This is a genomic window from Photobacterium sp. WH77 (genome assembly GCF_022014395.1).
In the GTDB taxonomy this organism is placed as follows: domain Bacteria; phylum Pseudomonadota; class Gammaproteobacteria; order Enterobacterales; family Vibrionaceae; genus Photobacterium; species Photobacterium arenosum.
Window position 1 is genome coordinate 1 of sequence record NZ_JAKLTE010000021.1, and the last position, 57671, is coordinate 57671.

Genomic DNA, 57671 nt, shown 5'->3' on the forward strand with positions numbered 1-57671 from the left:
CATTAACCAAACCATCTTTAAATTTTTGGTTGCGGGGGCTGGATTTGAACCAACGACCTTCGGGTTATGAGCCCGACGAGCTACCAAGCTGCTCCACCCCGCGTCCGAAAACACTGAAAAGCAAACTGAAACATTATTGCCTTTCGAGGCTGCGCATTATACGAGGAAAACAGGCGGATGCAATAGTTCTGAGTAAAAATCTCCGCCGCCCCGCTCAACCGTTCATTAAAGCATCAAATTTTAAAAATATGCTCACGATAGAAACGCAGTTCAGCTATGGATTCGCGAATATCATCCAGCGCCAGGTGACTGCCCTGCTTGTGGAAGTCATTCAGCAGCTCAGGCTTCCAGCGACGGGTCAGCTCCTTCAGAGTACTGACATCCAGGTACCTGTAATGAAAGTATTGTTCTAATTCCGGCATGTGGCTATAAAGGAAACGGCGATCCTGACCTATGCTGTTACCACAAATAGGCGATGCGCCCTTGGGCACCCATTGTTCGAGAAATGCGATGGTCTGACGAACCGCTTCCAGTTCATTAACCTGGCTTTGCTGCACCCGGGCGACCAGGCCACTGTGGGTATGTGTATTGGTACACCAGTCATCCATCTTGTCCAGTTCGGCTTGGGGTTGATGAATTGCCAGTACCGGTCCCTCTGCCAGAATGTTGAGCTGGGCATCGGTCACTATGGTCGCAATTTCAATGATTTTGTGTGTATCGGGATCCAGACCTGTCATTTCCAGATCGATCCAAATCAGGTTCTGATCGCTGATTGTCATTGGAATTTGCCTATTTGATGACTAAAGCATGTATCATACTTAGCCTGAAATGAAAGCCAACCAAACAGAACGATATTCTTGTGGCAAAAAAGAAAAAGTTAACTAAAGGTCAGAGCCGACGTGTCCGCTCTAACCAAAATAAGCGCCTGACTAAGGGCATGGAAGATATCCAGTGGGATGAAGCCCTGCTGGAGAATGCCCGTGAAGGCTTGGTGATCACCCGATTCGGCCAGCATGCCGATATTGAAGATCCGGAAACAGGGACCATTCACCGCTGTAACCTGCGTCGCAGTATTCAGAGCCTGGTGTCCGGAGATCGCGTTGTCTGGCGGCCCGGAGTTGAAGCCCTGCAGGGCATCGCCGGTGTAGTAGAAGCGGTCCATGAGCGAACATCGATGCTGACCCGCCCGGATTACTACGATGGGGTTAAGCCGGTGGCAGCGAATGTTAACCGCATCATCATCGTCTCTTCCGTACTGCCTGAGCTGTCACTGAACATTATCGACCGCTATCTGGTAGCTGCCGAGACAGTTGAAATCGAGCCACTCATTGTACTGAACAAAGTCGATTTGCTCGATGACGGCACCCGTCAGCAGGTCGAGCGCACCCTGTCGCTGTACAAAGCGATCGGCTATGAGGTGCGTTACGTCAGCACCATGACAGGGGAAGGGTTAGCGGCACTGAAAGCGGATCTGAAAGATCACGTCAACATCTTTGCCGGTCAGTCCGGGGTGGGAAAATCCAGCCTGGTCAATGCCCTGATGCCGGAAGTGGATGCAGAGATCGGCGATGTGTCGGAGAACTCGGGACTGGGCCAGCACACCACCACAGCTGCACGTCTGTACCACTTTGCTGAAGGCGGCGATCTGATAGATTCTCCCGGTGTTCGGGAGTTCGGACTGTGGCACCTGGAACCGGAGCAAGTGACTAACGCTTTTGTCGAGTTTCGACGCTACCTGGGCGGCTGTAAATTCCGCGACTGTAAGCACAAAGACGATCCGGGCTGCCTGCTGCGGCAAGCACTCGACGAGGGCAAAATCAGCCAGGCGCGTTTCGACAGTTACCACAAGATCATTGAAAGCATGTCGGAAAACGTGGCTAACCGTCAGTTTTCCCGAAATAAGCAAAATTAAGCGGGCCTGCGTCATCAACTGCGAACTGGCTCCCTCTTCGTGTGCGCTCACCTGACTTCATATCTGAAATCAGGTAGAATCCGCGGCCCGGGTCAGCGCTATTGATGGCGAAGAACCAAGTTATTGATTTATAGAACAATCGGAATCTTATTGTGAGCGATAATCTGAAAATTGGCCTGCAATACTGCGCGCCCAAACATGCCCTGACCCGCCTGGCCGGCAAACTTGCCGACCTGAAAGGTGGCTTTGTCACCACTGCGGTGATTCGTTGGTTTATCAACCGCTACAAAGTGGATATGGCAGAAGCCCGTAACGAAGATCCCGCATCTTACGCCACTTTCAACGATTTCTTCGTGCGCGAACTCAAAGACGATGCCCGCCCGCTGAACGACGAGGCCGAGGTGTTCTGTCACCCGGCAGATGCCTGTGTCAGTCAGCTGGGGCCGATTGAAAAAGGCCAGCTGATTCAGGCCAAGGGTCATTACTACGACGCAGTTGAACTGCTGGGCGGCGACCAGGCGCTGGCAGAAGAATTTGCTGACGGGAGTTTCGCCACTCTGTATCTGTCTCCGCGAGATTATCACCGCGTACACATGCCATGTGACGGCACCCTGCGTCAGATGATTTATGTTCCGGGCGATCTGTTCTCGGTCAACCCGCTGACCGCTGAAAATGTGCCAAACCTGTTTGCCCGTAATGAGCGCGTGGTTTGTATCTTTGATACAGAATTCGGCCCGGTTGCTCAAGTACTGGTGGGGGCCACAATCGTTGGCAGCATCGAAACTGTATGGTCTGGCACTATTACACCGCCGCGCGGCCCCGTTGTCCGTCGCTGGGATTACCCGACCGACGGCGAGCAGGCTGTCACCCTGAAAAAAGGCCAGGAAATGGGCCGTTTCAAACTGGGGTCAACCGTCATCAACCTGTTCCCGAAAGAGATGGTGACCTTTGCCGACAACCTGGCGCCGAATGTGGCTACCCGTATGGGTGAGGCCTACGCCCGACTGACTGCACAGCCAGTAACAGAGCCGATGGCAGACAACAGCGACACTTAACCGCACCGCTAACGCGATTGACAGAAAAGGGACGAATTCGTCCCTTTTTTGATGCGTATTTTGATCTCACCCGCCATATGCATCTCATTGAGAGTGCTATGCTGTCCGTGCCCTTTTTGATACAGAGCACCGGACATGCGGGAAATATCGCTACTGCTGAAATTACTGATTGCCTTCGGCCTGCCCTTTGCCCTGCTGCAGATTCCGACACCCTCGCTACCGCTGGGTGAGCTGACGCTGGTGCAGCACAGGTTACTGGCCATTTTCGTGATGGCCGCATTGCTCTGGGTATTAGAGCCGGTGCCTGTCTATGCGACGTCTCTGCTGATCATAGTGCTGCAACTTGTCATGCTCTCCGATCAGAGTCTGCTGGTTTTCCGTCAGCCGGCAGACACCACCCCGCTGGGCGCTGTCATTGCCTATACCGACATTTTCCACGCTTTTGCTTCGCCTATCATCATGCTGTTTCTCGGTGGCTTTGCCCTGGCGATTGCCGCTGCCAAGTACCGGCTGGACACCAATCTGGCGCGGGTACTGTTAAAGCCCTTTGGCTCACAGCCACGCTATATCATGCTGGGGCTGATGCTGATCACTGCGGTCTTCTCCATGTTTATGTCCAATACTGCTACCACTGTCATGATGCTGGCGCTGCTGGTCCCTATCCTGGCAGCAGTGCCCAAAGAAGACAGCAGTATTAAAGCACTGGTACTAGCGATACCGGTTGCCGCCAACACAGGCGGTATTGCCACCCCAATTGGCACGCCGCCCAATGCCATTGCTTTACAGTACCTGAGCGATGAGCACAGTATCAGTTTTCTCGGCTGGATGGCGTTTGGTCTGCCGTTTGTTTTAGTACAGCTTGCGCTGGCATGGTGGCTGCTGCAGCGGCTTTTTCCTACCCGGCATCACACGCTGGATTTACGGCTTGAAGGGCAGTTTCAGCGCTGCTGGCAGGCCTGGGTGGTCTACCTGACGTTCGGGCTGACCATTGTGCTCTGGCTGACAACGGCCTGGCACGGAATGAATGCCTATGTTGTCGCCCTGCTCCCCCTGACAGTGTTCGCGCTGACAGGCATTATCGGCAAAGAAGAGCTGAAACTCTTTAACTGGGATGTGCTGTGGCTGGTAGCCGGCGGGATAGCCATTGGCATGGCACTCGACCAGACCGGACTGGCCGGACAGCTGGCCCACGCGATTGACTACGCCAGCCTGCCGACCCTGCTGATTCTGATCCTGCTCTCGGTATTGTGCTGGCTGATGGCCAATTTTATGTCCAATACGGCGACTGCCAACCTGCTGATGCCCATCGGGGCCGCGATTGCCACTTCGGTCCCCGCCCTGGCCGGGGCGGGAGGATTGACTGCCATTCTGATCATGCTGGCCTTCTCTGCTTCGTTAGGCATGGTGCTTCCCGTTTCAACCCCGCCCAATTCACTGGCCTACTCCACAGGCCTGATTGATAGTCGCGATATGATGAAAGTGGGGGTACTGGTCGGTCTCAGCGGCCTGTCGGTACTGTATCTGGCAGCATTAATGGCTTTATCAATGTAATTCGATCCGATGGAAGCATAATTTTGGCACCATGATCACATCCTAACAATGGACTGCGCAATTAAGCATTAAGCAAACATAAGATTCGCTGATAATTCCGAGTGACTCACTATTTACTTCTGCCCACGCTTTTAACAGCAAAATAAAGTCAGGGAACGAACTCGGGATTGCAGTATGAAATTCACGATAAAAATGAAAATCCAGGTGGCCATTGCGGCCATCATAGCCACAGTCAGTGCTATCCAGGCTGGCATTTCAGTCACCCAGCTTCGCACCGAAACCACCAACGAAGTCAATGCCCAGATGCGTGCCGCAGGCGGGGCCACCAGCGATTACATTGCCGACTGGCTGGGTGCCCGCCGCGATATGCTATTAGCCAACCTGCCGCTGATTGCAGCCGATAACAATATCGACAGAGAGCTGCTGCTGACCAAACGCGCCGGGGATTTTTTGTCTGTTTATGCCGGTTTCAGCGACGGCAGCATTGCCTATGGCGATAAAACGGAAGACTGGCCCGCTGACTATGATCCCCGTACCCGCCCCTGGTACCAGGACGCGAGCAAGTCCAGCCAGCTGATTCTGACCGAACCCTATCAGGATTTTGATGGCAGCCTGGTGGTCAGCTTCGCCCGTTCATTCAGCGGCGAACGTCGCGGTGTACTGGCCGCAGATCTCACCGTCACCCACATTGTCGACAAAATCCTCAGCCTGACGCTGGACAACGCAGGCAGCGCTTTTCTGATTGACGGCAACAATACGCTGGTCGCATATCAGGATACTTCGCTGAGTCGTAAGCCATTAACCCAACTAGATAATGATCTCTCCTCTGGCTTTATCCGCAATGTTACCGGCAGCCAGCAGGTCGCAGAGTTTCATTTTGATCAAGAAGGGAAAGACAAACTGATCTTTGTCTCGCCGATTGCCGGTACTGACTGGTCGGTGGGTATCATCGAGGATAAAGATCTGGCGTATGCGGCCATAGGGAAAACTCTGTCCTTCACCCTGATGGCCTCTGTGCTCTTGTATCTTGTCATTGCCCTGCTGGCTGGCTGGATCATTAACAGCCTGCTGCGCCCGCTCAGTGATCTTAATCGCTCGGTGCATGCGCTGACCCAAGGCAACGGCGATCTGACCCAGCGCATTGCCATCCAGCGCATGGATGAAGTCGGCGAGCTGGCAGAGAACATGAACCTGTTCCTCAGCCAGCTGCAACAAATGATCAAAGGCATAGTGTCCCGCTCACACACCCTGGGCGAACAGGCCGAACAGTCGTTTCACCAGGCTCGTCAGGCCTCGGAACGGGTCAACGGCCAGCAGAATGAGATCAACCAGATCGCCACGGCCATCCATGAAATGTCGGCCACTGCTGCCGAAGTGGCGAGCCATGCCGAACTGACTGCGTCTGCGGCCCAGTCTTCTACCAGTGCGTGCGATCAGGGCCAGACGGTGATCAGCCAAAACCGCGAAGCCATCATGTCGCTGGCCAATCAGGTCCAGGATGCCGCCACTGTGATCCAGACACTAGAAGCCAATGCACAGAACATCAGCCACATTCTGGCGACCATTCAGGGCATTGCGGAACAGACCAACCTGCTGGCACTGAATGCCGCGATTGAAGCCGCCCGGGCCGGTGAACAGGGCCGTGGGTTTGCCGTGGTGGCCGACGAAGTGCGCGTGCTGAGTCAGCGCACCCATGACTCGACCGAAGAGATCCGGGCCATGATAGACACGCTGCAAGGCAATACCCGCCAGGCAGTCGACAGCATGGGAGCCAGCACAGAGCTGGCCGGGCAAAGTGTGGATTACGCCCAGGCCGCCAGTGACAGCCTGAGCCAGATCACCCAGTCCATCGCAGAGATTTCTGATATGGCCACCCAAATTGCCAGTGCGGCAGAGGAGCAGCGTGCGGTAAGTGAAGATATCAGCCGCAATACTCAAGCGATTCGCGATGTGTCGGATCACCTGGCTACCCAGACGCAAGACGTCAGCCAAAGCGCTCAGGGTATGAATCAGGCGGCCAAAGCAATGCGCGACGACGTCTCACGCTTTAAGATTTAACCCCGCTCATCCCCGCACGGTCAGCCCGGTCCGGCTGGCCGTGCTCGCCGTTGCCCTCATCCGCCGATACCATTTTCCGCCGCTTTGCTGCATGATATGCGACCACTCCGCATAACAAACTGCCTTGCAGTGTTTTCGAATAAGGATATCCATGGGTTACGAATGGCTGGCGCTGGCCGCCGCTTTGTTGTGGGCCATCAGCAGTTTAATCTCCGTCACACCTTCTCGCCATCTCGGCGCCTTTGCCTACAGCCGCTGGCGCATGGCTTGCGTTACTGTGATGCTGTCCGCCATGGCGTTCGTTAATGGTGGCTGGGCCAGTATGACTCTGGATCTGGCTTTGGTGATGGCACTGTCAGGGCTGATTGGTATTTTTATCGGTGATACCGCGCTGTTTGCCTGCTTCAACCGGATTGGTCCGCGCCGGGGCGGCCTGTTGTTTTCCTGCCATGCCGTCTTCTCTGCACTGCTCGGTATCTGGCTGTTCGATGAGACCTTACTGGGCTGGAAGCTGGTTGGGGCGCTGTTGGTGTTTGCCGGTGTGGTGACGGCCATTCTATTCGGCCAGAAAAGCCAGAAGCATCAGATAGAAGCCATCACCGGCAGTTTAGCTATCGCGGTGGTGCTGGGCTTGACGGCGGCACTGTGTCAGTCGCTGGGCGCGATTATCGCGAAACCCGCAATGCAGACCACGCTGGACCCAGTGGCCGCTTCGGCGATGCGCATGGCAACGGCATTGGCTGCCCACAGTGTGCTGCGCCTCAGTGGCGCCAGCATTGCCAAACCCCTGCAGCCGATCAATCTGCCGATCCTAGGTATGGTGGCCCTCAATGGTTTTCTGGCCATGGCCGTCGGGATGACGCTGATTCTGTTTGCCCTGCAGCACGGTGATGTGGGTATGGTGGCGCTGTTATCTTCCACCACCCCTATCATGATTTTGCCGCTGCTGTGGATCTACACCCGGCACCGACCGCCGGGCGCCGCCTGGCTGGGCGCGTTACTGGCGGTGATCGGCACCGGTTTGATACTCAGTGACTGACGACATGCGCACAGTCCTCTTTCTCAGGCGATAGTGACCGGAAAAGCGGTCACTGCCGCTATGTGCGCCTGCCCCAGTGCCAGCATCACCAGGCGATCAATCCCCAGCGCCACGCCGGCACAATCGGGAAAGCCGGCCTTGAGCGCGGCAACCAGGTGCTGATCGATCGGCTGCGCCGGCAGACCCATTGTCAGCCGCTTGGCGTTATCGGCTTCAAAACGGGATAACTGCTCATCGCCGTCGGACAGCTCGTGAAAGCCGTTGGCCAGCTCAATGCCTTTAAAGTACACCTCAAAACGTTCAGCAACACGGCTATCAGACGGGCTGATCCGCGCCAGTGCTGCTTGCGAGGCTGGAAAATCATACACAAAGGCCGGCACCTGCTGGCCGATCACCGGCTCCACGCCCATGCTGAACATCAGTTGCAACAGGGTGTCTCTGTCGGTTTCACTGGCCGCCACCTCGCCGAGATTCAGCACCAGAGCCGCACGTTTCAGCTCGTCCATTGAGGCGCTGAGGGGACAAACATTCAACACCTGTAAAAAAGCCTGCTGATAGCTCATGCGCTCGGCAGCAGTACACTGCAGCACAAGTTGCAGCAGGGCATCCATTTCATCCATCAGCACATGGTGGTCAAACCCGGGGCGGTACCACTCCAGCATAGTAAATTCCGGGTTATGGTAACGGCCGGATTCTTCGTTGCGAAAAGCCTTACAGATTTGGTAGATAGGCCCGCTGCCCGCCGATAACAATCGCTTCATGTGAAATTCAGGGCTGGTCATCAGATAGAGCGTCTGGCCGTGGGCAAAACCGGGACCGACAAATTGCGTCTGAAAGGTATGCAGGTGAATGTCGGTGACTGTGGCCTGGCTCATGGCCGGGGTATCCACCTCCATTACACCGCGATGTGCGAAAAATTCACGCACAGACGCCAGAATTGCGGCCCGCTGGCGCAGGTTCGCCAGATCAGCTGTGGGTTGCCATTGCATTGTCATAGGGGAGTCTTTTTCATCTGAGTCGAAAGTGGTGAAGACAAAACGGGGCATGAAAACAACAAAGGCCGCATAATGCGGCCCTTATCTGCTCACACGAAGAAATTACTTCACGCGGCTGACGTATTCCGCAGAGCGGGTGTCAACTTTGAGCACTTCACCGATCTGAATGAACAGCGGCACACGAACCACAGCACCGGTAGACAGAGTAGCAGGTTTACCGCCTGTACCCTGAGTATCACCTTTCAGGCCCGGATCCGTCTCAACCACTTCCAGTTCCACAAAGTTAGGTGGCGTGACGGCAATCGGGTTACCGTTCCACAGTGTCAGCGTACAGGTGTTGTTTTCTACCAGCCATTTCGCATTATCGCCCACAGCCTTCACATCAGCAGCGATTTGCTCAAAGGTTTCATTGTTCATGAAGTGATAGAATTCACCGTCGTTGTACAGGTAATCCAGTTCAATATCGACAACGTCTGCAGCTTCTACAGAATCACCCGATTTGAAGGTTTTTTCCAGTACCTTGCCAGACAGCAGTTTGCGGATTTTGACCCGGTTAAACGCCTGGCCTTTACCAGGCTTCACAAATTCGTTTTCGATAATGACACAGGGTTCATTATCGAGCATAATTTTCATTCCGCCGCGGAATTCATTAGTGCTGAAAGACGCCATTTTTTTCCTCTTAACATCTTCGAGTTATTTTTCATGCCGCACATCATAACCCGAAACGTCGCTACTGTTGAGCAAAACTGGCTCGAACAATTAGCCGATGCGATCTCGGATCCGCTTGAACTGCTTCACCGGCTGGATATCGACCCTGCCCCCTGGCAAAACGGGCTGGCAGCCAGAAAGCTGTTTGCGCAGCGTGTACCAAGAAGCTTTGTTGACAGAATGGAAATGGGCAACCCGCATGACCCCTTATTACGCCAGGTTTTGCCGCTGGCCGAAGAATTTGAGGTCCACGAGGGCTTTTCGCACGATCCGCTGGAAGAACAGAATAATACCCTGCCCGGCCTGCTGCACAAATACCGCAACCGGGTACTGCTGATCGTCAAAGGCGGCTGTGCCATTAACTGCCGCTACTGCTTTCGCCGCCATTTCCCCTATCAGGACAATCCGGGCAGCAAACGCCAGTGGCAGCAGGCACTCGATTACATTGCCGCTCACCCTGAGCTGAATGAAGTGATTCTGTCGGGCGGCGATCCGCTGATGGCCAAAGACAGTGAACTGCGCTGGTTAGTGGAAGGCATTGCCGCCATCGGGCATATCAAACGGCTGCGGATCCATACCCGCCTGCCTGTGGTGATCCCGGCCCGGATAACACCCGAGTTGCGCCTGTTACTGCAACAAACCCGGCTCCAGGTCGTTCTGGTCACCCATATCAACCACGGCAATGAAATTAACCACGAGCTGAGAGCGGCACTGGCACCGCTGCGCGACGCCGGCGTCACTTTGCTCAATCAGGGCGTGTTATTGCGGGGGGTCAACGACTCGGTTGACGCCCTGGTCAACCTGAGCGAAGCCTTGTTTGATGCCGGGATCCTGCCTTATTACCTGCACGTGCTGGATAAAGTACAGGGCGCCGCTCATTTCATGGTAAGCGATGATGAAGCCCGGGTGTTAATAGCCGGGCTGATAGCAAAGGTGTCCGGTTATTTAGTGCCCAAACTGACCCGAGAGATTGGCGGACGTACCAGCAAAACTCCGCTGGATCTGCATTTGGAATAACGCCCGATACCGGCTTTGTGATGTGGTGCCATCCGGCTCCCCGTCAGTCTTCACCGGTGATGACCCGCGAGTCCCTGCTTAGCCAGGGACGCACCCTGCCGAAAAAGTACAACCTTTTATTCACATCACGATCAATAGCATATACAACTGAAAAATATTAATCACACAAAACAAAAACAAATAAAATTAATCACTTATTAGCGTTTGAAAGTGTTAATAATGTCATTAGACTGGCCGCCGAATACTCTCGTATTGCATATTTTTGTGATTCATATCACTCACTAGCATTCGGAAAAAGTCATGACTGCCAATTGGAATCTTAAAACCAAGCTTTCGATGCTGTTCACAGCCATCGCGCTTATTATCATCGCGGCTCTGTCTGCGATTTCTTATCACACCCTGGTCAATTCAGCGATGAGCAGTATTGATACAGAACTGAACACTGCTGCTCAGGCCGTGGAACAGCTCATCGGCGATCTGCCCAATGAGGAAGCCGGCCGTGATGATGCCCTGTATGACGACATTTCAGCCCATCTGACCCACTTTACCCAAGGCGCTAAGCTGGAATGGGCCTACTCAACCGTGCGTCGCGGCGGCCAGGTGTACTACACCTATATCAACCGGGATGAGAATGAGTGGAAAAGCGGCCGCTATAAGAACTGGTATCTGGAGCAATACCTGAAAGTACCGGAAATGCTGTACGAAGCCTTCCGTACCGAGCAAACCCAATATCAGAGTTATCAGGGCGAATACGGCATGTACCGCTCTATCTTTGTGCCTTTTCGCGGCGATAAAGGCGATCTCCATGTCATCGGCATAGATGTCAAACTGACAGACATCGAAGAAGTCAAAACCGAAGCGCTGAAGAAAACCTTTATAATAGCGGCCGTGTTCCTGGTACTGACAGTGATAGCGGCACGCATGATTGCCAACCTGATCGTCACCCCGGTCAATGGCCTCAATCAGGTGCTGCGTTCACTGGCAAACGGCAACTGGGATCTGAACCAGCGTGTGACCGTCCGCAGCCAGGATGAAATCGGCGAAATGTCCGATTCCTTCAATATCTTTATGGCCGCCTTGCGCCAGCGGATGCTGGAAGTGCAGCAATCGTCCGACAGTGTGGCAGCCACCAGCGCCCAGCTCGACACCCTGATCCGCGCCGTGACAGATCGCTCAATGACCCAGTCAGAACATGTCGGCAGCAGTGCCACCGCCATTGAAGAGCTGGCGGCCAGCGCACAGAGCATCACTGAGATTGTTGATAATGCTAACCAGCAAATGGGCCAGTTCGAACTGCTGACCCAAAATACCGTTGAAGCCATTGATAACGCAGTACGTGGTATGCAGTCTGTCCAGCTGGAAACCAATACTGTGGCTGACAAACTGCAGCAACTCGACAACCGAGCCAGTGAAATCAACTCCATTGTCGAAGTCATTAAAGATATCGCCGATCAAACCAACCTGCTGGCACTCAATGCGGCCATTGAAGCCGCACGTGCCGGTGCGCAGGGCCGCGGCTTTGCCGTTGTCGCCGATGAAGTCCGTCAGTTGTCAGAGCGTACCGCCAAAGCGACGGTAGAGATCAGTACTATGATCCGCTCGATTCAGACCGACACCAGCGATACCACGCAAACCATGCAGCACGCCGTCGACCGGGTTGACAACAGTGTGCAGCATGCCGATCAAGCCAACGCATCCCTCAGTTCCTTTAACCAGGAAATCTCAGCGGTCAGTTCCGGCATGGAAGAAATCGCCGGTTCGGTCAAGGAGCAGGCTCACGCCTCAGATCATCTGTCTCGCAATGTCGCTTCCCTGAGTGACAGCGCGGAAGAAAACCGCCTGTCCACCCTGGAAGCCCAGCAGGGGGTTGATGAACTGAAACGCCGCGCCAATGCGCTGCATCAGATCGTCAGTCAATTCACCCTGTAACCTGTAATAACAACAGAGACTTATAATGAAAAACTTTAAATTCTCACTGATTGCCCTCGCCATGATGGGGACCACTTCCGCTTCAATGCATGCGACTGCTGCGCCAATGCTGCCAAGCATTGAGCAGGCACACACCATGGAAGACGTTCAGACAGCCAATGCCTGGGTGGAAGTTGACAAGGCGGCGTTTGAGTCAAACATTGCGCATCTGCAAAACCATGTTGGCAGCAACACCGACATCTGTGCCGTCATGAAGGCCGATGCGTACGGGAACGGCATTGCCAATCTGCTGCCTTCTGTGATGCAAAGCGGCATTCCTTGTGTAGGGATCACCAGCAACGCGGAAGCCCGACTGGTCCGTGAGATGGGCTTTAACGGCCGCCTGATGCGCCTGCGTGCGGCGACCCCTTCTGAGATTGAAACCGCTGTTGATCTGGGACTGGAAGAGCTGATCGGCACCAAGCAGCAGGCAAAAATTATTGCCCGCATTGCGCGCCAGCACGGCACTGTGATCCCGGTACATCTGGCACTGAACTCTGCCAGCATGGGCCGTAACGGTCTGGAAATACGCACCAAACACGGGAAGAAAGAAGCCAGAAAGATTGTCAATACCCGACATCTGCAGATAGTGGGCATCATGACCCACTTCCCGACCGAAGATCTGAATGAAATCCGTGACGGTCTGCACCAGTTCAAGCAAGACAGCCAGTGGATCATCAAGCACACGGATCTGGAACGTGATGATGTCCTGCTGCACGTAGCCAACTCTTTCACCACTCTGATGGTGCCTGAAGCTCAGCTGGACATGGTTCGTACCGGCGGCGCCCTGTACGGTGACACCACACCGGCGTTCCCTGAGTACAAGCGCATTGTGTCGTTCAAGACCCAGGTCGCATCCATCCACCGCCTGCCAGCAGGCTCAACCATAGGTTACAGCAAGACGGAAACGCTGGAACGCAATTCTGTGCTGGCCAACCTGCCGATCGGTTACTCTGATGCCTTCCCTCGCTCAATGAGCCGTGTCGGTGAAGTGCTGATCAACGGTCAGCGTGCCAAAGTGCTGGGTTCAACGTCCATGAACACCACTATGGTCGACATCACAGATATCAAAGGCGTGAAGCCTGGCGATGAAGTGGTGCTGTTCGGCCGTCAGGGCCGCGACGAAATCACCATTGGCGAAACGGAAGACCATTCAGGCCGGATCCTGTCTGAAATCTATACCCTGTGGGGCACGTCCAACCCGAAAGTGCTGAAATAATTAAACTCTCCCCTGAGACCTTTCCCCCTTTGGTCTCAGGGGAGCTTTCCAGCCCGCTTATCTTCTGCCTTCCCTTGTTGAGTAAATTTTCTTCTCGTCACCATTAAAAGAGATCATGGTCCAACCTCTCGATTCTTGGTCACTTTCAGGGCATATTCTGCGTCCGTTTTACCGAGCAGAAATTCTAAGGTTGCCAGCCCCTCCGCTCGGATCCCTCCAGCTTTTTGACGAGAACACGATGAAAATTGGCATTTTGTCCCAGAACGCAAACCTGTATTCCACCCGACGCCTGCGCGAAGCCTGCGAACAACGGGGCCATGAAGCCGTGGTCATTAACGCCCTGCGCTGCTACATGAATATCAATTCTGTGCAACCTTCTATTCATTTTGAAGGTCATGATGTGGTCGGCATTGATGCCATCATTCCGCGCATCGGGGCCGATATTACTTTTTACGGCTGTTCTGTTCTGCGTCAGTTTGAAATGATGAATGTCTTTTCCATCAATCAGTCGATTGCAATTTCACGCTCCAGAGACAAACTGCGCTCCCTGCAGTTGCTGAGCCGCAAAGGCGTCGGTATGCCGATCACCGGTTTTGCCAGCAAACCTGACGATGTCAAAGATCTGATCAAAATGGTCGGCGGGACGCCTGTGGTGATCAAACTGCTGGAAGGCACACAAGGTATAGGTGTGGTGCTGGCAGAAACCCAGAAAGCCGCGGAAAGTGTGATTGAAGCTTTCATGGGCCTGAAAGCCAACATCATGATTCAGGAATACATTGCAGAAGCCGGCGGTGCCGATATCCGCTGCTTCGTACTGGGTGACAAAGTAATCGCGTCAATGAAGCGCCAGGCCGCCGAGGGAGAATTCCGCTCCAACCTGCATCGCGGTGGCAGTGCTTCCTTAGTGCGTATTACTCCGGAAGAGCGCCGCACCGCGGTGGCGGCGGCAAAAGCCATGGGACTGAATGTGGCGGGTGTTGACTTGCTGCGCTCCAACCGCGGGCCGCTGATCATGGAAGTGAACTCTTCCCCGGGCCTGGAAGGTATCGAGCATGCCACCGGCAAAGACATTGCCGGCATGATCATTGAGTACATAGAAAAACACGCGGCTAAAAAGCGCCGTCACCAGCAGCAATAAGCCTACGTATCGCGATTAGCTGCCTCTGGCACCCAGGGGCAGCCAGTACAGACTTTTTCGACAAAAACACCAATAAGCTGACCGCTGTTAGCCCTCTCTGAAATGCCCGCCTGAAAATACAGATAAGATACTGATAATAAACAATTTTAAATTTCGTACAGCTTTTTCAGTTATTTTCCAGATGACGCTGATGCCGTCTTTTTCAGTGGCGGACAGAGTTTAGCAAAGCCATTAAGACAAGACCGTTAAGATGAAACAGCTTTTACCTTTCAAGGCAGCTTTTTTATGCACTCAATCAGAGCTTACTAATTAAGACGACATTAAACACCCTAACTGATTGATTTTAAATGAGATCGTTAAGCGTACAGCTTTTCCGGCTTTTTACCCGGTGAACCCAGTTACTGATAACGACGGTTCATGGCTCACAAAAAGTTCGCAGTCCCCACTGGTACAGCTTTTTGTGCTTAAGCCAGCATTATACTGCTCAAAATCACATCTTAAATGGAAAAGTTAAAAAATCATTTTAAAGTAATGATTTTAAACGACAAAAAACACGTACAGCTTTTCAGGCAATTTTTCAGCTGAACCTTGTACCGGCATTTCAGGGTTCAGCATTTCACTTTTATGCAGAGGAATAAATGTTCACCCGGTAGCCCCCCTCAGGATCGTCGACAAAATCCACAAAATGCTCAATCGCCTCTAACGCGTCTTCTTCATGGTGCGTCACGTAAAGCAACTGGCTGATCTTCGCTGAGGCTATACGATTCAGCGCCTGATACACCAGCTTGCGATTGAGATAATCCAGCCCCTGATACGGCTCATCCAATATCAGTAAAGCAGGTTGTTTGATCAGGGCACGACCAATCAGCAGCAATCTTTGCTGACCATAGTCGAGTTCCCGGAAACTGACTTTTTCAAACTCCGCCATTTCAAGCAGCCCCAGCCATTCACGAGCCAGCAGCACTTCGCGCTTGCTCGGCTGCTGGTATAAACCAATGGAGTCGTAAAATCCTGACAACAGCACATCCAGCGCCGGGCAGCCGACGCGGTATTGCAGGTGCAAGGCCGAAGAGACCACACCAATATGTTTTTTCACGTCCCAGATAGTCTCGCCACTGCCGCGCTTCATGCCCAGCACGGTCACATCGTTGCTGTAGCACTGCGGATGATCCCCCAGCACCAGTCCCAGTAACGTACTTTTCCCGCACCCGTTCGGGCCACGAACCTGCCAGTGCTGGCCTTGCTCTATCTGCCAGTTTACGCCGGAAAAAATCCTGCTCCCCACGTATTCCACTTTGGCATCCCGCATTGAAACCAAGGGGTTGGGGTAATCATGCTCCGCCTGATGGGCCTGTAGCAAGGCCAGCATGGCGTCACTTTTTTGCGCGGACAAGGCTTTCATCTGCGCCATCACAGGGTGCGACAACCAGGCATCACGGCTGAGCACCTGCGACAGCTGCTTCTCGTCAAACAGCGCAACATGACTGATAAACGGCGGCAACTCATCTTCCCGCGAAGTCACTATCAGTAGTTGCATCTGTTGCGACAGCTCATCGAGCAACTGCGACAAAGCCTGACGGTGCTGCACATCCAGACCGGCATAGGGCTCATCTAAAATCAGCAATGCTGGCTTGGTTGCCAGCGCGCGTGCCAGCATCACCCTGCGGGTCTCACCGGTAGATAGCTGACGAAATCCCCGTAGCCTGAGCCGAAGGAGATCCGTCTTTGCCAGCAGTGCTTCCAGCTCCGCTGCGCTGCACCCGGCTTCCAGCACCAGAGCTTCGACCGTGGTGCCGTAATCAATGCTGTCGGAAAAATCGGTCTCGTCTTTGTCCAGTTCCAGATCAAGCAGTCTTTGCTGTTCATGCAATGAAATACAGGCAACAGATTGCGGCAGACCATGGATCTGGCCTTGTTGCGGCGTCAGTTCGCCACTGAACATTCTGACCAGCAGCGAAGCGGCATGACTGTGGGTGGAAAATATCCCCCAGTGCTGGCCCGGTTCAATGTGCCAGTTTGCGATATACAGTGATGCCGACTCGGTGTGATGTTTTAAATCCTGAATATACATAACGACTTCCCTTTGTCACTCATCCCCCCATAGTGCATAACTTGCTGGCTGATTTCTATGCGTTCCTGACTGTTAAGACAATAAAAAGGCCGACGTTGACACGTCAGCCTGACATACTCATATTCTGATTTCTCACACCAGGGCGGGACTCGGAGGGGATTCAATCATAGTTTTCAGGTTGCTGAACAACTCGAACAGGGTATTCACTTCCCCCACATGCGCCTGATCCGGGCTCATCCCCAGTTGCAACCTGACAACCCGGCTTTTCCCCTTGGTCAGATCAACCGGTACCAAATCACCGTCCTCCAGCTTATCGGCAATACTGTGCGCGGGTAACCAGCCGAACCCCAGTCCCTGCTCGACCGACGCCATCGCTGCCGTCAGGCTGCTGACCGTCAGTCGCTGGTGGGATCCCAGCCAGCCACTGTCCACATTCTGATTGCCTGAATCACGGATCACCACCTGGCGATAACGTTTGAGCTCCGGCTGAAATACCTGAGTTTCTGTTGCCAGCGGAAAAGAAGGGGCGCAGACACAAAGCAGTTCGATCTCAGCCAGGGGTTCCAGCACGGTTTCTTTGGGAAGACGGCCGGCAATTGCCAGCGACACGCTGCCCGACTCCATCAACTGCCCGGCACCGGATAACGAGGTTTCAAATACCCGTATCGAAACCATTGGATAGGCCTGATAAAAGCGCTCAAACACGCTCTGAATAAAATCGAACGGCAGCAGAACATCCACAGCCACATTGATTTCTGTCATCAGCTGCCCCTGGTATTTCGAGGCCAGCGCTTCAATCTGGGTTGCATTGTTATGTAAACTTTGTGCCCGCGGTAACAGACTGTGTCCCAGATCCGTTAAGGTAGATTTTCTGCCTTCGACGATAAACAGTGAATGCCCCAGTAAGGACTCCATTTTCTTGATGCTGTGACACACAGCCGACTGGCTTTTATTCAATTTCTGGGCCGCCTTCATTGCGCTGCCCTGCTCGGCAATCGCAATAAAAGCCCGCCACATTTCTAAGGTTACGCGCGCTGACATGATTGATATCCCTCTAACCCACTCACTCTCGTTATGTTTTTTTATTTGCTGAACATTTGCTGAACATTGACTGAAAACCAAGTTATAGTGCAACTTAACGATTAGCAACACAATGAATAAAAATGAAATTGTGAACTCGATCTATGCAGCTACGGCATCTGCTGTCGGCCTGCCATAGAAAAACAACATCACGGAAGGGAGAAAACATGACTATTGAGTATCAGCTTGACCAACGTGGCTGTGCCCACATCCAGCTTAGCCGCGAGCAGGTGCATAATGCGCTGAACGAACAAGTGATCGCCGGCCTGATCGCCATGATCGACCGGGCCCATCAGGAACAGGCGAAAGCTATTTTGTTATCCGGCCGCGGCAAACATTTTTCAGCCGGTGCCGATCTCGCCTGGATGAAATCGATGGCCAATAACTCACGGGAAGCCAATCTGGCGGACTCCGCGCAGCTCGCGGCCCTGATGAGCACACTCAATAGCGCCCGAATGCCGGTGATCACTGTGGTTCAGGGGGCAGCCTACGGCGGCGCACTGGGACTGATCGCCTGCAGCGACATTGTGATAGCAGCCCGTAATGCCGCTTTCTGCCTCAGCGAAGTGAAGCTGGGCCTTATTCCGGCGGTGATCAGCCCCTATGTGATCAGGGCGATGGGGGAATCTCAGGCCCGTCGCTATTTTCTGACCGCTGAAGTGTTTGATGCTGAAGATGCCCTGCGTCTGGGGCTGGTTCACCAAATCAGCGATGAACCGGAACAGGTGGCTGAGCAGTTGCTGACGCAGATCCTGAAGAATTCACCTCAGGCATTGATAGCGGCCAAACAGTTGATTTCCGATGTTTCCGGCCGACCGATTGATGCAGAACTGATTGCTGAGACTGCGCAGCGCATTGCCGATATCCGCGTCTCTGAGGAAGGGCAGGAGGGGCTGGCCGCCTTTTTTGACAAGCGGCCGCCATCCTGGGTCAGTTAAGATTACTGGCTGAGTTTCTTGGCCAGCTTAGCCACATGCTGGCCTTGGAATTGGGCCATCGACAGTTCCTTGGACGAAGGCTGACGCGAGCCGTCACCGCCTGCGATACAGGCCGCGCCCAGCGGAGAACCGCCTTTGACTTCCGACAGATCAGTCAGCTCAGAGGCCGTGTAAGGCAGACCCACCACTACCATGCCATGGTGAAACAAAGTGGTATGGAATGACTGCAAGGTGGTTTCATTGCCGCCGCCGGTACCGGTTGAGGTAAACACGCTGCCGACTTTGCCAACCAGTTTCTTCTCAAACCATAACCCACCGGTCTGGTCGAGGAAGTTACGCATCTGAGCCGCCATGTTACCGAAGCGGGTCGGCGTACCAAAGATAATGGCATCGTAATTCGCCAGCTCGCCAGGCTCGGCAATCGGGGCCAGCTGATCCAGCTGAATACCGGATTGACGGGCAATCTCTTCCGGCACCAGTTCAGGCACGCGCTTAACATCGACCTGTACATCACTGACACTCTTGGCCCCTTCTGCCACTGCGTGCGCCATTGTTTCAACATGCCCATAGCTTGAATAATATAGAACCAGTACTTTTGTCGTCATTGTGCTATCTCACTTAAATGTAATTAGAAATCTGTCAGGTTTTCCGGTTATCCGGACTATCTCTGGTGTTATTGCAAAAACAGCTGATCGATTTGTTCGTTGGTCAGGGTGTCAGTCACCACATGCTCGCCGTTGACAATCAGGCTTGGAATACTGCGCAGGTTAAACTCTCTGGCACGATTGAGATCGGCTTCTACCGCCTGGCGAACTTCATCGCTGTCCAGCGCTTTGGTAAAGGCCGCCGTATCCAGGCCAATGTTGCTCGCCGCGGCGATAATGACTTCACGGTCGCCAATGTTATCGTTCACTTTCAGGTGCAGGCGCTGGATTTCATCGAAGTAATCCCAGTGAGTGTCAGAATTGCCAAGCAACTCAGCCGCTTTGGCGCCCAGTGCCGCCAGATAACCGCTCGGGTACGAAAATGGCTGAGCACGCATGCCTTCAATATTAAAGCGGGTCGGATCATCCGCTCTTTGCTGGCAGGCAACCCAGTGGTTGAGGATTTCAGATTTGGCCGCCGCCAGAGAGCCAAAGCGCTGCACCATTTCCTCATCATTACGTTGCAGGACAAAGCAGCGTTGTTTGACTTCGACATCGGCACGTTCAACCAGCTTGCGCAGCCGTGGGCTCAGGACATAACACCAGCCACAGACTGCATCGTGAAAAAATTCAATCGTTACTTTAGACATAGCTTCGTTTCCTTTGGGTTATCTTGCTAACTGTTCTCTAAAGCCTGGCCAGGCATTGCTTGCTGTTCGTTAAGCTCGAAACTGATATTAGGAGCCCCCGCCTGATAAAAAAATTGAAAAGAGTGGCGCATTGATATCGAATTATTTCAAACAACCAGATAAGTAACTGATTTTTAATAATTTAAAAGCAAACCACTGACAGCAATGAAAGCAAAAAGGAATGCAAAAAAAGCGCTAACCTTGCTTGCGGGCTGAAAAAAAGCAGTGCTCAGTAGCCAGATAACTATACCGATTCAGCTCCGTTGCCTGCGCTTTCCCGGCAGACAGCGAAAAGGGAAATGGAGAGTACAGGCAACCCAAGTGAACAAACGCACAGGGGGAACAAGCAGGCAGACAGCCAAAGCGGATAATCGAACAGACGGACAGCTGTTCAGAACGGAAAAGGGGCGACAGGATATATCGGACAAAAAAGCTTTCGGGCTGGCGCTGTTACTGACTGCGGCCCAGCCCGGAGGGATAGTAAAAAACGGTACACCAGACAAGCCACCACAACGGAACCCGCATCATGACTTGTCAATAAACTGCCAGCGGGCCAGCCGGGTGTCTTTGATCTGACAGGACTGCAGCGACAGGGGCCGCCAGCGATGCAGCGGGGATGAGGTCTGATCGGATTGCTCTCCCACCGCAAGGCACAACTCAGAGCCTGTCAGCCGGACTTCCCCGTCGTCGCTCCACTGAAATTTCTGCAGCGGCTGCGCCTGTAGAAAGTCGGAATGTTCACCGCAATCTCGCGCCATCAGTGCGGTACCCGGCAGGGCCTGAGTATGCGGCGCAATGGCGGTGAGGCACTTTTTATAGGCCGGCAGATAAATTTCCCCGCTTTTCAGCAACGACATGGCCTGATCCCGGAATAACCCGTTTTTGCAGTTATGGGCGATTAAAGGCAGATCCAACCGCTCATAAGGGCTGTAGCCAATCACATCCAGGCAAAAGCCGTCTTTTGGTCTGTCCAGCGGGTCGACAAGCTGAATCACGCCAATGGAGGGCGATTTCAGCGGTGCTGCCTGGGCTGTGGCGACGCTGGCGCTGAGAGTAACCGCCAGAGCGCCGGCCAGTGTGCCCAAAGAGAGCATCTTTTGCTTCATGCCGCCACCTCTGCTGTTGTAGTCAAAGCCTGACGGCGCTTGAACTTGCTGAGCTGAGCCGTCGCTATCAGGCTGCGAGCGCCGGATGCATTAATTTTGTAAGCCTCACAGTGGCTGAACAGCAGGTTGCGGCCATTGCGGGTAATGCGGGCTTCAAATTCTACCGTCTCGCCGCGCTTGGTCGCTGACATGATATTGGCAGAAAAGTTGTTGGTGATGGCGTACTCCCCTTCCTCCAGGGTGGCAATGGTCGCCAGCATGCTGGTGACATCCATCATGGAGTAGATCACCCCGCCGTGCAGGGTTTGGCTCAGGTTATCAATCTGCTCAGTGACAGTCAGCCGCGTTTTGCAGTACTCAGGGGTCTGTGTTACCACCTCAATGCCGCAAAACTGCTGGTAGTTGTGGTTAATTAATGCCTCAGACAACAGCTGAGAATAGGCACTTAATGGCGCCGATTGTGCAGAATAAGTCATGGTTCTTCCTATTTGGTCAGAGAATGGATCAGTGATTTACCTATGATGTTCTGTAACACTTCCGTGGTGCCGCCGCCTAACGAGAGGATTTTGGCGTCGCGAAATACCCGTTCCGGCAAATACCCCCTTTCACAGCCCCGGGCGCCGAAAATCTGTACCCCAAGGCTGGATACCAGATCCAGGGCACGGGTGGCATTGACCTTAGTGACACAAGCGGCCTCATCCGTCAGGCGCTCTTCTCTCAGCGCGGCCACACTTTGTGCGACCAGGGCGCTGGTGGCTGAAATCTGCAATTGCATCTCAGCCAGATGGTGCAATATGGCCTGTTTATTGTGCAGCGGCGCACCGTGAACCTGGCGCTTGTGGGCAAAAATCAGGCTGTCGTCCAGCAGGCTTCTGGCGTCGCTGTTTGCCATAACGGCCAGATTGACCCTCTCCTTTTTCAGCATCATCTTCAGTGTGCCGAAGCAGGCCTGACTGCCGGCAATCAGACGGCCTCTGGCCATCTCCAGCCTGACGCTCGACACGTCCAGACATTGCCAGCCCAGGGTGGGAATTCGCTCTCCGGACACAGTACCTGGCTCCCGCTCGACCAGAAACAGCCCCATCTCTTGCTGGCCTGTTGCCCGATCGCCGTACTTCGCCAGCACCACAAAATAGTTCGCATGCAAACCGCCACAGATATAGCTTTTCTCTCCCGTAATCAGGAACTCATCCTGTTGCGCCGACGGCACCGCCTGAGTAGTGATCGCAGCAATATCCGACCCGGCCTGAGGTTCAGTGATCGCCAGCGAAATGGTGGCGTCGCCATCGAGTACCTGTTCAATCACGGCATCAAACCGGCCATCGTTATGCTGGTGCAGCGCACTTAAGCTGACCAGGTAAGACGCCAGCCCCATGGCCAGACCCTGGCTGCCGCCGGCGGTCAGGGTTTCCACCAGCGCCACGGCACTGTCGGTATCGCGAAAGAGGCTGTCTTTGTCGCTATGGCCTAACCGCAATATCCCTTCGCTGCCCGCCATACTGTGCAGCTCCTGCGGGTACTCGCCTGCCGCTTCCCATTGCACGATATACGGCTTGATGTAGTGGTCCGCAAAGCGGTTGAGTTCTGTTACAAAAGATTGGTTCATCATCATGTTAAAATGCCGTTGTTCGGGCCAGTTCGTGAAAGCGTCCCATCACCTCGCCGAGACGCTGTTGTTTTTGCACGGTTTCTTTCTGGAAATAAAACAAGTCTGTCAGTTGCTCCATCACCTCGATTAACTGGCAGGAACGCTGTGCCACCCGGGTCTGGTAGCGCTTGAGTGCCGGTTGAATGTCATCAAAACAGCTGCCGTTCAGTGCCTGAGCCAGCATGAAGCAGTTTTCCAGTCCCAGGGTCAGCCCGTAACCCAGCGTAGGTAACATGCCGTGAATACTGTCACCCAGCAGCACACAACGGCCGTTGTACCATTGATGACCCGGGGTGATGGCGTTGAGCGGCAGAGTCAGTATGTTGTCTTCCCGCGTATTTTCGATCATCTCCAGCAGCGGTGCCGGCAGCCCTTCCAGGCGCTGCGCCATCTCGTTTCTGTTCAGGGTGGGCTGGTCCAGGTCATGCTGGTACGCCACGAACCAGTAACGGAAACGGGTGCTGTTATCGAGCGGATAAGTCACCAGCCGGGCCTGATCATGGGCGAAAATCTGGCACGCATTCTCTTCCAGAATGTCGCAGTCAAAGCAGGTCACGCCCCGGGAAGCGATCACCCCGGTGTAGTGCGGCTGACTGTCGCAGACATATTCCCTGACCTTGGATGAGATACCGTCGGTGCCGACAACCAGATCAAAAGATTCATAGTCACTGTGGTTGATTTCAATTTTTGCCTCTTCGCGGGTATTGATCACCTTGGTACAGGCTGCGCCGTAGCGGATGTCATCCGGGCCCAGCTCCTGTTTGAGCAGATTGAACAAACGCTGACGCTCAAACATCACAGCCGGTGCCGGAAAATCATGCCCCGGCATTTGAACCAGCTGGCGGTGCACTTCTTTACCGTGGCGATCCAACGTCACCAGCGAATCTATCGGCTGCCCTTCGTTAAGGAAGCTGTTGTCATTGAGAATGAAGCGCAGGATCTGTACTCCTTGCGGCCAGACGTAGATCCCTGTGCCTGAATCCCGCGGTTGCTCGCTGCGCTCGAACACAGTGACCTCATGCCCGAACTTTTTCAGCAGCAGTGCGCAGGCCAGTCCGTTTAATCCCGCGCCAACAATACCGATTTTCATTATGCCGCTTCCTTATACACAGACGGTGTCGATGCCAGGTTGAACTTACGCTGCAAGATGCACAGGCTGGTCAGCTCCATCAGCATAGGGTCGAGCAGTGCCAGACGCTGCGGTGACATTTTCGGCATCTCTGCCAGCAGGCGGCGTACTTTCTTGCTGTCGAAGAAAGGCAGTGCATCCAGGCTGGACGAGTTCAGGGTGTCGTTAACCAGTTCAAACAGCGGGCCCTGCTGCATCAGCGTGGAAGGCGGGGCGCGGAAGTAATGTTTTTTACGCTTATACAGCTCTTCAGGCAGGTAAGGCTTCATGGCTTCACGGAACACAAATTTTTCAGTATTACCGCGCACTTTCAGGTGCACAGGCAATGTCGCCGCCAGCTCCATCACGCGGTGGTCCAGCAGAGGCACGCGACCTTCTACGCTGTGGGCCATTTCCATGCGATCACCCAAAGTGGTCAGCACAAAGTTCGGCAGAAAAGACTTGGCCCACAGATACATAGAGCGGTGTACCGGGTCGATCCCTGCCAGCTTGCGGTGATCGAGCTGATTGAAGAAGATACGGTAGGGTTCGACATCACCAAATCTGTCGATCTGGCTGTCGGCATAGACGTTTTGCAGCTCTTTGAACCAGCCCGCCTGATTGTCGAGCCAGGATACCCCGTGCCCCAGCTGCTGCGTCAGCCACTCAACGTCCGCCGGCATACCTTGCTGGGTATAACCCGCCTGATTAGCCTTCATTTTCTGTAAGATGGCCTGAACATCGTCCGGGTTCTGGCCCTGGGTATTAAACAGCGCCATGTCGCGCTTAAAGTGCGGGTAGCCGCCAAAGACTTCGTCCGCCCCTTCCCCGGTCAGCACCACTTTGTTACCGGCATCCTGTACTATGCCGCTGAGAATATATTTCGCCACGCCGTGAGCATTAAAAAACGGGGTCTCGTTATGCCAGACGGCTTTTTCAAAATTATCGGCCAGATCTTTTTGCGTCACAGGCACAGTATGGAAACGGGCACCGTTCTTCTCCGCCGCCAGACGGGCAAAACGGTTTTCGTCGTAATCTTCCATTTCACCAAAGGACAGGTTATAGGCATCAAACGGCTTGCCCGCCAGCTGAGTGGCCATCCCCAGAATAGCCGAGGAATCCACGCCCCCGCTCAGGTATACCCCAATCGGTACGTCCGCTCTCAGGCGCAGCTTCACTGACTCTTCAATGGCATCGTGCACCTGTTGAATGGCATCAGCATCAGACAGGGTACTGGCATTGAGCGTTTCCGCATCCGGGTAGTCGATATCCCAGTAACACTGCTGGGTCACACCGGAAGGCGTCAGGGTCATCATGTGACCCGCCGGTACGGACTGTACATTTTGGAACAGGGTATTATTCTTGAGGTAAAACGCGCGGGTGTTGTAGGACGCCTCATCCCAGACAGCGCGAACGCCAGAATCAATAATGGCTTTGATTTCAGAAGCAAAGTAATAGCGGCCCTGATCTTCGGCCACGAATAAGGGCTTCACCCCGGCCCTGTCACGCATTGCAATCACCAGGTTTTGACGCTGGTCAAACAGCACCAGAGAGAATTCGCCCCGCAGTTTTTCCAGCCCTTTGGTGCCGTACAGCTGATAAAGGTGCAGCGCGATCTCGCTGTCCGACTGGGTCACGAACTTGCAGCCCTGACGGGTCAGCTCATAGCGGATTTTCTCAAAGTCATAAAATTCGCCATTCACCACAATATGCAATGCACCATCCGTGCTGTGGATCGGTTGAATACCGTTATCCAGGCCGATAATACTCAGCCGGGTATGGCCCATTATCATGCGCTGGTCATTAGACTGCCAGACCCGTCCTTCATCGGGGCCGCGGTGAATGATGGATTTAAGACCCTGCTCAATCTGAGCAGGTTTGATCTGATTAAGAGGATTCGCACTATAAACCGTTACAAAGCCGCACATGTTACTCTTCCTTATTAAACAAATAGTGGTATTGATTGGATGTTAAAAGTGGCGATGTCTGGCTTTAAGCCGCTTTGCTCATTGGCTCGAGCACACGTTCATAGACACGCTTGTTGTCGTGAATCGCGGCCAGCCTGAAGTTCGAGCCGGAAGTCGGGTTATAGCGAATGTTGGCCTGATCGTAGTCGCGCAGCTGGTACATATACTGACAATAAGTGTCGTAGCTGAGCGCGGTTCGTGCAGCCAGCTTTTGCTGATTCGCCAGGGTATTAATGGCGTGGCGGTAATTCTTATTCACCGTGCCCGAGAAGAATTCACCCACCGCGCCTGAGCCATAGCTGAAGAAGCCGATTGTCTGTCCCGTCAAATCCTGCTCAGCGTTATCAAGCAGAGACAGCAGGCCAATGTAGAGGCTGGCGGTATAGGTATTGCCAATTTCACGTCCGTATTGCTGGCTGATGCTGTAAGCGGCATCGGTTTTATCCGCCATCTGCTCAGGATACTGGGCGCTGAGGTGCTCAAAGGCTTTTTTGGCCATCTTAGTGAAAGGCTGGTGGAAGCAGAGCCATTCGAGCTGATCCAGCGGCTTACCGCCGTTGACCAGATAGCCTTGATAGCTGCTTGTCATCACATTGAGGTAGGCATCTTTCGACAACTCGCCGTCCACCAGGGCATGTTTGAACTGGTTCGGGCGCCAGAAATCCATGATGTCGGCACTGTAGCAGCCGCGTTCAGCATCAATCTCAATGATGTCCGGGTCAGCGGTAATCAGCATGGCTACCGCACCGGCACCTTGTGTGCATTCACCCGGGGTGTTTTGCTGATAACGGGCAATGTCGCAGGCCACAACCAGCACTGACTCATCCGGACGGGCACGCACCATATCGCAAGCCATCTGTAATCCGGCCGTACCGCCGTAACAGGCCTGCTTCACTTCAAAAGCCCGGCAGTTGGGGTGAATGTCAATCAGTCCCATCAGATAAGCCGCACCCGACTTGGACTGGTCAACACCCGTTTCAGTGGCAAAAATGAGTGTCGAAATGGTGTTCACTTCTTCCGGTGTCATAGTATTCAGTACATCCTGCGCCGCATTGGCCGCAATCGAGATGGTATCTTCATCCGGCGTCGGTACAGCCATTTTTGACTGACCTATACCATAAAGGTATTTGGCAGGATCAATCTGATGGGCCTCAGCCAGTTTTTCCAGCGTGAGATAATTCTCTGTGGTACTGAATTCAATGCGATTAATACCGACTTTGATTGCCTTGTTCATTTTTTCATTCCTTAATTTAAGTAAATTTATTGATTAATAAATGTCTCATTGCTTGTTGGAATTCATAATAGACAAGGCAGGTAAAAATAAAATTGAAAAAAATATAAAGCTATTAACCAAAAAATTAAAAGATAAAAAAATCAAGAAATAAAAAAGAATAAAATCAACACATTAAACACAAAACTACGTCATAAAAAGAACAAAACAAAAGTAGAAAAACCAAGAAAAATATTAAAAACACCCAATAACAACTATATTTAAAGGTAATACAAATGACGAAGATAAATAAATTAACAAACCACTCATCAAAAATGTACTAGCAATAAACCAAAAAATTAAATCATTAACAATTAAGATAATTCCTGCTTATTGATGAACCGCATAAAAACTATACCTCACAGAGATAGAGCAACGATGACAGCAATGTGCAAGGCAGTAAACTGCAAGCGATGACGTGCAGCTAAAAAGAGATGAGCAAGATAAGAGAAATAAAAAACGCAGAGCAGAAACCTGACTCGTGGCGCACCCATAACGATGTAGCACCCTGACACAGCATCAAAAAAGCCCGAGCCAGAAGGCCGGGCCTGAAAAACCGAATAAGCCGTAACCGCTACTGGCGGGTGATTACATAGGCATTATTCCCCATGCCAATGCCGACCCGGCAACTTGTAGAAAAATGGTGTCTGCTGCGGGTGTAGTTGGCAGGAATCGGCGAGTTGGCACACACAGTGAAACTGGATCTGTACTTATCGGCATACACCTGCGTGCTGCCGTTGACTGAGTTACCAGATCCAAAATTACAGGCCGGATTGTAGATGTTGGCGATAATCACAAAACCATCGTACACCCGGCTGTGATATCCGGCGCAAGTGTTAAACCGTGAACCGTCCTTCGGCGCTACAGTCAGAATGTAGGCATTGTCGCTGTGCTGCCAGCTGCCGCAATCGAAATTAACTGTAGTACTGGTGATGACATAGCCGTCAGGAATGAAGTCGCCCCGGCAAATGGTCATTCTTCTCGACTGCGCCCGGAACATGTCACTGAGACGCTCGTCAGACAACATCTGATCGCCCGGGATCTGATGGATCTGAGCATCCATATGATATTGGTCAATAAAGCTTTGCTCTTCATCACCGGCATGACTACTCGTGGTGCCAAGAACGCAGCCGGCCATTAACAACGCCAAAGTGTGTTTCAACATAGTGCTCTCTCTGAAATACCGTTGAAAACACAGAGTCTTAAAGCAAGCTCAAGCACAAAGATATGGCTGAGTAGTAAATATGCAATAAAGCTAATAACAAAACTGTACTGATAGTCAGCATGGTTACAGACTGGCGCCCTAGCTGTCACTGATGGCCTAGCCAGCCACTCATCGGTCACCGTGACAGAGAACGCATGTGCTGTAATAGATAGAGGAAGCCTCGCCTGCCAGAAACAAAGAACCCGCCATACGGCGGGTTCTTTTATCTTTTTCAGCAGGTGACGGGGCTGATTACATCATGCCGCCCATACCACCCATGCCGCCCATGGCAGCGCTCATGTCCGGCGCGTCAGCTTTAGGCAGCTCAGTGACCATGGCTTCGGTGGTGATCATCAGACCCGCTACAGAAGCGGCGAACTGCAGTGCAGAACGCGTCACTTTAGTTGGATCCAGGATACCCATTTCCAGCATGTCGCCGTACTCGCCAGTGGCCGCGTTATAACCGTAGTTACCTTCGCCACGCTTCACTTCGTTCGCCACGACAGACTCTTCATCGCCCGCGTTACGCACAATTTGACGCAGTGGTGCTTCCATGGCGCGCAGCGCTACACGGATACCGACAGTTTGCTCTTCATTGTCGCCAGTCAGATTAGTCACTTTAGAGGCTGCACGAACCAGAGCAACACCACCACCGGCAACCACGCCTTCTTCAACCGCAGCACGGGTTGCGTGCAGGGCATCTTCGACGCGGTCTTTTTTCTCTTTCATTTCAACTTCAGTCGCCGCACCGACTTTGATCACAGCAACACCGCCAGCCAGTTTGGCTACGCGCTCTTGCAGTTTCTCTTTGTCGTAGTCAGAGGTAGCGTCTTCGATTTGCTGACGGATCTGAGTCACACGGCCCTGAATCGCCACTTCTTCACCATGACCATCAATGATGGTGGTGTTTTCTTTAGTGATAGAGATACGCTTGGCCTGACCCAGATCTTCCAGCGTCACTTTATCCAGTTCCATGCCGATTTCTTCAGAAATCACAGTACCGGCAGTCAGCACCGCGATGTCCTGCAGCATAGCTTTACGGCGATCGCCAAAGCCTGGTGCTTTCACCGCCGCCACTTTCACAATGCCGCGCATGTTGTTCACCACCAGGGTAGCCAGTGCTTCGCCTTCAACATCTTCTGCGATAATCAGCAGAGGACGAGAGGCTTTCGCCACCGCTTCCAGTGTTGGCAGCAGCTCACGGATGTTAGAGATTTTCTTATCTACCAGCAGGATGAACGGGCTTTCCAGCTCGACACTGCCTGCTTCCTGGTTGTTGATGAAGTAAGGAGACAGGTAGCCACGGTCGAACTGCATACCTTCAACCACGTCCAGCTCGTCATGCAGAGCCTGACCTTCTTCAACAGTGATAACGCCGTCACGGCCGACTTTTTCCATCGCTTCGGCGATGATGTTACCCACGGTAGAATCGGAGTTGGCAGAGATAGTACCTACCTGCGCGATCGCTTTGCTGTCTGCACAAGGAGAAGACAGCGCTTTCAGTTCTTCTACCGCCGCAATCACGGCTTTATCGATACCGCGCTTCAGATCCATCGGGTTCATGCCCGCTGCGACCGCTTTCAAACCTTCGGTGATGATAGCCTGAGCCAGTACTGTGGCTGTAGTGGTACCGTCGCCCGCCGCATCATTGGCCTGAGACGCCACTTCTTTCACCATTTGTGCGCCCATGTTCTGGAATTTGTCTTCCAGTTCAATTTCACGCGCAACAGAAACGCCATCTTTAGTGATAACCGGCGCACCGAATGATTTATCCAGTACGACGTTACGGCCTTTAGGACCCAGGGTGACTTTTACGGCATCGGCCAGAACGTTGACACCTTCCAGCATTTTTACGCGAGCATCGTTACCGAATTTTACGTCTTTAGCAGCCATGTTTATCTTCCTTTCTTAATTCTTAATTCAAAGTGAATGGATTATTCAACGATTGCCAAGATGTCATTTTCAGACATGATGAGAACTTCTTTACCGTCGATCTTCTCAGACTTGGTGGCATAACCTTCAGCGAAAATAACGCTGTCGCCAACCTTAACGTCCAATGGCTGCACAGAACCATTCTCCAGAATGCGGCCCTTGCCTACAGCTAAGACTGTACCGCGGGTCGATTTTTCTGCAGCAGAACCAGTCAGAACGATGCCACCAGCAGATTTTGATTCAACTTCCTGGCGCTCAACGATCACTCGGTCATGTAAAGGACGAATATTCATCGGGTCGTCTCTCCTGATTTTGGTAATATTTATGGGTTGTTAGAAAGCAGGACGGTGTTTGGTTCCATCCCGCCAAAACTGATACTTAGACATGTTGGGTCGTTTTTCTGGAACCCAAGTCCTGACGATGATTTTTTTTACTTTTTGTGCCAGATTTTTTGCCCGATCACATTCTTTGCATTAGGGTGTGCAGGCAAAGACAGATCTGAGAGCCTTATGACCCAAACTGTACGACCTGATAAACACGGTTTACTGTCCGATCCTATCCCGGAAGTCCTGCGACGCCTGACCATCCCTATGGTGTTTGGCATGGTCGCTATCCTGATGTTTAATCTGGTCGATACCTTTTTCATTGCTTTGCTGGGTACCCAGGCTCTGGCGGCGGTCAGTTTCACCTTTCCGGTCACGTTTGCCATCAACTCCATCACCATGGGCGTGGGCGTCGGGTTATCAGCCTGCATTGGCCGCCTGCTGGGCAGCGGTAGCAGCCAGGCGGCGGCCAGAGTCTCCAGCCATGGTTTGTTACTGGCATTGCTGTTGGTGATCCTCGCTGTGATCGCTGGACTGCTGACCATCAATCCGCTGTTCCGCCTGCTGGGCGCGGAAGACAGCCTGCTGCCGATTATTCATGACTATATGGAAGTCTGGTATCTGGCGATCCCGCTGCTGGTCATTCCCATGGCCGGTAACAGTGCTATCCGGGCTACAGGCGATGCGAAATCGCCGGCAAAAATCATGATGCTGGCCGGAGTGATCAACGGCGTGCTCGATCCCCTGCTGATTTTTGGCTACGGCCCTTTTCCGGAACTGGGAGTGCGCGGCGCAGCCATTTCAAGCGGCGTTAGCTGGGCGTTTGCATTAGTCTGGTCGTTACGGATATTGATTGTGCGCGAAAAGCTGCTGGCGATACCGGATCTCCGGCTGATCGTTGCCGACTGGCGACAGATACTGCACATAGGAACCCCGGCCGGGCTGTCCAACGCCCTGGCACCTTTATCCAATGCCCTGGTGATGGTCTTGCTGGCCAGCCAGGGCACCGCCTCTGTCGCAGCCTATGGCGCGGCTATACGGGTGGAATCGTTGCTGATGCTGGTCATGTTCGCCCTGAGCTCAGCCCTGATGCCTTTCATGGCGCAGAATTTCGGCGCAAAACAGCCCAGACGGGCCTTTGATGCCCTGTTCACGGCCATGAAATTCGCGTTGGGCTTTCAGTTGCTGGTGTTTGTGATGATGGTGCCGCTGAGCTGGCCCATATCGCTCATGTTCAGCCAGGATGAAGCGGTGCAGACCCAGCTTTGGCATTACCTGATACTGGTACCGGCCAGCTACGGATTGCTGGCCGTGTGCATGCAATTGATCAATGCCCTGAATGCCATGCATCTGTCCTTTCAGGCACTGTTGTGGAATCTGATCCGTCTGTTCGGTTTGTTGCTGCCGGCAGCCTGGGTTGGCAGCCGGTTAAATGGTACTGAAGGATTATTTACCGGGATCGCCGTAGCCAATCTGCTGTGCGGTCTGGCGGCACTGGGGTATGCACGCAGGCTGCACCGGCAACATGTCAGTTCAGGGCACCAACATGACGCGGGCTCGTCTTCACGCTCGTGATAGCTGCCACTGACAGTTGCGCGTTTAATGGATTCCCGCCTACGCGGGGATGACATTTATTTCATTTAAATCAACAACCTAACAAATCACTCAGTGCAGCCGGTGCTGATCATCGTCATCTGATTTGTCTTTCTTCTCTTTCTCGTCTTTGTCTTTGCGCTCATATTCGCCGTCAAATACATCACCGTTTTGATCGCGGTGGAATGGATCGCGGTCTGAAAACGGCCCTTGCGGACCAAAGCCACCGCCAAAGCCGCTCTGATGCATGCTCTGCACTTTCACTTTAGTCATCAGAAACTTCGCCAGCGCGGCACGAGGCCCGGGCAGTAACACCACCAGCCCCATAGCGTCAGTCATAAAGCCCGGTGTCAGCAGCAGCACACCGGCTACCGCTAGCATCACACCTTCCACAATTTGCTGGGCGGGCAATTCCCCCTTATTTAGCCTGTCCTGCACCGACATCAGGGTCGCAATACCCTGGCTGCGAACCAGTGAAGCGCCGACCACGGCCGTCAGCAGTACAAGCAACAGGGTCGGCCACAGACCAATGACACCGCCAACCTGTACAAACAGGGCGATCTCTATGATGGGAACCAGAATGAATAAAAACAAAAGTACCGGAAACACAAACACCCCTTATATAAGGCTGGCGATTATTGAGGAAACGGCTGTCCACAGTTGAGCTGCAGCCGCATTGCGTAAAGATGCCGACTATGATGGCGAGATTGCCCTGATTTTCAACCATAGCAGCAGAGGCTTTTAGCTGGATCACCTTTTCTGCATCGATTTTTTGCCACTGACTCGGCTGAGGCTCCGAAACCAACAGCGGTTAGTGCACTTCGCCAAGCCTGCCGGGAGCTATAATTGCCTGAGAACACAGACAATGAAACTCTGCCTGATATCTCGGGTCTGACACATAGTCCCCATATGGGGTATATTGGCGACATGAAGGCGCCATCTTCAAGCCTATGACCCGAGACTGAACGAGCCCGAATCCGATGACTATACTGCGACACTTGCCCATTACGCGTTTATTTGTCTTCTGCCTGCTGATACTCAGCCTGCCGCTGCGGGCGGAATTTTCTCTGCCGGGGCTGACAGGTTCATCGAGTCAGAACAGTTTTGTCCCTGTTGATCAGGCCTTTGCCTTTAACTTTTCGCAGAACACCGATCAACTGGTGCTCGACTGGCAGGTCAAACCGGGTTACTACCTGTATCAGCATCAGTTTTCTGTGGTGGCAAACGGGGCAACCATAGGCGATATCCGTTTGCCGGCAGGCACACCCTACAAAGATGAGTTTTTCGGCGAGGTACAGATATACCCTGAATCTCTGGCACTCACAGTGCCCATTGTACAGGCCAGTGACAACGCGACCCTGACCGTCCGTTATCAGGGCTGTGCCAAGGCCGGTTTCTGTTATCCCCCCGAAACCCGCGAGGTGCCTCTGTTTGCTACCGCCTCCGCCGCGGGTACGCCGTTGTCTGGCCAGGAGCCGGTCAAAGCCAAGCTGATAGTAAGCACTGACAATCAAACAGCAACAGTGGCATCATCCGGCTCAGCCGGACAACCGCTCAGCAGCAGTGCGCCACTGAGCCAGCAGGATCAACTGGCCAGCGATCTGGCGCAGCAGTGGTGGACGCCGCTGCTGTTTCTGGCGCTGGGCATAGGGCTGGCGTTCACGCCCTGTGTGCTGCCTATGTACCCGATCCTGACCGGTATCGTGTTGGGCCGTGGCCAGCTCAGCAGCGGACGCACGTTCACTCTGGCTTTCACCTATGTCCAGGGTATGGCACTGACATACACCTTACTGGGGTTAGTGGTCGCTTCGGCGGGCATGCAGTTTCAGGCTGCCTTGCAACATCCTTATGTCCTGATTGGCCTGAGCATTCTCTTTGTCGTATTGGCATTGTCTATGTTCGGCGTCTACAACCTGCAACTCCCTTCCAGTGTGCAGACCTGGCTGAATCAGCTGAGCAATCAGCAGAAAGGCGGCCAGCTCGGCGGCGTATTTGCGATGGGCGCCATTTCCGGACTGGTTTGCTCGCCGTGCACCACGGCGCCCTTGTCCGGCGCCTTGATTTACGTTGCCCAAAGCGGCGACTTACTGACTGGCGCGGTCGCACTGTATGCTCTGGCGATGGGGATGGGGATCCCGCTGATGCTGGTCGCCATGTTCGGTAACCGCCTGCTGCCGAAAGCAGGCGCCTGGATGGACAGCGTTAAAATATTCTTCGGCCTGGTGCTGCTGGCTGTGCCGCTGTTCCTGCTGGAACGCATTCTGCCCGCAAACCTGATGCCGTATTTATGGGCCGCATTCGGACTGGGTGCCTTCGGTTGGTTGTATCATGTGAAACAAGGTATGGCCCATTCCTGGCGCAGCAGTCTGGTGGGTGTCATCGCCATTATTGGTCTGCTCGTTTCCCTGCAGCCCGTCTATCAGGGACTGACAGGCACTCAGCCACAGACCGTGCAGCAGAACGCACCAGAGATCAGCTTCCAGCGCGTGGCCAGTATGGATGAACTCAATTCAGCGCTGGCTCAGGCCAAAGCCGAAGGTAAACCTGTGATGCTGGATTTTTACGCTGACTGGTGTGTCGCCTGCAAAGAGTTCGATAAGTACACTTTCCACGATGCCAGCGTGGCGCCAGAATTACAGCGTTTCGTCCTGTTGCAGGCCGACGTCACCGACACGAATCCGGACGACATCAAGCTGCTGCAAAAGATGAATGTGCTGGGTCTGCCGACGCTGGATTTCTGGCATGCTGATGGTGAACAGGCTCCGAAAGCCCGCCTGACCGGTTTCGTTGAAGCTGAGCCCTTTCTCGATCACCTGAAAGCCAACCAGCTGATAGGCCAGTAAGCAGAAAAGTATTCTCTTAAAGCATAAAATACCCCCCAAATACACACGGGAACGGATCCAGTTCGTATCTTGGGGGGGAACAAATTGATCTGGCATTTCAGCAATGCTAGCGTTAGGAAAAACAAGAAGCTTAATGTCATGGACGCTCAGTACACTATAGTCATTGCCGATGACCACCCGCTGTTTCGAAACGCCCTGTTTCAGTCAGTACACATGGCGGTCAGCAAGGCCAATCTGCTGGAAGCAGACTCTCTTGATACACTGTTACAGCTGCTTGATAAAGAACCGGATGTTGATCTTTTGCTGCTGGATTTAAAAATGCCGGGTGCCAACGGCATGTCCGGTCTGATCCAGCTTCGCGCCCAGCACCCGGAACTGCCGGTCGTGGTGGTGTCTGCCAATGAAGAAGCTTCCGTCATCCGCCAGGTCCGTCATCACGGTGCTTTTGGCTTTATTCCCAAATCCAGCGATATGCGTGAACTTATCAGCGCACTGAATCAGGTGCTGGACGGAGAGCCTTATTTTCCGCCGGGTATCGGTGAAGATGAAGACAACCCCGAGCTGGATGCACTGGCGGCCCGCATCGCCACCCTGACTCCGCAACAGTACAAGGTCCTGTGCATGCTGTCCGATGGCCTGCTCAACAAGCAGATCGCCTACGAACTCAATGTCTCTGAAGCCACCATCAAGGCGCACATGACGGCCATTTTCCGTAAGCTCGGGGTAAAAAACCGCACTCAAGCGGTTATCCTGTTAAATGAGCTCAGTGACGAGTAAGTAATCACTCACCGTTATCACCTTGTTCCGCCTCTTCTTCTGGCAGGCGTAAGCCGACCTTAGTGACCTGCCAGTCGGCGATATCTGCCACCACCCAATGCAAGCCATTCCACTCAAAGTTATCCCCCAGTACCTGATTGGTCCCCAGATGCTGAATAACCAGATCTTTCAGTGTCATAGCTGGATTGACTTCCCCTAACTCCAGACCATAAGCGATGGCGACATCAGCCAGCCGGGCTTCGGCATCCAGAAAAAAGTCACCAAAGAAACGCGCCAACTCGGCTTTCTCTGGGGCTTCACTGAACAGCTGACTCAGGGCTTCCAGATCTTTCTCCTGCGCCAGCACACACAAGGTATCCCCCTCTTCCAGCCGGGTACTGCCCGATGGGTGCAGCAATTGCTGCTCGCGGAACACAGCCGCAATCCGGGTGCCCAGCGGGAGTGACAAGTTACGTAAAGGCTCACCGATACACCACTTATCGGCTTTCATTTTGTAGACAAACAGCTCCCACTCACTGGTTGGAAACACTTCCACCCCGGTGCGGAACACAGGTTCGGGACGAGGCGGCAGCTCGACTTTGGCCAGCGACATGGCTTTGGTGAGGGTTCCCCCCTGCAGGATCAGCGATACCATGACCACGAAAAAAGCCAGATTGAAATACAACTGAGCATTGGGCAGTCCGGCCATCATAGGAAAAACCGCCAGGATAATGGGCACGGCGCCGCGCAGGCCCACCCAGGAAATAAACCATTTTTCCCGTGCCGTGAAGCTGCGAAACGGCAGCAGGCTGATCCAGACCGATATCGGACGAGCAAAGACAATCATCCCGAACGCCAATGCCAGTCCGGGCAGTGCAATCGCAATCAGATTTGACGGGGTGACCAGCAGCCCTAGCACCAGGAACATACAAATCTGGCTGAGCCAGGTCATGCCATCCAGCACATTGAGAATAGAATGACGGCAGCGGGTCGGACGATTACCCAGCAGCAACCCCACCAGATAGATGGATAAAATACCGCTGCCGCCCAAGGTGTTTGAAATGGCAAAGATCATCAATCCGCCGCTGACCGCCAGAATTGAGTACAGCCCCTCTGGCAGATGATTACGATTAATCAGGCGCCACAACAGCCAGCCTCCCGCCAGTCCGGCGATGGCACCTATGCCAAACTGCTTGACGAAACTCAGGGCCAGAAAACCGGCGCTGAACTCAGTTCCCTGACTGCTGAGCACCGCAATCAGGGTCACGGTCAGAAACACCGCCATGGGATCATTGGTGCCCGATTCAATCTCCAGGGTCGAGCCTACCCGCTCATTCAGGCTACGCCCTTTGAGCAGGGAAAACACCGCCGCGGCATCGGTTGAGCCGACAATCGCGCCAACCAGAATGCCCTGCAGCGGCTCCAGATCAAACAACCAGGTTGCCATCAGGCCGGTCAGCGCGGTAGTGATCGCTACCCCTAAGATGGCCAACGCCACGGAGGGCCATAAGGCGACCCGGAAACTGGCCACCCGGGTCCGCATGCCGCCATCAAGCAGAATAATCGCCAGCGCCAGGTTACTGACCAGATACGCCACAGAATAATCATCAAACAAGATACCGCCCGGGCCGTCTTCACCGGCCATCATGCCGACGATCAGAAACACCAGCAGAATTGGAATGCCTAATTTGGATGATACCGGGCTCAGGAGAACACTTAACGTAATCAGTAAAGCGCCAACCAGAAAAAAACCGTTAATGGTAATCGCGTCCACTCATCCTCCAAAGATTATTATTAATTCAGCAACCTGCTAACAAACCGGTTGCTCCTGTATTTTGCCCTAATATACAGCGACATTAAGAAAACTATATGTAAACAATTCCCCGACATTGTCAGTATTTAACGCTTACCAAACACTGTTTCGCCCGCGAATATTCGGAACGGAGTCATGGTAACCGCCTTATCTTTATCTGCTGACCGCCTTATACTTTCGGCTAACTTAACAGCAATTTAACATCCCATTTTTCTTGAGTCATATCACTAACTTTCTAAATTTAGCTGACATTTGATGGTTTTTTGCCCGACTAAAGTTGCACTGTGCGTCTTCAATAAGCTTGCTATTGTCATCACGTAACATTTTTATAACTGAAAAATGACTGACCATAGTAAGGAGATGACCATGGCGTTTGAATCCAAGGAGCAAGCGCAAGCCTACTGGAAGGAGAACCTGACGATTATGGGTTCTTTGCTTGCCATCTGGTTCCTCGTGTCATACGGGGCCGGTGTGTTGTTTGTGGATGTCCTGAACCAGTTTCAGCTGGGCGGCTTTAAGCTCGGTTTCTGGTTTTCACAACAAGGTTCCATTTACATCTTTGTCGCATTGATATTTGTCTATGTCTACAAGATGAATGCGCTGGACCGCAAATTCAACGTTCACGAGGATTAAGGGAGTAGTCACTCATGGATATTCAAACCTGGACCTTCATACTGGTTGGTCTGTCTTTCGCACTCTATATCGGGATCGCAATCTGGTCCCGCGCCGGATCTACCAGCGAGTTCTACGTGGCCGGCGGTGGTGTCCACCCTGTTGCTAACGGCATGGCGACTGCTGCTGACTGGATGTCTGCCGCTTCGTTCATTTCTATGGCAGGTATCATTTCGTTCGCCGGCTATGACGGCGGTGTGTACCTGATGGGCTGGACCGGCGGTTATGTGCTGCTGGCACTGTGCCTTGCCCCTTACCTGCGTAAATTCGGCAAGTTCACTGTGCCAGACTTCATCGGCGACCGTTATTACTCCCGCACTGCCCGTATGGTAGCTGTGTTCTGTGCCATCTTTGTTTCTTTCACCTATGTAGCAGGACAAATGCGTGGCGTGGGCGTGGTTTTTGCCCGCTTCCTGGAAGTCGACATTAACGTCGGTATCATTATTGGTATGGCTATCGTGTTCTTCTATGCGGTCATGGGCGGCATGAAAGGCATTACCTATACCCAGGTTGCACAGTACTGCGTGCTGATCTTTGCCTTCATGGTTCCTGCCATCTTCACCTCTATCATGGTCACCGGCTCTGCGATTCCGCAAATCGGCTTCGGTTCGACCATCAGTGGGACGGATGTCTACCTGATGGACAAGCTGGAAGGACTGAGTACCGAACTGGGCTTCACCTCCTACATCGACGGCTCCAAGAGCATGGTAGATGTGTTCTTCATCACCGCGGCTCTGATGGTAGGTACGGCGGGTCTGCCGCACGTGATCATCCGTTTCTTCACCGTGCCTCGCGTAAAAGATGCCCGTATTTCTGCTGGTTGGGCACTGCTGTTCATTGCCTTCCTGTACACCACGGCGCCAGCTGTGGCAGCGTTTGCCCGTATCAATATGTTTGAAACCTTAAATGGTCCGGACATGCAGGGTGTCGCGGCAGAACAAGCACCAAGCTGGGTAACCAACTGGGAGAAAACCGGTCTGGTAGCCTGGGAAGACAAAAATGGCGACGGCAAAATGTTCTACTCTGGCGATGAGCGTAACGAGATGAACATCAACCGTGACATCATAGTACTGGCAAGTCCTGAGCTGGCCAAACTGCCAAACTGGGTTGTTGCCCTGCTGGCAGCGGGTGGTCTGGCCGCGGCACTGTCGACGGCGGCCGGTTTGCTGCTGGTGATTTCCACTTCGGTGGCGCATGACCTGCTCAAGAAAGGCTTCAAACCGAATATGACGGATAAACAGGAGCTGAGGGCGGCCCGGATAGGGGCAGCGCTGGCCATTATCGGTGCTGGCTATCTGGGGATTAACCCACCAGGCTTTGTGGCACAGGTGGTAGCCTTCGCCTTCGGTCTGGCGGCATCGTCCTTCTTCCCGGCGATTATCATGGGCATCTTCTACAAGAAGATGAATAAAGAAGGCGCTATCGCCGGTATGCTGAGCGGTATCCTGTTCACCGCGGCTTACATCATTTACTTCAAGTTCATCAACCCTGCGGCCAGCACCCCGGACAACTGGTGGTTCGGCATCAGTCCTGAAGGAATTGGTACACTGGGTATGTGTGTGAACTTTGTGGTATCAATTGTCGTGAACAAGTTCACGGCAGAAGTCCCGGAAGATGTACAGGAGCTGGTGGAATCTATCCGTTATCCGAAAGGGTCTGGTGAAGCTCACAGCCACTAAACAACACCGACATAATAACAACACTCAGTAGCAACAAATGGGGGAAACCCCGCTCGCTGACGGAGCCATGATGGCTCCGTTTTTTTGTGCGCAGAATGACAGTTAAGCCACTGAGTGAAACCCCTTCTCTCATCCCGCGAAAGCAAAGATCCACTGGATGGATACAGAAAAGATAGCAAACGGCTTCAACTGATCCTGGCCTGCGCGTACTGGTTCAGCAAAGAGCGCAGTTTCAGCGGTTTCACCGGCTTACTGATAAAGGCAAAGCCTTTACTGCGGATCGTTTGCTGGTTTTCCGGCAATCGGTCGGCACTGATGATCACACCTTTAAACACCTCTCCCAGCTTGGCTTCACACAGGATCAGTACATCCAGCCCCGTTTCCAGTTCAGTCAGGTGATAGTCACTGAAAATGACATCTGGTATCCAGCCATCATTACATTGCTCCAGCGCGGCCGACACAGATTCCGCCAGCCGGATGTCACATCCCCAGCGGTTCAGCAGACTTTCCATACCTGTCAGTATGTCTTTCTCATTGTCGACACAGAGCACCCGGGTGCCGTACAGTGGCAACGGCTGTTCCGGCGCTGCCTGCGGTTTTTCTTTCGGCAGATGCATCGCCTGCCCCCGGCGCACAGACAGTGCGAACACTGTCCCCTCGCCCAGCCAGGACCGCAATGACAACGGATGATCCATCACCCGGCTGATCCCCCGGGCGATTGCCAGCCCGAGACCAAGACCGTGATCCCCGCGTCCGCGGTCTATACGGGTGAACTCATCAAAAATATTGGCCTGTTTCTCTTGCGGTATTCCGGGGCCGTTATCCCAGACTTCTATCCTGAGCTGGCTGCCAACCCGCCTAACACCCAGCAGCACTTTACCGCCAGGGTTATAGCGAAAAGCATTAGTCAGGAAGTTTTGCAGCGCCCGGCGCAGCAGCTTAGGATCGGAATGCACCAGCGCCTTGCTGTCTACCACGGAAAAATCTATACCCTGCTGTTTTGCCAGCGCACTGAACTCGGCATTAAGATTATTGAACACATCACTGAGCGGGAAAACGTGGACATTGACCTGCAGTTTTCCGGCCTCCAGACGCGATACATCGAGCAAATCACCAATCAAATCTTCCGCAGCCCCCAGGGCACTTTCGATATGGTGTGCCAGTTTTGTGCTTTCTTCATCCTTGGCCACCTCAGACAGCGACGATGAAAACAGACGAGCCGCATTGAGCGGCTGCATCAGATCGTGGCTGACCGCGGCCAGAAAGCGGCTTTTCGAGTGTGCCTGCTGCTCGGCATGCTGAGTAGCCGAGACCAGCCGGCGGTTCAGCTGTTCCAGCTCTTGCGTTCGCTGCCGCACCCTGGCCTCCAGATTTTCATTGGCTTCTTTGAGCGCTTCCTCTGCCTGACGAAATGCCGTGATATCGGTAAAGCTCATGACGAAGCCGCCACCCGGCATCGGATTACCCTGCACTTCAATCACCCGCCCGTCCGGCCGGATCCGGGAAGAGGTATGTGCCGTGCCGTGCTGCAGGTGCTTTACCCGCTTGGCGACATGGACTTCAGGATCCCCCGGTCCGCACAAACCCAGACGCGCGTTATGGCGGATCACATCCGCAATCGGCCGCCCGACCTGAATCAAACCGGGCGGGAAAGAAAACAGTTCCAGATAACGCTGGTTCCAGGCCACCAGCCGCAGCTGTTTATCCACTACGGCAATCCCCTGGCTGATGTGCTCAATGGCGCCTTGCAGCAGTCCGCGGCTGAAATCAAACAATTCAGAAGCTTCATCGACTATGGTGGCCACTTCTTCCAGCTGCATGTTGCGCCCCTGCAACGCAGAGGTCAGCACTAGGCGGGCCGAAGAGGCGCCAAAAACCCCCGCCAGTACCCGTTCGGTATGGCGAATCAGGCTGGCCGGCGCCTGCTGCTGGGGCTGAAAATTAAACTGGTGTTGCTGGGCAAAGTGAGTGAAGGCCTGACGCATCCGCTTGCGGCCGACAAACCGCGCCGCCAGGAGTTCAAGCTCAGACACTGTCACTCTGGCCTGGTACAGACGGGCGTCATCGGCCTCCGGCATGGGGGCGCCGACAAAAGTGGCCGCCTGCAGGCGCTCTGTCAGTGATGAGCGGGTCACCATAGACACCAGAACGTATAGCAGCAGGTTGGTCGTCAGACTGATCAGCATGCCCCAGTCCACTGTGGTCAACTCGCTCAGTACCGGCAGAGCCGGGGGTGTCAGCAACCACAGCAACAGGTTAGTGTCGGCACTGCCGGCCAGCATACCCGTCTGGCTCATCAGGGTGATCACCCACAGCGCGGTGCCGCCCAGCATACCGGCATAGACACCGTTGCGGTTGCCTTCGCGCCAGTAAATCCCCCCCAGCAACGCCGGTGCGAACTGGGCAATCGCCGCAAAGGATAACAACCCGATCGCCGACAGCGATTCGATTTCATCCAGCACTTCATGGAAGCCCCAGGCCGCCAGCAGCAGCAGCAGAATCAGGCCGCGGCGGATATTGAGCAGCAGTCCGGAAAACGCCGCATGGTTACGGCTCGACACTCGCAGCCGGCGCAGCAACAACGGCAGCACCAGATCGTTGGATGCCATAATGGCCAGTGCTATGGTCGAGACAATCACCATGCCGCTGGCCGCTGAGGTGCCGCCCAGAAAAGCCAGCAAGGCGATGGTGTCAGCCCCTTGCAGCAAAGGCAGGTTGATCACATAGGTATCGGCTGCGACATCCGGCAGCAGCACTTTTCCGGCCAGTGCCAGCGGAATCACAAATATTCCCATCAGTAACAGATACACAGGGAATACCCGGCGGGCGAGATGCAGATCCGGGGCGTGGGTATTTTCCACCACAGTCGTATGGAACTGGCGCGGCAGACAGATGATCGCCGTCATGGTCAGCAAGGTATGAATAATAAAACTGCCGGCATTGATATCCATGGATGGCAGCACAGACACGTCCAGCTGGCTCAGTTCCAGTGCCGGTATGTCCCACCACAACAGCATGACAAACAGCCCCACCACCAGAAAGGCCGCCAGTTTGATCAAAGATTCAAACGCCACCGCCATCATCATGCCGCGATGGTGCTCAGTGGTATCGAGATGACGGGTGCCGAACAGCACAGTAAATGCGGCCAGCGCCAGTGTCACCAGCCAGGCGATATCACCGTCATTGAGCATACTGTTGCGGGTCAGATCCGGGGCAACCTGGGCCAGCCCCATGGTGATCCCCCGCAACTGCAGGGCGATATAAGGCAGAATACCGGCAGTGGCAATCAGGGTGACCAGTACCGCCAGCCCCTGAGACTTGCCATAGCGGGCGGCGATAAAATCGGCAATCGAGGTAATATGCTCGCGCTTGGCGATCAGAATCAGGCGGGCAAAAATACGCCAGCCAAAGGTGAAGACCAGAATGGGCGCCAGATATATCGGCAGAAACGACCACAGATCCCGGCTGGCCTGACCGACAGTGCCGTAAAACGTCCAGGAAGTGCAATAGACCGCAATCGACAGACTGTATATCCAGGGGCGCCAGCGGGACATCCATCCGGCATGTTTATCGCCGTACCAGGCAATAAGAAACAATAGCCCAAGATAGGCCAGTGATACCGGCACGACTATCCATCCCTGCTCCATAGGATCTCCCTGAAAAATGTTCCCTGATTCGGCCCCGTGCCTGGGGCCGAGTGTACCTCACTCTCGGGTGAGTATCCGTCCGGCAGGTCACATCTCACCGGCCAGGCTGTATGACTTAATGCACTTCGCGCGCCGCTGCCCGTTCCGCCTGAGGCGACTCATCAATTTTCATCAGCAATACCGGCAGCCCCATCACGGCCATCAGCCAGAACACATCGGCTCCCCACCAGCCGTATCCCCAGCCGCTCAGGGTGGTCAGCGCCGCCATTACCGCGCCCAGCGGCAAGGCATTGTACAGCGCCTGCAGGGCAACCATCTGGTGGCTTTGCGCATGCTGGATATAACGAATCGCCGCCAGATGCGCCGCCGCAAAGGTCACCCCATGCAGCGCCTGCGTCAGCACCAGCATCGGCAGTTCTGTCATGGTCGCGGTCAGTCCCCAACGCAACAAGACACCCGCCGCCGCCAGCCGGAACATGGCTGCCACACTCCAGCCGGCAAACAACCGCTTGCTGAGTGCAAACACCGCAACCTCAGCGATCACACTGAAACTCCACAAATAACCACTCACCGCTTCGCTGTAACCGATCGTTTTCCAGTACATGGCGCTGAAGCTGTAATACGCGGCGTGGCTTCCCTGCAGCAGGGCCACAATGATCAGAAAACGCATCACCCGTTTATCGCGCAGAATCCCCAGTAACGGAGGCCGGGGCTGACGTACTGTGGTGGCTTCGCTTGGCAACACAGTTGGTTGGCGCAACGACAATAACAGGGCGGCAGCCAGCCCGCCAACCGCCACCCAGGGGATCACCGCCGCGCCAAACTCGGCAGCCGCCATACCGGCTATGGTCGAACCGACAATAAAAGCGATCGATCCCCACAGCCGGGTTCGACCATAGTCTAAATGCCCGTGTTTGGCGTAATAATTAGCCAAACTGTCTGTCAGCGGGATCACCGGCCCGACGAGAATATTAAACAGCACAATCACGGCTGTCAGTGCGATCAAATTGCCGCTGACCATCACAAATGACACGCAGCAGATCAAACTGAGTACCGCCAGCCAGCGCAACGCCGGCAACAGATGCTCCACCTGGTGCACCCTGGGCGTCAGCACCATATTGGCAAAGCAGCGCACCCCCAGGCCCAGGCCCAGCAACACGCCGATATCACCGGCTGGTATGCCCAGAGAATTCAGCCAGACGGCCCAAAACGGCAGATACACGCCATAGTTAAAGTAAAAGCCGAACATATACTGCGCTGTCCAGCCAAACGGGCTACTTCTTAACATCCCAAAACCCTGCTGCATGAAAATGGTCGCCATTATGCCTGTCCAGCACATGGCAGGAAAGGCGGCAGCAACGTTATTGGCCCTGAAGCCGTACATTATCCCGCCTTTAACCGCACAACAGCGGTTTGGTCGTCCCCTAGACTAAAGTCGGCTGGAGCAAAAGCGGGCACTGGGCGACACTGCTTAGCAGAGGAGTCACCATCACCACTGTGCACACCCGCGCCACCCGCGCTAGCACCACAAAGTGAGAGAGTAATGCCGGATACCTTTAATACGTCACTGATCCCTTTTGACCGGCTGGATGGCAGCCAGCAGGACGCACTGCTCAAAGCGCTGGATGTGGCATATTTTCGCAGCGGAGGGGTAATCATCCGGGCCGGCGATCCCTGCCAGTCGCTGCACATCATAATCAAAGGCAGCGTGGAAGAAACCTCGGCTGACCGGCAAGAGCACTATGCCCACTACACCACAGATGACCTTTTTGATGTGCGTGCCCAGTTCAGCGGCCACAGCCGCCATCAGTACCGGGCCACAGAAGATACGCTGTGCTACCTGCTCCCTCAGGCCCATTTTACCGCGCTGTGCCAGCAGAATCCGGCATTTGCGGCTTATTTCAACAGCGATCTGGCCACCCGCCAGCAACTGCTTGAACAGGCCCATCAGCAACAGAATCTGGCAGAATTTATTCTGACCCGTGTCCGCCAGGACAACATTCAGCCCTGTCTGATCCTGCCAGCCGGCACAGATCTGCGTACTGCCACCGAACACATGCGCCAGCGCAACTGTGACGCGGCTTTTACCCTAGTGGATGACACGACTGAGCAGGCCGAACACAGGTTTGGCATTGTCACCCGCACCGATCTGCTGCACGCCGTGATGCTGGATAATCGGACTGCCGACACAGCGGTCGGCCAGATAGCTTCCTCACCGGTGATCAGCATTGAACTGGGTGCATATCTGTTCAAGGCCATGATTACCATGACCCGGCACAAGGTCAAACGCGTGCTGGTCACACAGGGCAATGATATCGCCGGTATGCTGGATATGACTCAGGTACTGAGCCTGTTTTCCACCCATTCCCATGTACTGGCGCTGCGTATTGCCCGCGCCACCCGCATAGAGGAACTGGCACTGGCGGCAGCCAGCCAGCAGGCACTGGTAGAGACACTGTTCAACAACGGCATTCATACCCGTTTTTTGATGGAACTGATTGCCAGTATTAATGAACAGATTATTGAAAAAGCGTTTCAGCTGGTGGTGCCAGAGCAATGGCAGCCGCTCTGTTGCCTGTTGGTGCTGGGCTCAGAAGGCCGCGGTGAGCAAATTCTGAAAACCGATCAGGATAACGCCCTGATCCTCGCTGATGGCGTCGACTGGCCCGAGTGCCGGACTGTAATGGCGCAACTGAGCGACACCCTGTGTCAGCTCGGCTACCCGCCCTGCCCCGGAAAAGTCATGGTCAATAATCCTAACTGGGTCCAGAGTGTCTCCGGCTGGCAACACACCCTGCAAACATGCTGCGATAAAGGGGATGAAACCGCCATGATGACGCTGGCGATCCTGGCGGATGCTCAGGCCGTTGCCGGTAACAGGCAACTGCTGGCACCGGTCAAAAACCGCCTGCATCAAAGACTCAGCAGCCAGGAATTACTGCTGGCAACCTTTGCCCGCCCGGCGCTCAAGTTCAGCGTCCCCCTGACCCTGTTCGGCCAGATCAAACGCGGTAAAAGCGGACCGGACATCAAACGTGGCGGTATTTTCCCGATTGTTCACGGCATCAGAACCCTGGCACTCGAACACGACGTGACAGACACCAACACCTTTCGCCGCCTGGCCGTGCTGGAACAGCACCAGGTGCTGGAGCCGAGTACGGCGTCCAATCTGAGCGAAGCACTGAAACTTTTCATCCGTCTCAGGCTGCGCCAGCAGCTCAGCCTGCCACCGGGCTCGGCCTCAGCCGGACAGCATCATCTGCTGGATCTGGCCACACTCAGCCGGGCGGAACGTGATCTCTTGCGACACAGCCTGCATGTGGTGAAAAAATTTAAAGAATGGCTCGGCTATCACTACCAGCTCAGAGACTGATACTAAGGAATGGTGAGATGAAATGAATATTCTGCGTCGTTGGTGGTATCAGTACAAATTCCGCCATCACCCGATACACACCCTGTTTCAGCGCTATAGCGGCGATGAGCTGGTGTCGGTTGACTGTGAAACCACCAGCCTGGATCCCGCCAGCGCAGAGCTGGTGACTATCGCGGCCACCCGCATCAAAGCTAATCGGATTCTGACCAGTGAGTCACTGTATCTGACCCTGAGTCCACCCGATAGCCTGAGTGCGGCCTCGGTCACCATCCACAAGATGCGCCATCAGGATCTCAGTCACGGCCTGGCGCCCAGAGAGGCCCTGACACTGCTGCTTGAGTTCATCGGCAACCGGCCCCTGGTCGGCTACCACATCCGTTATGACAAGGCGATTCTCGACCGCTATTTCAAGCGTCTGTTCGGCTTTGCCCTGCCCAATAAACTGGTAGAAGTCAGCCACCTGTACCATGAGCAGCTTGAGCGCCAGTTGCCCAATACCTGTTACGATCTGAGCCTTGAAGCCATCAGCCGTCATTTGGGACTGCCGCACCCCGAGCGGCACGATGCCTTGCAGGACAGTATTACTGCCGCCCTGATCTATGTCCGGCTCAAGCACGGGGATCTGCCCGCTCTGACCTCGCCCTTATGAGTTTTTTGCTCGCCACTCCTCCAACCAGCCTGGCGGAAAATAATGTAAGCCAATGCAAATACACAGAAAAAGCCATGACAGCGCACACTCATCCTAAAGTCTAATTGAGCCTGTTCCGAATCTGGCTCAAGTTAACACAACTATAATGATCAATGATCCGGTCCGCGCAGGACGAAGACGGAAACACAAGGAGAATGAGATGAGTGAGGTTCATGTTTACCCTGTCAACCAGCAGATTGCTGAGCGGGCTCATATCACGGAAGAGCAATACAGCGACATGTACCAGCAATCTGTCAGCGACCCGGAAGCCTTCTGGCGTGAGCATGGTAAGATTGTTGACTGGATCACCCCGTACAACAAAATTAAACAAACCTCTTTCGATACCGGCCATGTCAATATCAAATGGTTTGAAGACGGCACACTGAACGTCTCCGCCAACTGTCTCGACCGTCACCTGGCAACCCGCGGCGATCAGCCTGCCATCATCTGGGAAGGCGACGACCCGGCCGATGACGCTACCCTGACTTATAACCAACTGCACCAGCAGGTCTGCCAGTTCGCCAACGCCCTCAAAGCACAAGGGGTCAAAAAAGGCGACGTGGTTTGCCTTTACATGCCTATGGTTGCTGAAGCCGCGGTGGCCATGCTGGCCTGTACCCGCGTCGGTGCGGTACACACTATCGTATTCGGTGGCTTCTCACCGGAAGCACTCGCGGGCCGTATCATAGATTCAAAAGCCAAAGTCGTTGTGACTGCCGATGAAGGTGTCCGCGGTGGCCGTGCTGTACCACTGAAGAAAAACGTCGACGATGCCCTGAAACATCCTGAGGTCACCAGCATCGAGAAAGTGGTGGTGTTCCAGCGTACCGGCAATCCGGTAGAGTGGGACAATCAACGTGACGTCTGGTGGCATGACGCAACCGCAGCCGTGCCGGATCATTGCGACCCGGAACCTATGAACGCCGAAGATCCGCTGTTTATCCTCTATACCTCGGGTTCGACCGGTAAGCCGAAAGGCGTGCTGCACACCACAGGCGGCTATCTGGTGTACGCGACCATGACCTTTAAATACGTCTTCGACTATCAGGAAGGTGAAGTGTACTGGTGTACCGCCGATGTAGGCTGGATCACGGGCCACAGCTACCTGGTGTACGGGCCACTGGCAAACGGTGCCACCACCCTGCTGTTTGAAGGCGTTCCCAATTATCCGTCCACCGCCCGCATGAGCGAAGTGGTCGACAAGCATCAGGTCAACATTCTGTATACCGCCCCGACCGCCATTCGCGCCCTGATGGCCAAAGGCGATGAGGCCATTGCCGGTACCCAGCGTTCATCACTGCGTATCATGGGTTCTGTCGGCGAGCCGATTAATCCGGAAGCCTGGGAATGGTATCACCGCACTATCGGTGACAGCCGCTGCCCTATTGTCGATACCTGGTGGCAAACCGAAACCGGCGGCATCCTGATCACCCCGCTGCCTGGCGCGACCGCGCTGAAACCCGGCTCGGCCACCCGTCCGTTCTTTGGCGTTCAGCCGGCTCTGGTCGATAACATGGGCAACATTCTCCCTGGTGCAACTGAAGGCAACCTGGTGATGCTGGACAGCTGGCCGGGTCAGATGCGTACACTGTGGGGTGACCATGAGCGCTTCGAACAGACTTACTTCTCGACCTTTAAAGGCATGTATTTTACCGGTGACGGTGCCCGCCGCGATGAAGACGGTTACTACTGGATCACCGGCCGTGTCGATGACGTACTGAACATTTCAGGTCACCGCATGGGGACAGCGGAAATTGAATCGGCGCTGGTGGCCTTCGATAAGATTGCAGAAGCCGCTATCGTCGGCGTACCGCACGACATCAAAGGCCAGGCGATCTATGCCTATATCACCCTGAACGACGGCGTGATACCAACGGCTGAACTGCATAAAGAAGTCAAAGACTGGGTACGTAAGGAAATCGGCCCGATAGCCACACCGGACTTCCTGCACTGGACTGACGCTCTGCCGAAAACCCGTTCAGGCAAGATCATGCGCCGGATTCTGCGTAAGATTGCCACCGGTGATACCGGCTCGCTGGGGGATACCTCCACCCTGGCCGATCCCAGTGTGGTCGACAAACTGATCGCCGAAAAAGAAAAAGTCGTCTAACCGACAAAACCTACATTCAATCCAAGCCGCCGCCAGGCGGCTTTCTTCTTTGTCCTCCCAACTGGCTCCAGTGCCCGCGAATACACAGCAGATCCGTATTGCAGGAACTCCCGGCCACCTCCCATTGTCTGATTTGTCTTATTCACCGCCACAGCATCATTGTTTGAACCTGCTGCATTGTGCGGTGAATTTCAGCAAAACTGATTAAGATTCAAGGTGATTGGCCGCTTATCTTGTAAGTGAGGTTAATCGATCCGCTATCTTACTGAAAAATGGGGGCTGCAGGCGGCTGCTTACGCTAATTGCGTACAGTTGTAAGGTCAAAAAAGTGGTGATTAGACCAGTATTTTGCTGCGAATTGCGCTGAATTCTCTATAATTGAGCAACTAACAGGTTTTCAGCCGTGATGGTTTGCATGAAAGGAAGCAAAGTCACAGTTTTTTTGTGCTTTGTCGCTTGAATTAGCAAGAACAGGTATAGATAACAGAATATGTCGACTAATTACCGCATTTTACTGCTTAATGGACCCAATCTGAATTTGCTGGGCCTGCGCGAGCCGGGACACTATGGCCAGCAGACACTGGATCAGATTGTAGCAAACCTGAGTGCCAAAGCCGCCAGTCTGGGCGTGACACTGGATCACCTACAGTCCAATGCAGAACACGAACTGATTGAGGCCATCCACCAGGCGCACGGTAACGTGGATTTTATCCTCATCAACCCGGCAGCCTACACCCATACCAGCGTCGCCATTCGCGATGCGCTGTTGGGCGTGGCTATCCCGTTTATTGAAATACATTTGTCAAACGTGCATGCCCGCGAGCCCTTCCGCCACCATTCCTACCTGTCTGACAAGGCAGTCGGAGTGATCTGCGGCCTGGGCCCGGATGGTTATGAATTCGCCCTGGAGGCAGCTGTCCGCCGCCTTCAGAACGCTCAATGAACAACATTAAGAGTAAAGATACATGGATATTCGCAAGATCAAGAAACTTATCGAACTGGTAGAAGAATCAGGCATCTCCGAGCTGGAAATCTCTGAAGGTGAAGAATCGGTACGCATCAGCCGTACCACAGCAGCACCGGTTGCTGCACCTGCGCAAATGTACGCAGCGCCGGCACCAGCCGCTCCTGCGGCACCGGTTGCCGCACCTGCTGAAGCGGCGGCACCAGCTGCTCCTGCTGCGCCTGCCGGCCACCAGGTACTGTCTCCTATGGTCGGTACTTTCTACCGCGCGCCTAGCCCGGAAGCAAAATCCTTTGTGGAAGTCGGTCAAAGCGTAAACGTTGGCGATACCCTGTGCATCGTTGAAGCCATGAAGATGATGAACCAGATCGAAGCCGATAAAGCCGGTACCGTTGTGGCTATCCTGGCCGAAAACGGTGATCCGATTGAATTCGATCAACCTCTGGTTATCATCGAGTAACTGAGGCGCATATGTTAGATAAAGTAGTCATAGCAAACCGCGGCGAAATCGCCCTTCGTATCCTGCGTGCCTGTAAAGAGCTGGGGATCAAAACGGTCGCTGTGCACTCCACAGCTGACCGCGATCTGAAACACGTTCTTCTGGCAGATGAGTCTATCTGTATCGGTCCGGCACGAGGCACAGACAGCTACCTTAACATTCCCCGCATCATCAGTGCGGCAGAAGTGACCGGTGCAGTCGCCATCCACCCGGGTTACGGCTTCCTGTCTGAAAACGCGGATTTTGCCGAGCAGGTTGAACGTTCAGGTTTCATCTTCGTGGGCCCTAAAGCGGACACTATCCGTCTGATGGGTGACAAAGTGTCGGCCATCAACGCCATGAAAAAAGCGGGCGTGCCTTGTGTGCCGGGTTCTGACGGCCCACTGGGCGATGATGAAGCCAAAAACAAGTCTATCGCCAAGCGTATCGGTTATCCGGTAATCATCAAAGCCTCCGGTGGCGGTGGTGGCCGTGGTATGCGTGTGGTACGTAAAGAAGCGGATCTGATCCAGTCGATCGCCATGACACGTGCAGAAGCCAAAGCGGCATTCAGCAACGACATGGTGTACATGGAAAAATTCCTGGAAAACCCACGCCACATCGAAGTACAGGTGCTGGCTGACGGTCAGGGCGGTGCTATCCATCTGGGTGAGCGTGACTGTTCCATGCAGCGCCGTCACCAGAAAGTGGTTGAAGAAGCGCCGGCACCGGGCATCACCGAAGAAATGCGCAAATACATCGGTGAGCGCTGTACCCGTGCCTGTATCGAAATCAACTACCGCGGTGCCGGTACGTTCGAGTTCCTGTATGAAAACGGCGAGTTCTATTTCATTGAAATGAACACCCGTATCCAGGTTGAACACCCAGTTACCGAAATGGTCACTGGCGTTGATCTGATCAAAGAGCAGCTGCGTATCGCTGCCGGTCAGCCGCTGTCATTCAGCCAGAGCGACATTCACCTGCGTGGTCACGCGATTGAGTGCCGTATCAATGCTGAAGATCCGGTGCGTTTCCTGCCTTCTCCGGGCAAGATCGAGCGTTTCCATGCGCCAGGTGGTATGGGTATCCGTTGGGAATCCCACATCTACAGCGGCTACACGGTTCCGCCGCACTACGATTCAATGATCGGCAAACTGATTGCCTACGGTGAAAACCGTGACGTGGCGATTTCGCGCATGCGTAACGCCCTCAACGAAATGATCATCGACGGCATCAAGACCAACGTTCCGCTGCAGAAAGACATCATGGCAGACGAGAACTTCCAGCACGGTGGCGCTAACATCCACTATCTGGAGAAGAAGCTGGGTCTGCAATAACAGACACCTCGCTTTCAGAACTGAACCAAGGCTGCCGCAAGGCAGCCTTTTTATTTTCCGAATCAATGGTCTGCCGCTGGTGCATACGAATGTCATTTGTCAAAATACCTTTCTTTTTCTTCTTTTTCGGAACGATTTCGAACAGATTTCGACGTCGTTCGACGTTTTACACTGACTGACCGGAAATTCAGTATGAAGACACTTTCCACCCGATACCGTCAGGCGCACAGAGAAGCCAGATGGGCGCTGGGACTGGCTGTCGCCTATTTTCTGTGGTGGTACTGCTCTGCCTATTTCTTTGCCCCTGACCCCATACAGAGCAGCCTTCCTGCGCTTTACTGGGGGTTACCGCTTTGGTTTCTGCTCGCCTGTATCGTCGGCCCGGTACTCTTTACGCTGCTGTGCGCCCTGATGGTGAAATGTATTTATCAGGATATGCCGCTGTCAGCGGATGCGGAGGATGACGATGCCTAATCAATTACTGATCCCGCTCGTGCTGTATCTGGCAGCCGTGTTTGCCCTGGCCCTGTTTACCCGGCGCCGCGCTCAGCAAGGCAGCGGGTTTTTAAACGAGTATCTGCTGGGTAACCGCAGTATGGGCGGCTTCGTGCTGGCGATGACGCTGGCGGCCACCTATGCCAGTGCCAGTTCCTTCATTGGCGGCCCCGGTGCGGCTTACAAGATGGGGTTGGGCTGGGTATTGCTGGCGATGATCCAGCTCCCGGCGGCCTGGCTGACACTCGGGGTACTGGGGAAAAAATTTGCGATTGAAGCCCGCAAACATAACGCGCTGACCCTCAATGACATGCTCTATGCCCGCTATCAGCACCGGGGCGTGGTAGTCTTTGCTTCCCTGGCACTGCTGCTGGCGTTTTTCGGTACCATGGTGGTGCAGTTTGTCGGTGGGGCCCGGTTGCTGCAAACCGTCACCGGTCTGTCTTACTCTCAGGGGCTGATGATTTTTGCCGCCACCGTCGGGCTGTACACCACGATTGGCGGATTCCGGGCCGTGGTCATGACCGACACCTTACAAGGCATCATGATGATCATCGGCACGCTGGCCCTGCTGGCTGGCATTATTCACGCAGGCGGTAGCCTAGGTGAGCTGGTCACCACGCTGCACCAGATCGATCCGGCGCTGATTTCGCCGTACGGTCCAGACAACTTTATGTCACAGCCCTTTATGCTCAGCTTCTGGATATTGGTCTGCTTCGGCGTCATTGGTCTGCCCCATGCCGCCGTGCGTTGTATGTCCTACAAAGACAGTCAATCCCTGCATCGCGGCATGGTGATCAGTACCGCCATGGTCGCTTTTCTGATGCTGGGGATGCACCTGGCTGGCGCACTGGGGCGGGCGATTTTCCCGGATATTGCCACGCCGGATCAGATCATGCCGACTTTGATGATGGGCGTACTGCCACCTGTCGTGGCTGGCATTTTTCTCGCCGGCCCGATGGCGGCCATTATGTCGACCATTGATTCCCAGCTGATTCAGGCTTCCGCGACACTATTGAAAGATTTGTACCTGAATTACATCAACCCCAAAGCAACGGAACAGCCTGATATCGAAAGTCGGTTGCCAAAGTTATCGCTGTGGGTGACCGGCATTTTCTCGGTGCTGGTTTTTATCGCGGCAACCCACCCGCCGGATATGATTATCTGGCTTAACCTGCTGGCCTTTGGCGGGATGCAGGCCGTCTTTCTCTGGCCACTGGTGCTGGGGTTGTACTGGCAAAAAGCCTCGGCCGCCGGGGCATTTGCCTCCATGCTGAGCGGGCTGGGATGTTACATCACACTATCGCTTTTCAAACCGGATATGCATGGTGTGCATGCGATTGTTCCAACCCTGCTGGTCGGGCTGATCAGCTTTATCGCCGCCAGCTACCTCTGGCCCAACCGGGCACATTGCCAGAACGCAAAGGCGGAATTCACTGCAAACTGACAAAATAGCACCATGGGGTGCTATTTTTTACTCTACCGTCAGTATCCTCTGCCGTGCGCGCTAGGAAGCTAATGCGAGCTGACTACTTTTCGTGCTAAACTCCGCGGCCTTATGCCAAAGTCTCTTTGATAGCGAATTTACTCATGCCTTGGATTCAACTGAAACTGAATGCCACTGCGGCCAATGCAGAAGCCATTGGCGACTTGCTGATGGATGAAACCGGCGCTCTGTCGGTCACTTTTCTCGACGCACAGGACACCCCTGTTTTCGAACCGCTGCCGGGCGAAACCCGCCTGTGGGGCGATACCGACGTCATTGGCCTGTACGATGCGGAAAGTGACATGGACATGGTGCTCTCGCTGCTGAAAAACAGTCCGTTGCTGGCTGACGATTTTGCCTACAAGGTTGAGCAGCTGGAAGACAAAGACTGGGAGCGCGAGTGGATGGATAACTTCCACCCGATGAAATTCGGTCAGCGTCTGTGGATCTGCCCGAGCTGGCGTGAAGCGCCTGAGCCGGGAGCCGTCAACGTGCTGCTCGATCCGGGCCTGGCATTCGGCACCGGGACGCACCCAACCACCTCTCTGTGCCTGGAATGGCTGGACGGCCAGGATCTGACTGGCAAAACCGTGATCGATTTCGGCTGCGGCTCCGGCATTCTGGCTATCGCTGCACTCAAGCTGGGCGCCGCCAAAGTGATCGGGATTGATATCGATCCGCAGGCAATTCTGGCCTCGCGTGACAACGCTGAACGCAATGGTGTGTCTGACAACCTGGACTTGTATCTGCCAAAAGATCAGCCGGAAAATCTGCAAGCCGATGTGGTAGTTGCCAACATTCTGGCCGGCCCGCTGCGTGAGCTGTCACCGGTTATCAAGAGCCTGGTCAGGGACAATGGCCTGCTGGCGATTTCCGGGGTACTGGAATCTCAGGCGGAAGATGTGGCCAGCCATTACAGCGACGAACTGGCACTGGAACCTATCGCCGCCCGTGAAGAATGGTGCCGGATTTCAGGTCAAAAAGCCTAATCCTGACAAATTTATCCATTGTGCATTTTGTGAGCAATACACTGAATTCCATGACCTTTTGCAATCCAAAATCAGGATGCTCAAATATTGGCCTTTTCAGCACAGCAAAAAATGCGTAAAATGCGCGCCCTTACTGGCATAGTCAGGAACAGACATTGAAGATCGGTCCATATCAATTAGACAACCCGTTAATTGTCGCGCCAATGGCAGGTGTGACCGATCGTCCGTTTCGTGAGTTGTGCCTGCGCCACGGCGCAGGTATGGCGGTCAGCGAAATGATGTCTGCCAACCCAGACGTTTGGAAAACGGCCAAGTCGCTCAACCGCATGGTGCATGAAGGTGAGTCTGGACTTCGTTCGGTACAGATTGCCGGGGCAGATCCCCGCCAGATGGCCGACGCCGCCCGCTTCAGTGTGGAGCACGGTGCCCAGATCATTGATATCAACATGGGTTGCCCGGCCAAGAAAGTGAACAAGCGCCTGGCTGGCTCTGCCCTGCTGCAATACCCGGATCTTGTCGAGGATATCCTCAAGGCCGTGGTAAGCGCCGTGAACGTCCCTGTGACGCTGAAAACACGGACCGGCTGGGATACAGAGAACCGAAACTGTGTCGAGATCGCACAGCTCGCTGAACACTGTGGCATTCAGGCACTGGCCCTGCACGGCAGAACCAAGGCCTGTATGTACAAAGGGGAAGCGGAATACGATTACATCAAGGCAGTGAAACAGGCGGTGTCGATTCCTGTGATTGCGAACGGTGATATCGACTCACCGGAAAAAGCACGCTTCGTCCTGGATTATACCGGGGCCGATGCCTTGATGATTGGCCGCCCAGCGCAGGGACGGCCGTGGATTTTTCGGGAAATCCAGCATTATTTAACAACCGGTGAACACCTGCCAGCGCCTTCTTTTGAAGAAGTCAGCAGTATCTTGCTGGAGCATGTACAGGCACTCCACGCTTTCTATGGGGAGTACCAGGGGTTACGCATCGCACGTAAACACGTGTCGTGGTACCTCAAAGAACAGGCTTCTGCGGGTGATTTCCGCCGGACCTTCAACGCACTCGAAGATGCTCAAGAGCAAATCGATGCGCTGCAAGGCTACTTCGACAACGTTGCATAAATACCAGAAGAGCTTACAGAATATGTTCGAACAAAATCTGACTTCCGAAGCACTTACAGTGACTACTGTCACTTCTCAAGACCAAATCACTCAGAAACCACTGCGTGACTCCGTCAAAGCCTCGCTTAAGAACTATCTCGCCCAGCTGAACGGTCAGGACGTCGATGATCTGTACGAGCTTGTACTGGCTGAAGTCGAGCAACCCCTGCTGGACACCATCATGCAGTACACCCGCGGCAACCAGACCCGCGCGGCAACTATGATGGGCATCAACCGCGGCACCCTGCGTAAGAAACTGAAAAAATACGGCATGAACTGATCATCAGTTCAGATGACGCTGATTTTACAGGGTTATGCGCACGCATAGCCCTTTTTTGATGGCCCTTCCCCTGTCCACCCCTGACGCTCACCCAGCCACACTTTCCCGATGCAAGCCCATAAGCCCGTAGATGCATAATCCCAGGCTGTAACTAAGCTACAAATTTATAGCGCCTGAATAATACATTTTTATTTCACAGCGCGAACAAAATCAGAGGAGTGATTCAGATCACTAACACCACCAGAGAGTGTTTGATCAGATACATTATACGTGATCAAGATCACCATAAGATTAATAACCAATCAGTTAATAAATGTGACATCAAGCAGCTAAAATTAATTGACTATTAAAAATCATTTAAAATGTAATTTTATTACACAGGGTAAATGTTAGATGGATCACGATATCTTGATGAGGAATAGCTAAAAAATGAGACGGGGATCACGAGAACCCCGTTATCAGTTCCGTTTTCAGGATCTGTGGTAGATTGATTGGGTACGAAGCAATCGACGGTTTTGGCGAACCGTTATCGACACAGCAGAACTTGAAGCTGAACATCAAACGGGGAAACGTTATGATATCACCAGACACCAAGGTCAAGATACAGAATTTTGGCCGCTTCCTCTCCAACATGGTGATGCCCAATATTGGCGCATTCATCGCTTGGG

The 57671-nt window shown here is 53.9% G+C and carries 47 protein-coding genes and 1 tRNA gene (1 of these 48 running past the window's edge); 27 read left to right on the top strand and 21 right to left on the bottom strand.

The features are described 5' to 3' along the window. Positions 1–26: 26 nt before the first annotated feature. Positions 27–103, bottom strand: a tRNA-Met gene (locus L6J37_RS17440). A gap of 130 nt (positions 104–233) precedes the next feature. Continuing rightward, positions 234–779: an oligoribonuclease gene (gene orn, locus L6J37_RS17445; RefSeq protein ID WP_192017343.1), complete on the bottom strand. Its 546-nt coding sequence runs from the start codon at positions 777–779 to the stop codon at positions 234–236. 80 nt (positions 780–859) lie between these two features. On the opposite strand from orn, the gene rsgA reads away from it, so the two are divergent. The 5 genes from rsgA to L6J37_RS17470 all read left to right on the top strand — a co-directional run bounded on the left by rsgA (position 860) and on the right by L6J37_RS17470 (position 7615). Then, complete coding sequence (rsgA, locus tag L6J37_RS17450) at positions 860–1912, top strand: small ribosomal subunit biogenesis GTPase RsgA (RefSeq protein WP_192017342.1); 1053 nt, start codon at positions 860–862, stop codon at positions 1910–1912. A gap of 152 nt (positions 1913–2064) precedes the next feature. Then, on the top strand, positions 2065–2967 hold the full coding sequence (gene asd / locus L6J37_RS17455) for an archaetidylserine decarboxylase (RefSeq protein ID WP_237796060.1): 903 nt from the start codon (positions 2065–2067) through the stop codon (positions 2965–2967). A 135-nt stretch (positions 2968–3102) separates the two neighbouring features. After that, positions 3103–4518 carry an SLC13 family permease gene (locus L6J37_RS17460; protein ID WP_237796062.1) on the top strand — a complete coding sequence of 472 codons (1416 nt, stop codon included), beginning with the start codon at positions 3103–3105 and terminating at the stop codon, positions 4516–4518. Between the two features lie 174 nt (positions 4519–4692). Further along, the gene (locus L6J37_RS17465; RefSeq protein ID WP_237796064.1) at positions 4693–6576 is read left to right on the top strand and encodes a methyl-accepting chemotaxis protein; all 1884 of its coding nucleotides are present in this window, start codon (positions 4693–4695) and stop codon (positions 6574–6576) included. A gap of 151 nt (positions 6577–6727) precedes the next feature. Beyond that, positions 6728–7615, top strand: coding sequence for a DMT family transporter (locus L6J37_RS17470; protein WP_237796066.1), 888 nt, complete (start codon positions 6728–6730; stop codon positions 7613–7615). A 23-nt stretch (positions 7616–7638) separates the two neighbouring features. On the opposite strand, the gene epmA is transcribed toward L6J37_RS17470, so the two are convergent. Then, a complete protein-coding gene (gene epmA, locus L6J37_RS17475; protein WP_192017375.1) occupies positions 7639–8610 on the bottom strand; it encodes an elongation factor P--(R)-beta-lysine ligase in 972 nt (323 codons plus the stop codon). 102 nt (positions 8611–8712) lie between these two features. After that, entirely contained in the window at positions 8713–9279 is a 567-nt protein-coding gene (gene efp / locus L6J37_RS17480; RefSeq protein ID WP_027254071.1) for an elongation factor P, read from the bottom strand. Between the two features lie 33 nt (positions 9280–9312). Between efp and epmB the strand changes: the two genes are divergently transcribed. From epmB to rimK, 4 genes are all read left to right on the top strand, one after another. Further along, positions 9313–10335: an EF-P beta-lysylation protein EpmB gene (gene epmB, locus L6J37_RS17485; RefSeq protein ID WP_192017337.1), complete on the top strand. Its 1023-nt coding sequence runs from the start codon at positions 9313–9315 to the stop codon at positions 10333–10335. Positions 10336–10635: 300 nt separating this feature from the next. Then, on the top strand, positions 10636–12264 hold the full coding sequence (locus L6J37_RS17490; RefSeq protein WP_192017336.1) for a methyl-accepting chemotaxis protein: 1629 nt from the start codon (positions 10636–10638) through the stop codon (positions 12262–12264). 25 nt (positions 12265–12289) lie between these two features. Then, a complete protein-coding gene (gene alr, locus L6J37_RS17495) occupies positions 12290–13522 on the top strand; it encodes an alanine racemase (RefSeq protein WP_237796068.1) in 1233 nt (410 codons plus the stop codon). 238 nt (positions 13523–13760) lie between these two features. After that, positions 13761–14660, top strand: a complete 900-nt coding sequence (rimK, locus tag L6J37_RS17500) for a 30S ribosomal protein S6--L-glutamate ligase (protein ID WP_237796069.1) — start codon at positions 13761–13763, stop codon at positions 14658–14660. Between the two features lie 622 nt (positions 14661–15282). Here rimK and L6J37_RS17505 read toward each other — a convergent pair. Beyond that, positions 15283–16731 (bottom strand): ATP-binding cassette domain-containing protein, encoded by a 1449-nt coding sequence (locus L6J37_RS17505; protein ID WP_237796070.1) that lies wholly within the window; start codon positions 16729–16731, stop codon positions 15283–15285. A 132-nt stretch (positions 16732–16863) separates the two neighbouring features. Continuing rightward, positions 16864–17772, bottom strand: coding sequence for a LysR family transcriptional regulator (locus L6J37_RS17510; RefSeq protein ID WP_237796071.1), 909 nt, complete (start codon positions 17770–17772; stop codon positions 16864–16866). Between the two features lie 206 nt (positions 17773–17978). Between L6J37_RS17510 and L6J37_RS17515 the strand changes: the two genes are divergently transcribed. Then, positions 17979–18749: an enoyl-CoA hydratase-related protein gene (locus L6J37_RS17515; RefSeq protein WP_192017332.1), complete on the top strand. Its 771-nt coding sequence runs from the start codon at positions 17979–17981 to the stop codon at positions 18747–18749. Positions 18750–18751: 2 nt separating this feature from the next. On the opposite strand, the gene wrbA is transcribed toward L6J37_RS17515, so the two are convergent. The 11 genes from wrbA to L6J37_RS17570 form a co-directional block, all read right to left on the bottom strand. Then, on the bottom strand, positions 18752–19354 hold the full coding sequence (wrbA, locus tag L6J37_RS17520; protein ID WP_192017331.1) for an NAD(P)H:quinone oxidoreductase: 603 nt from the start codon (positions 19352–19354) through the stop codon (positions 18752–18754). 68 nt (positions 19355–19422) lie between these two features. Further along, on the bottom strand, positions 19423–20043 hold the full coding sequence (locus L6J37_RS17525) for a DsbA family oxidoreductase (protein ID WP_192017330.1): 621 nt from the start codon (positions 20041–20043) through the stop codon (positions 19423–19425). Positions 20044–20606: 563 nt separating this feature from the next. Beyond that, positions 20607–21188, bottom strand: a complete 582-nt coding sequence (locus L6J37_RS17530) for an RICIN domain-containing protein (protein ID WP_237796072.1) — start codon at positions 21186–21188, stop codon at positions 20607–20609. Further along, positions 21185–21664, bottom strand: coding sequence for a PaaI family thioesterase (locus L6J37_RS17535; RefSeq protein ID WP_237796073.1), 480 nt, complete (start codon positions 21662–21664; stop codon positions 21185–21187). The genes L6J37_RS17530 and L6J37_RS17535 overlap by 4 nt, the downstream gene beginning before the upstream one ends. 8 nt (positions 21665–21672) lie before the next feature. Further along, positions 21673–22800, bottom strand: a complete 1128-nt coding sequence (locus L6J37_RS17540) for an acyl-CoA dehydrogenase family protein (RefSeq protein ID WP_237796075.1) — start codon at positions 22798–22800, stop codon at positions 21673–21675. A gap of 1 nt (position 22801) precedes the next feature. Beyond that, positions 22802–23926 carry an FAD-dependent oxidoreductase gene (locus tag L6J37_RS17545; protein ID WP_192017326.1) on the bottom strand — a complete coding sequence of 375 codons (1125 nt, stop codon included), beginning with the start codon at positions 23924–23926 and terminating at the stop codon, positions 22802–22804. Then, positions 23926–25872, bottom strand: a complete 1947-nt coding sequence (asnB, locus tag L6J37_RS17550) for an asparagine synthase (glutamine-hydrolyzing) (RefSeq protein WP_192017325.1) — start codon at positions 25870–25872, stop codon at positions 23926–23928. The genes L6J37_RS17545 and asnB overlap by 1 nt, the downstream gene beginning before the upstream one ends. Before the next feature lie 64 nt (positions 25873–25936). Next, positions 25937–27145, bottom strand: a complete 1209-nt coding sequence (locus tag L6J37_RS17555) for a hydroxymethylglutaryl-CoA synthase (protein ID WP_192017324.1) — start codon at positions 27143–27145, stop codon at positions 25937–25939. A gap of 610 nt (positions 27146–27755) precedes the next feature. Beyond that, positions 27756–28346 (bottom strand): hypothetical protein, encoded by a 591-nt coding sequence (locus L6J37_RS17560; RefSeq protein ID WP_192017323.1) that lies wholly within the window; start codon positions 28344–28346, stop codon positions 27756–27758. A 291-nt stretch (positions 28347–28637) separates the two neighbouring features. Continuing rightward, on the bottom strand, positions 28638–30278 hold the full coding sequence (gene groL / locus L6J37_RS17565) for a chaperonin GroEL (protein ID WP_192017322.1): 1641 nt from the start codon (positions 30276–30278) through the stop codon (positions 28638–28640). A 41-nt stretch (positions 30279–30319) separates the two neighbouring features. Further along, positions 30320–30610: a co-chaperone GroES gene (locus L6J37_RS17570; RefSeq protein WP_027254091.1), complete on the bottom strand. Its 291-nt coding sequence runs from the start codon at positions 30608–30610 to the stop codon at positions 30320–30322. Between the two features lie 216 nt (positions 30611–30826). On the opposite strand from L6J37_RS17570, the gene L6J37_RS17575 reads away from it, so the two are divergent. Beyond that, the gene (locus tag L6J37_RS17575; RefSeq protein WP_237796076.1) at positions 30827–32215 is read left to right on the top strand and encodes an MATE family efflux transporter; all 1389 of its coding nucleotides are present in this window, start codon (positions 30827–30829) and stop codon (positions 32213–32215) included. Positions 32216–32305: 90 nt separating this feature from the next. On the opposite strand, the gene L6J37_RS17580 is transcribed toward L6J37_RS17575, so the two are convergent. Further along, positions 32306–32842, bottom strand: a complete 537-nt coding sequence (locus L6J37_RS17580; RefSeq protein WP_237796077.1) for an FxsA family protein — start codon at positions 32840–32842, stop codon at positions 32306–32308. A gap of 371 nt (positions 32843–33213) precedes the next feature. Here L6J37_RS17580 and L6J37_RS17585 point away from each other — a divergent pair, with 371 nt between their 5' ends. After that, positions 33214–35076 (top strand): protein-disulfide reductase DsbD, encoded by a 1863-nt coding sequence (locus tag L6J37_RS17585; protein ID WP_192017319.1) that lies wholly within the window; start codon positions 33214–33216, stop codon positions 35074–35076. A 138-nt stretch (positions 35077–35214) separates the two neighbouring features. Next, a complete protein-coding gene (locus tag L6J37_RS17590) occupies positions 35215–35853 on the top strand; it encodes a response regulator transcription factor (RefSeq protein ID WP_192017318.1) in 639 nt (212 codons plus the stop codon). Positions 35854–35857: 4 nt separating this feature from the next. Here L6J37_RS17590 and L6J37_RS17595 read toward each other — a convergent pair whose 3' ends face one another. Next, positions 35858–37606: a potassium/proton antiporter gene (locus L6J37_RS17595; protein ID WP_237796078.1), complete on the bottom strand. Its 1749-nt coding sequence runs from the start codon at positions 37604–37606 to the stop codon at positions 35858–35860. 405 nt (positions 37607–38011) lie between these two features. On the opposite strand from L6J37_RS17595, the gene L6J37_RS17600 reads away from it, so the two are divergent. Next, complete coding sequence (locus L6J37_RS17600) at positions 38012–38278, top strand: DUF4212 domain-containing protein (RefSeq protein ID WP_192017316.1); 267 nt, start codon at positions 38012–38014, stop codon at positions 38276–38278. A 14-nt stretch (positions 38279–38292) separates the two neighbouring features. Beyond that, a complete protein-coding gene (locus tag L6J37_RS17605) occupies positions 38293–39996 on the top strand; it encodes a sodium:solute symporter family protein (RefSeq protein WP_192017315.1) in 1704 nt (567 codons plus the stop codon). A 185-nt stretch (positions 39997–40181) separates the two neighbouring features. Here L6J37_RS17605 and L6J37_RS17610 read toward each other — a convergent pair whose 3' ends face one another. Then, on the bottom strand, positions 40182–43643 hold the full coding sequence (locus L6J37_RS17610; protein ID WP_237796079.1) for a PAS domain-containing hybrid sensor histidine kinase/response regulator: 3462 nt from the start codon (positions 43641–43643) through the stop codon (positions 40182–40184). A 115-nt stretch (positions 43644–43758) separates the two neighbouring features. Further along, positions 43759–44931 carry a 3-phenylpropionate MFS transporter gene (locus L6J37_RS17615; RefSeq protein WP_192017373.1) on the bottom strand — a complete coding sequence of 391 codons (1173 nt, stop codon included), beginning with the start codon at positions 44929–44931 and terminating at the stop codon, positions 43759–43761. A gap of 255 nt (positions 44932–45186) precedes the next feature. Between L6J37_RS17615 and L6J37_RS17620 the strand changes: the two genes are divergently transcribed. The 12 genes from L6J37_RS17620 to L6J37_RS17675 form a co-directional block, all read left to right on the top strand. Then, positions 45187–47016, top strand: a complete 1830-nt coding sequence (locus tag L6J37_RS17620; protein WP_237796080.1) for a DUF294 nucleotidyltransferase-like domain-containing protein — start codon at positions 45187–45189, stop codon at positions 47014–47016. A 22-nt stretch (positions 47017–47038) separates the two neighbouring features. Beyond that, positions 47039–47665, top strand: a complete 627-nt coding sequence (locus tag L6J37_RS17625) for a 3'-5' exonuclease (protein ID WP_237796083.1) — start codon at positions 47039–47041, stop codon at positions 47663–47665. Positions 47666–47864: 199 nt separating this feature from the next. Beyond that, complete coding sequence (gene acs, locus L6J37_RS17630) at positions 47865–49814, top strand: acetate--CoA ligase (protein ID WP_192017311.1); 1950 nt, start codon at positions 47865–47867, stop codon at positions 49812–49814. A gap of 490 nt (positions 49815–50304) precedes the next feature. Beyond that, positions 50305–50757, top strand: coding sequence for a type II 3-dehydroquinate dehydratase (gene aroQ, locus L6J37_RS17635; protein ID WP_161446882.1), 453 nt, complete (start codon positions 50305–50307; stop codon positions 50755–50757). A gap of 22 nt (positions 50758–50779) precedes the next feature. Further along, positions 50780–51238, top strand: a complete 459-nt coding sequence (gene accB / locus L6J37_RS17640; RefSeq protein WP_192017310.1) for an acetyl-CoA carboxylase biotin carboxyl carrier protein — start codon at positions 50780–50782, stop codon at positions 51236–51238. An 11-nt stretch (positions 51239–51249) separates the two neighbouring features. Further along, the gene (gene accC, locus L6J37_RS17645) at positions 51250–52593 is read left to right on the top strand and encodes an acetyl-CoA carboxylase biotin carboxylase subunit (RefSeq protein ID WP_120513540.1); all 1344 of its coding nucleotides are present in this window, start codon (positions 51250–51252) and stop codon (positions 52591–52593) included. A gap of 192 nt (positions 52594–52785) precedes the next feature. After that, entirely contained in the window at positions 52786–53067 is a 282-nt protein-coding gene (locus tag L6J37_RS17650; protein ID WP_192017309.1) for a YhdT family protein, read from the top strand. Further along, positions 53060–54535, top strand: a complete 1476-nt coding sequence (panF, locus tag L6J37_RS17655; RefSeq protein WP_237796085.1) for a sodium/pantothenate symporter — start codon at positions 53060–53062, stop codon at positions 54533–54535. The genes L6J37_RS17650 and panF overlap by 8 nt, the downstream gene beginning before the upstream one ends. A gap of 143 nt (positions 54536–54678) precedes the next feature. After that, a complete protein-coding gene (gene prmA / locus L6J37_RS17660; protein ID WP_237796086.1) occupies positions 54679–55563 on the top strand; it encodes a 50S ribosomal protein L11 methyltransferase in 885 nt (294 codons plus the stop codon). A gap of 155 nt (positions 55564–55718) precedes the next feature. Continuing rightward, positions 55719–56684 carry a tRNA dihydrouridine synthase DusB gene (gene dusB, locus L6J37_RS17665; protein WP_192017306.1) on the top strand — a complete coding sequence of 322 codons (966 nt, stop codon included), beginning with the start codon at positions 55719–55721 and terminating at the stop codon, positions 56682–56684. Between the two features lie 22 nt (positions 56685–56706). Next, entirely contained in the window at positions 56707–57003 is a 297-nt protein-coding gene (gene fis, locus L6J37_RS17670; RefSeq protein WP_027254108.1) for a DNA-binding transcriptional regulator Fis, read from the top strand. Between the two features lie 631 nt (positions 57004–57634). After that, positions 57635–57671, top strand: the start of a protein-coding gene (locus tag L6J37_RS17675; RefSeq protein WP_442957016.1) for a PTS mannitol transporter subunit IICBA. It continues 1883 nt past the right edge of the window; only the first 37 of its 1920 coding nucleotides appear in the window; its start codon is at positions 57635–57637; its stop codon lies off the right edge, out of view.

Excerpts from the sequence above, each read along its gene's own strand:
- L6J37_RS17530 (WP_237796072.1), bottom strand. The coding sequence starts at position 21,188 with ATGAAGCAAAAGATGCTCTCTTTGGGCACACTGGCCGGCGCTCTGGCG.
- L6J37_RS17510 (WP_237796071.1), bottom strand. The coding sequence starts at position 17,772 with ATGTCAGCGCGCGTAACCTTAGAAATGTGGCGGGCTTTTATTGCGATT.
- fis (WP_027254108.1), top strand. The coding sequence starts at position 56,707 with ATGTTCGAACAAAATCTGACTTCCGAAGCACTTACAGTGACTACTGTC.
- rimK (WP_237796069.1), top strand. The coding sequence starts at position 13,761 with ATGAAAATTGGCATTTTGTCCCAGAACGCAAACCTGTATTCCACCCGA.
- L6J37_RS17465 (WP_237796064.1), top strand. The coding sequence starts at position 4,693 with ATGAAATTCACGATAAAAATGAAAATCCAGGTGGCCATTGCGGCCATC.
- alr (WP_237796068.1), top strand. The coding sequence starts at position 12,290 with ATGAAAAACTTTAAATTCTCACTGATTGCCCTCGCCATGATGGGGACC.
- accC (WP_120513540.1), top strand. The coding sequence starts at position 51,250 with ATGTTAGATAAAGTAGTCATAGCAAACCGCGGCGAAATCGCCCTTCGT.
- L6J37_RS17470 (WP_237796066.1), top strand. The coding sequence starts at position 6,728 with ATGGGTTACGAATGGCTGGCGCTGGCCGCCGCTTTGTTGTGGGCCATC.
- L6J37_RS17570 (WP_027254091.1), bottom strand. The coding sequence starts at position 30,610 with ATGAATATTCGTCCTTTACATGACCGAGTGATCGTTGAGCGCCAGGAA.
- asnB (WP_192017325.1), bottom strand. The coding sequence starts at position 25,872 with ATGTGCGGCTTTGTAACGGTTTATAGTGCGAATCCTCTTAATCAGATC.
- orn (WP_192017343.1), bottom strand. The coding sequence starts at position 779 with ATGACAATCAGCGATCAGAACCTGATTTGGATCGATCTGGAAATGACA.
- accB (WP_192017310.1), top strand. The coding sequence starts at position 50,780 with ATGGATATTCGCAAGATCAAGAAACTTATCGAACTGGTAGAAGAATCA.
- L6J37_RS17575 (WP_237796076.1), top strand. The coding sequence starts at position 30,827 with ATGACCCAAACTGTACGACCTGATAAACACGGTTTACTGTCCGATCCT.
- L6J37_RS17515 (WP_192017332.1), top strand. The coding sequence starts at position 17,979 with ATGACTATTGAGTATCAGCTTGACCAACGTGGCTGTGCCCACATCCAG.
- L6J37_RS17545 (WP_192017326.1), bottom strand. The coding sequence starts at position 23,926 with ATGAAAATCGGTATTGTTGGCGCGGGATTAAACGGACTGGCCTGCGCA.
- L6J37_RS17525 (WP_192017330.1), bottom strand. The coding sequence starts at position 20,043 with ATGTCTAAAGTAACGATTGAATTTTTTCACGATGCAGTCTGTGGCTGG.
- L6J37_RS17505 (WP_237796070.1), bottom strand. The coding sequence starts at position 16,731 with ATGTATATTCAGGATTTAAAACATCACACCGAGTCGGCATCACTGTAT.
- L6J37_RS17555 (WP_192017324.1), bottom strand. The coding sequence starts at position 27,145 with ATGAACAAGGCAATCAAAGTCGGTATTAATCGCATTGAATTCAGTACC.
- epmB (WP_192017337.1), top strand. The coding sequence starts at position 9,313 with ATGCCGCACATCATAACCCGAAACGTCGCTACTGTTGAGCAAAACTGG.
- L6J37_RS17535 (WP_237796073.1), bottom strand. The coding sequence starts at position 21,664 with ATGACTTATTCTGCACAATCGGCGCCATTAAGTGCCTATTCTCAGCTG.
- L6J37_RS17610 (WP_237796079.1), bottom strand. The coding sequence starts at position 43,643 with ATGGAGCAGGGATGGATAGTCGTGCCGGTATCACTGGCCTATCTTGGG.
- L6J37_RS17605 (WP_192017315.1), top strand. The coding sequence starts at position 38,293 with ATGGATATTCAAACCTGGACCTTCATACTGGTTGGTCTGTCTTTCGCA.
- L6J37_RS17585 (WP_192017319.1), top strand. The coding sequence starts at position 33,214 with ATGACTATACTGCGACACTTGCCCATTACGCGTTTATTTGTCTTCTGC.
- L6J37_RS17490 (WP_192017336.1), top strand. The coding sequence starts at position 10,636 with ATGACTGCCAATTGGAATCTTAAAACCAAGCTTTCGATGCTGTTCACA.
- prmA (WP_237796086.1), top strand. The coding sequence starts at position 54,679 with ATGCCTTGGATTCAACTGAAACTGAATGCCACTGCGGCCAATGCAGAA.
- L6J37_RS17650 (WP_192017309.1), top strand. The coding sequence starts at position 52,786 with ATGAAGACACTTTCCACCCGATACCGTCAGGCGCACAGAGAAGCCAGA.
- L6J37_RS17560 (WP_192017323.1), bottom strand. The coding sequence starts at position 28,346 with ATGTTGAAACACACTTTGGCGTTGTTAATGGCCGGCTGCGTTCTTGGC.
- L6J37_RS17600 (WP_192017316.1), top strand. The coding sequence starts at position 38,012 with ATGGCGTTTGAATCCAAGGAGCAAGCGCAAGCCTACTGGAAGGAGAAC.
- acs (WP_192017311.1), top strand. The coding sequence starts at position 47,865 with ATGAGTGAGGTTCATGTTTACCCTGTCAACCAGCAGATTGCTGAGCGG.
- groL (WP_192017322.1), bottom strand. The coding sequence starts at position 30,278 with ATGGCTGCTAAAGACGTAAAATTCGGTAACGATGCTCGCGTAAAAATG.
- L6J37_RS17615 (WP_192017373.1), bottom strand. The coding sequence starts at position 44,931 with ATGTTAAGAAGTAGCCCGTTTGGCTGGACAGCGCAGTATATGTTCGGC.
- aroQ (WP_161446882.1), top strand. The coding sequence starts at position 50,305 with ATGTCGACTAATTACCGCATTTTACTGCTTAATGGACCCAATCTGAAT.
- L6J37_RS17625 (WP_237796083.1), top strand. The coding sequence starts at position 47,039 with ATGAATATTCTGCGTCGTTGGTGGTATCAGTACAAATTCCGCCATCAC.
- wrbA (WP_192017331.1), bottom strand. The coding sequence starts at position 19,354 with ATGACGACAAAAGTACTGGTTCTATATTATTCAAGCTATGGGCATGTT.
- efp (WP_027254071.1), bottom strand. The coding sequence starts at position 9,279 with ATGGCGTCTTTCAGCACTAATGAATTCCGCGGCGGAATGAAAATTATG.
- panF (WP_237796085.1), top strand. The coding sequence starts at position 53,060 with ATGCCTAATCAATTACTGATCCCGCTCGTGCTGTATCTGGCAGCCGTG.
- L6J37_RS17620 (WP_237796080.1), top strand. The coding sequence starts at position 45,187 with ATGCCGGATACCTTTAATACGTCACTGATCCCTTTTGACCGGCTGGAT.
- epmA (WP_192017375.1), bottom strand. The coding sequence starts at position 8,610 with ATGACAATGCAATGGCAACCCACAGCTGATCTGGCGAACCTGCGCCAG.
- L6J37_RS17540 (WP_237796075.1), bottom strand. The coding sequence starts at position 22,800 with ATGATGATGAACCAATCTTTTGTAACAGAACTCAACCGCTTTGCGGAC.
- L6J37_RS17460 (WP_237796062.1), top strand. The coding sequence starts at position 3,103 with ATGCGGGAAATATCGCTACTGCTGAAATTACTGATTGCCTTCGGCCTG.
- L6J37_RS17590 (WP_192017318.1), top strand. The coding sequence starts at position 35,215 with ATGGACGCTCAGTACACTATAGTCATTGCCGATGACCACCCGCTGTTT.